The sequence below is a fragment of the Amycolatopsis halotolerans genome, from assembly GCF_042647905.1.
In the GTDB taxonomy this organism is placed as follows: Bacteria; Actinomycetota; Actinomycetes; order Mycobacteriales; family Pseudonocardiaceae; genus Amycolatopsis; species Amycolatopsis halotolerans.
Genome location: NZ_JBHRWI010000006.1, coordinates 57,268 through 114,120 on the forward strand (window position 1 = coordinate 57,268; position 56,853 = coordinate 114,120).

General features: G+C 69.6%; 51 protein-coding genes and 1 tRNA gene (2 of these 52 cut by a window edge). 25 read left to right on the top strand and 27 right to left on the bottom strand.

All coding sequences use genetic code 11. The features are described from left to right. The 4 genes in view from ACFORO_RS05645 to ACFORO_RS05660 are tightly spaced (at most 30 nt apart) and all read right to left on the bottom strand, a layout consistent with a single transcriptional unit that may run on beyond the window. On the bottom strand, positions 1-222 hold the 5' portion of the coding sequence (locus tag ACFORO_RS05645; protein WP_377867655.1) for an MFS transporter. The gene continues 1,023 nt to the left of window position 1, outside the view; the window shows 222 of its 1,245 coding nt (coding positions 1-222); the start codon lies at positions 220-222; the stop codon falls past the left edge of the window. A gap of 30 nt (positions 223-252) precedes the next feature. Then, a complete protein-coding gene (locus ACFORO_RS05650; RefSeq protein WP_377867656.1) occupies positions 253-1,098 on the bottom strand; it encodes a sugar phosphate isomerase/epimerase family protein in 846 nt (281 codons plus the stop codon). Next, entirely contained in the window at positions 1,095-1,895 is an 801-nt protein-coding gene (locus ACFORO_RS05655) for an SDR family oxidoreductase (protein ID WP_377867657.1), read from the bottom strand. The genes ACFORO_RS05650 and ACFORO_RS05655 overlap by 4 nt, the downstream gene beginning before the upstream one ends. Beyond that, on the bottom strand, positions 1,888-2,667 hold the full coding sequence (locus ACFORO_RS05660; RefSeq protein ID WP_377867658.1) for an alpha/beta fold hydrolase: 780 nt from the start codon (positions 2,665-2,667) through the stop codon (positions 1,888-1,890). The genes ACFORO_RS05655 and ACFORO_RS05660 overlap by 8 nt, the downstream gene beginning before the upstream one ends. Positions 2,668-2,777: 110 nt before the next feature. On the opposite strand from ACFORO_RS05660, the gene ACFORO_RS05665 reads away from it, so the two are divergent. Beyond that, on the top strand, positions 2,778-3,683 hold the full coding sequence (locus ACFORO_RS05665; RefSeq protein ID WP_377867659.1) for a LysR family transcriptional regulator: 906 nt from the start codon (positions 2,778-2,780) through the stop codon (positions 3,681-3,683). 336 nt (positions 3,684-4,019) lie between these two features. Here ACFORO_RS05665 and ACFORO_RS05670 read toward each other — a convergent pair whose 3' ends face one another. After that, positions 4,020-4,934: a LysR family transcriptional regulator gene (locus tag ACFORO_RS05670; RefSeq protein ID WP_377867660.1), complete on the bottom strand. Its 915-nt coding sequence runs from the start codon at positions 4,932-4,934 to the stop codon at positions 4,020-4,022. Positions 4,935-5,049: 115 nt separating this feature from the next. Between ACFORO_RS05670 and ACFORO_RS05675 the strand changes: the two genes are divergently transcribed. From ACFORO_RS05675 to ACFORO_RS05700, 6 genes are all read left to right on the top strand, one after another. Further along, positions 5,050-5,919, top strand: coding sequence for an alpha/beta fold hydrolase (locus tag ACFORO_RS05675; protein WP_377867661.1), 870 nt, complete (start codon positions 5,050-5,052; stop codon positions 5,917-5,919). Beyond that, positions 5,916-7,304 carry an MFS transporter gene (locus ACFORO_RS05680; protein ID WP_377867662.1) on the top strand — a complete coding sequence of 463 codons (1,389 nt, stop codon included), beginning with the start codon at positions 5,916-5,918 and terminating at the stop codon, positions 7,302-7,304. The genes ACFORO_RS05675 and ACFORO_RS05680 overlap by 4 nt, the downstream gene beginning before the upstream one ends. A 953-nt stretch (positions 7,305-8,257) precedes the next feature. Further along, the gene (locus tag ACFORO_RS05685; protein ID WP_354747084.1) at positions 8,258-9,043 is read left to right on the top strand and encodes a hypothetical protein; all 786 of its coding nucleotides are present in this window, start codon (positions 8,258-8,260) and stop codon (positions 9,041-9,043) included. A gap of 60 nt (positions 9,044-9,103) precedes the next feature. Next, entirely contained in the window at positions 9,104-10,813 is a 1,710-nt protein-coding gene (locus ACFORO_RS05690; RefSeq protein WP_377867663.1) for a fatty acyl-AMP ligase, read from the top strand. A 24-nt stretch (positions 10,814-10,837) separates the two neighbouring features. Then, positions 10,838-11,110 carry an acyl carrier protein gene (locus tag ACFORO_RS05695; RefSeq protein WP_354747080.1) on the top strand — a complete coding sequence of 91 codons (273 nt, stop codon included), beginning with the start codon at positions 10,838-10,840 and terminating at the stop codon, positions 11,108-11,110. A 7-nt stretch (positions 11,111-11,117) separates the two neighbouring features. After that, complete coding sequence (locus ACFORO_RS05700) at positions 11,118-11,918, top strand: hypothetical protein (RefSeq protein ID WP_377867664.1); 801 nt, start codon at positions 11,118-11,120, stop codon at positions 11,916-11,918. 4 nt (positions 11,919-11,922) lie between these two features. On the opposite strand, the gene ACFORO_RS05705 is transcribed toward ACFORO_RS05700, so the two are convergent. The 3 genes from ACFORO_RS05705 to ACFORO_RS05715 are packed head-to-tail and all read right to left on the bottom strand — an operon-like array spanning position 11,923 to position 14,828. After that, on the bottom strand, positions 11,923-12,897 hold the full coding sequence (locus tag ACFORO_RS05705) for an amidohydrolase family protein (RefSeq protein ID WP_377867665.1): 975 nt from the start codon (positions 12,895-12,897) through the stop codon (positions 11,923-11,925). Beyond that, complete coding sequence (locus ACFORO_RS05710; RefSeq protein ID WP_377867666.1) at positions 12,897-14,159, bottom strand: MFS transporter; 1,263 nt, start codon at positions 14,157-14,159, stop codon at positions 12,897-12,899. Before ACFORO_RS05710 ends, ACFORO_RS05705 begins: the two co-directional genes overlap by 1 nt. Positions 14,160-14,207: 48 nt before the next feature. Then, positions 14,208-14,828 carry a hypothetical protein gene (locus ACFORO_RS05715; protein ID WP_377867667.1) on the bottom strand — a complete coding sequence of 207 codons (621 nt, stop codon included), beginning with the start codon at positions 14,826-14,828 and terminating at the stop codon, positions 14,208-14,210. Positions 14,829-14,921: 93 nt separating this feature from the next. On the opposite strand from ACFORO_RS05715, the gene ACFORO_RS05720 reads away from it, so the two are divergent. Genes ACFORO_RS05720 through ACFORO_RS05735 form a run of 4 tightly spaced genes read left to right on the top strand, consistent with a single transcriptional unit; the run spans position 14,922 to position 19,381 of the window. Beyond that, positions 14,922-17,459, top strand: a complete 2,538-nt coding sequence (locus tag ACFORO_RS05720) for a xanthine dehydrogenase family protein molybdopterin-binding subunit (RefSeq protein ID WP_377867668.1) — start codon at positions 14,922-14,924, stop codon at positions 17,457-17,459. Then, positions 17,456-18,325, top strand: a complete 870-nt coding sequence (locus tag ACFORO_RS05725) for an FAD binding domain-containing protein (RefSeq protein WP_377867669.1) — start codon at positions 17,456-17,458, stop codon at positions 18,323-18,325. The genes ACFORO_RS05720 and ACFORO_RS05725 overlap by 4 nt, the downstream gene beginning before the upstream one ends. A gap of 10 nt (positions 18,326-18,335) precedes the next feature. Beyond that, positions 18,336-18,833, top strand: a complete 498-nt coding sequence (locus ACFORO_RS05730) for a (2Fe-2S)-binding protein (protein ID WP_354747067.1) — start codon at positions 18,336-18,338, stop codon at positions 18,831-18,833. Further along, the gene (locus tag ACFORO_RS05735) at positions 18,830-19,381 is read left to right on the top strand and encodes a carboxymuconolactone decarboxylase family protein (RefSeq protein ID WP_377867670.1); all 552 of its coding nucleotides are present in this window, start codon (positions 18,830-18,832) and stop codon (positions 19,379-19,381) included. The genes ACFORO_RS05730 and ACFORO_RS05735 overlap by 4 nt, the downstream gene beginning before the upstream one ends. 34 nt (positions 19,382-19,415) lie before the next feature. Here the strand turns inward: ACFORO_RS05735 and ACFORO_RS05740 are convergent, their stop codons facing one another. The 7 genes from ACFORO_RS05740 to ACFORO_RS05770 form a co-directional block, all read right to left on the bottom strand. Then, complete coding sequence (locus ACFORO_RS05740) at positions 19,416-19,976, bottom strand: cupin domain-containing protein (RefSeq protein WP_377867671.1); 561 nt, start codon at positions 19,974-19,976, stop codon at positions 19,416-19,418. Between the two features lie 50 nt (positions 19,977-20,026). Continuing rightward, the gene (locus tag ACFORO_RS05745; protein WP_377867672.1) at positions 20,027-20,953 is read right to left on the bottom strand and encodes a dioxygenase family protein; all 927 of its coding nucleotides are present in this window, start codon (positions 20,951-20,953) and stop codon (positions 20,027-20,029) included. Then, complete coding sequence (locus ACFORO_RS05750) at positions 20,950-22,005, bottom strand: maleylacetate reductase (protein WP_377867673.1); 1,056 nt, start codon at positions 22,003-22,005, stop codon at positions 20,950-20,952. The genes ACFORO_RS05745 and ACFORO_RS05750 overlap by 4 nt, the downstream gene beginning before the upstream one ends. Positions 22,006-22,084: 79 nt before the next feature. Further along, entirely contained in the window at positions 22,085-23,176 is a 1,092-nt protein-coding gene (locus ACFORO_RS05755) for an alpha/beta hydrolase family protein (RefSeq protein ID WP_377867674.1), read from the bottom strand. Further along, positions 23,173-24,774: a bifunctional 3-(3-hydroxy-phenyl)propionate/3-hydroxycinnamic acid hydroxylase MhpA gene (mhpA, locus tag ACFORO_RS05760; protein ID WP_377867675.1), complete on the bottom strand. Its 1,602-nt coding sequence runs from the start codon at positions 24,772-24,774 to the stop codon at positions 23,173-23,175. The genes ACFORO_RS05755 and mhpA overlap by 4 nt, the downstream gene beginning before the upstream one ends. A 109-nt stretch (positions 24,775-24,883) precedes the next feature. Beyond that, entirely contained in the window at positions 24,884-25,867 is a 984-nt protein-coding gene (locus ACFORO_RS05765; RefSeq protein ID WP_377867676.1) for an AraC family transcriptional regulator, read from the bottom strand. Positions 25,868-25,943: 76 nt separating this feature from the next. Beyond that, the gene (locus tag ACFORO_RS05770) at positions 25,944-27,170 is read right to left on the bottom strand and encodes an FAD-dependent monooxygenase (RefSeq protein WP_377867677.1); all 1,227 of its coding nucleotides are present in this window, start codon (positions 27,168-27,170) and stop codon (positions 25,944-25,946) included. 147 nt (positions 27,171-27,317) lie between these two features. On the opposite strand from ACFORO_RS05770, the gene ACFORO_RS05775 reads away from it, so the two are divergent. From ACFORO_RS05775 to ACFORO_RS05805, 7 genes are all read left to right on the top strand, one after another. Continuing rightward, positions 27,318-28,097: an IclR family transcriptional regulator gene (locus ACFORO_RS05775; RefSeq protein WP_377867678.1), complete on the top strand. Its 780-nt coding sequence runs from the start codon at positions 27,318-27,320 to the stop codon at positions 28,095-28,097. Positions 28,098-28,214: 117 nt separating this feature from the next. After that, entirely contained in the window at positions 28,215-29,705 is a 1,491-nt protein-coding gene (locus ACFORO_RS05780; protein WP_377867679.1) for an aldehyde dehydrogenase family protein, read from the top strand. Positions 29,706-29,746: 41 nt separating this feature from the next. Continuing rightward, a complete protein-coding gene (locus ACFORO_RS05785) occupies positions 29,747-31,393 on the top strand; it encodes a thiamine pyrophosphate-dependent enzyme (RefSeq protein ID WP_377867680.1) in 1,647 nt (548 codons plus the stop codon). 94 nt (positions 31,394-31,487) lie between these two features. Continuing rightward, positions 31,488-32,867, top strand: coding sequence for an MFS transporter (locus ACFORO_RS05790; RefSeq protein ID WP_377867681.1), 1,380 nt, complete (start codon positions 31,488-31,490; stop codon positions 32,865-32,867). Continuing rightward, positions 32,851-33,621, top strand: coding sequence for an SDR family NAD(P)-dependent oxidoreductase (locus ACFORO_RS05795; protein ID WP_377867682.1), 771 nt, complete (start codon positions 32,851-32,853; stop codon positions 33,619-33,621). Before ACFORO_RS05790 ends, ACFORO_RS05795 begins: the two co-directional genes overlap by 17 nt. 45 nt (positions 33,622-33,666) lie before the next feature. Then, positions 33,667-34,293 (top strand): MBL fold metallo-hydrolase, encoded by a 627-nt coding sequence (locus ACFORO_RS05800; protein WP_377867683.1) that lies wholly within the window; start codon positions 33,667-33,669, stop codon positions 34,291-34,293. Between the two features lie 202 nt (positions 34,294-34,495). Next, a complete protein-coding gene (locus ACFORO_RS05805; protein ID WP_377867684.1) occupies positions 34,496-35,764 on the top strand; it encodes an MFS transporter in 1,269 nt (422 codons plus the stop codon). Between the two features lie 495 nt (positions 35,765-36,259). Here ACFORO_RS05805 and ACFORO_RS05810 read toward each other — a convergent pair whose 3' ends face one another. The 8 genes from ACFORO_RS05810 to ACFORO_RS05845 are packed head-to-tail and all read right to left on the bottom strand — an operon-like array spanning position 36,260 to position 45,557. Then, positions 36,260-37,621 (bottom strand): amidohydrolase family protein, encoded by a 1,362-nt coding sequence (locus tag ACFORO_RS05810; RefSeq protein ID WP_377867685.1) that lies wholly within the window; start codon positions 37,619-37,621, stop codon positions 36,260-36,262. Further along, complete coding sequence (locus ACFORO_RS05815; protein ID WP_377867686.1) at positions 37,618-38,430, bottom strand: ATP-binding cassette domain-containing protein; 813 nt, start codon at positions 38,428-38,430, stop codon at positions 37,618-37,620. The genes ACFORO_RS05810 and ACFORO_RS05815 overlap by 4 nt, the downstream gene beginning before the upstream one ends. Positions 38,431-38,436: 6 nt before the next feature. Beyond that, positions 38,437-39,345 carry an ABC transporter permease gene (locus ACFORO_RS05820; protein WP_377867687.1) on the bottom strand — a complete coding sequence of 303 codons (909 nt, stop codon included), beginning with the start codon at positions 39,343-39,345 and terminating at the stop codon, positions 38,437-38,439. Next, positions 39,342-40,292, bottom strand: a complete 951-nt coding sequence (locus ACFORO_RS05825) for an ABC transporter permease (RefSeq protein WP_377867688.1) — start codon at positions 40,290-40,292, stop codon at positions 39,342-39,344. The genes ACFORO_RS05820 and ACFORO_RS05825 overlap by 4 nt, the downstream gene beginning before the upstream one ends. 25 nt (positions 40,293-40,317) lie before the next feature. Then, complete coding sequence (locus ACFORO_RS05830; RefSeq protein ID WP_377867689.1) at positions 40,318-41,943, bottom strand: ABC transporter substrate-binding protein; 1,626 nt, start codon at positions 41,941-41,943, stop codon at positions 40,318-40,320. A gap of 4 nt (positions 41,944-41,947) precedes the next feature. Further along, complete coding sequence (locus ACFORO_RS05835) at positions 41,948-42,937, bottom strand: ABC transporter ATP-binding protein (RefSeq protein ID WP_377867690.1); 990 nt, start codon at positions 42,935-42,937, stop codon at positions 41,948-41,950. Then, the gene (locus ACFORO_RS05840) at positions 42,934-43,800 is read right to left on the bottom strand and encodes an amidohydrolase family protein (RefSeq protein ID WP_377867691.1); all 867 of its coding nucleotides are present in this window, start codon (positions 43,798-43,800) and stop codon (positions 42,934-42,936) included. Before ACFORO_RS05840 ends, ACFORO_RS05835 begins: the two co-directional genes overlap by 4 nt. Beyond that, positions 43,797-45,557, bottom strand: a complete 1,761-nt coding sequence (locus ACFORO_RS05845) for an adenine deaminase C-terminal domain-containing protein (RefSeq protein ID WP_377867692.1) — start codon at positions 45,555-45,557, stop codon at positions 43,797-43,799. Before ACFORO_RS05845 ends, ACFORO_RS05840 begins: the two co-directional genes overlap by 4 nt. A 177-nt stretch (positions 45,558-45,734) precedes the next feature. On the opposite strand from ACFORO_RS05845, the gene ACFORO_RS05850 reads away from it, so the two are divergent. Next, on the top strand, positions 45,735-47,303 hold the full coding sequence (locus ACFORO_RS05850) for a PucR family transcriptional regulator (RefSeq protein ID WP_377867693.1): 1,569 nt from the start codon (positions 45,735-45,737) through the stop codon (positions 47,301-47,303). Here ACFORO_RS05850 and ACFORO_RS05855 read toward each other — a convergent pair. Beyond that, positions 47,290-47,475: a hypothetical protein gene (locus ACFORO_RS05855; protein ID WP_377867694.1), complete on the bottom strand. Its 186-nt coding sequence runs from the start codon at positions 47,473-47,475 to the stop codon at positions 47,290-47,292. The two genes, ACFORO_RS05850 and ACFORO_RS05855, sit on opposite strands and share 14 nt — an antisense overlap. An 808-nt stretch (positions 47,476-48,283) precedes the next feature. Between ACFORO_RS05855 and ACFORO_RS05860 the strand changes: the two genes are divergently transcribed. Next, complete coding sequence (locus ACFORO_RS05860) at positions 48,284-49,021, top strand: GAF and ANTAR domain-containing protein (protein ID WP_377867695.1); 738 nt, start codon at positions 48,284-48,286, stop codon at positions 49,019-49,021. Between the two features lie 64 nt (positions 49,022-49,085). Continuing rightward, a complete protein-coding gene (locus tag ACFORO_RS05865) occupies positions 49,086-49,865 on the top strand; it encodes a GAF and ANTAR domain-containing protein (protein WP_377867696.1) in 780 nt (259 codons plus the stop codon). An 87-nt stretch (positions 49,866-49,952) separates the two neighbouring features. On the opposite strand, the gene ACFORO_RS05870 is transcribed toward ACFORO_RS05865, so the two are convergent. Next, positions 49,953-50,405, bottom strand: coding sequence for a hypothetical protein (locus tag ACFORO_RS05870; protein WP_377867697.1), 453 nt, complete (start codon positions 50,403-50,405; stop codon positions 49,953-49,955). A 121-nt stretch (positions 50,406-50,526) separates the two neighbouring features. After that, positions 50,527-52,041 carry a PxKF domain-containing protein gene (locus ACFORO_RS05875; RefSeq protein ID WP_377867698.1) on the bottom strand — a complete coding sequence of 505 codons (1,515 nt, stop codon included), beginning with the start codon at positions 52,039-52,041 and terminating at the stop codon, positions 50,527-50,529. Between the two features lie 972 nt (positions 52,042-53,013). On the opposite strand from ACFORO_RS05875, the gene ACFORO_RS05880 reads away from it, so the two are divergent. After that, a complete protein-coding gene (locus ACFORO_RS05880) occupies positions 53,014-53,220 on the top strand; it encodes a hypothetical protein (RefSeq protein ID WP_377867699.1) in 207 nt (68 codons plus the stop codon). A 255-nt stretch (positions 53,221-53,475) separates the two neighbouring features. On the opposite strand, the gene ACFORO_RS05885 is transcribed toward ACFORO_RS05880, so the two are convergent. After that, positions 53,476-53,549 (bottom strand) — tRNA-Leu (locus ACFORO_RS05885). Between the two features lie 216 nt (positions 53,550-53,765). Here ACFORO_RS05885 and ACFORO_RS05890 point away from each other — a divergent pair. The 3 genes from ACFORO_RS05890 to ACFORO_RS05900 all read left to right on the top strand — a co-directional run. Beyond that, positions 53,766-54,380 (top strand): ANTAR domain-containing response regulator, encoded by a 615-nt coding sequence (locus ACFORO_RS05890; protein ID WP_009079762.1) that lies wholly within the window; start codon positions 53,766-53,768, stop codon positions 54,378-54,380. Between the two features lie 613 nt (positions 54,381-54,993). After that, positions 54,994-56,169 (top strand): branched-chain amino acid ABC transporter substrate-binding protein, encoded by a 1,176-nt coding sequence (locus ACFORO_RS05895; protein ID WP_377867760.1) that lies wholly within the window; start codon positions 54,994-54,996, stop codon positions 56,167-56,169. A 93-nt stretch (positions 56,170-56,262) separates the two neighbouring features. Then, positions 56,263-56,853, top strand: the 5' portion of a protein-coding gene (locus tag ACFORO_RS05900; protein ID WP_344286446.1) for a branched-chain amino acid ABC transporter permease. 423 nt of this gene lie beyond the right edge of the window; only the first 591 of its 1,014 coding nucleotides appear in the window; its start codon is at positions 56,263-56,265; its stop codon lies off the right edge, out of view.

Sequence of the window (56,853 nt, forward strand, 5' to 3'; positions counted from 1 at the left end):
GACCACGTACCCGATGGACATCGCTGTCGCGAAGATCCCCAGCTGGGCCACCGACAGCCCGATGGAGTGCGAAGCGTCGACCGCGACCACCGACCAGGCGGTGCGGTTGAGGTAGACGAGGGTGTAGGCCAGCCAGCACACGGCGAGGATCACCCACCGGTAGCGGGACGCTTTCGCGGCCTGGGGCGCCGCGGTGTCCGATGCGGACTTCGTCGCATCCATTGTGGACCTCCTTGTCCGGTAACGGGAAGCTCAGTGCAGCAGGCCCCACTCGCGGAGCTGGGCGGCGTTGTGGCGCAGGGCCGCGACGGGCGGGCGGTCCAGGCTCATGTCCTCGACCGAAACCCAGCCGGGGTAGCCGCGCCGGTCGATGAGGCCGAGCACCTGGGGGATGTCGACTTCGCCGTCCTCGAGCGGGGTCCACCCGGCTTGCCAGCCGCCGCCCGGCGAGCGGAAGTGCGCGGCGTTCTTCAAGTGCACGTGCCCGAGGTAGTCGCCGAGCAGGTCGAGCGCGATCTCGTGCGCCTCGTAGCCTTCGAAGACGAGATTGCCGAGGTCGTAGATGACCCCGACGTGCGCGGGGTCGAAGCGGGACACCACGCGGTGCGCGAGCGAGGCGCTGGGGCAAATGGTGTTGTGGTGGATCTCCAGCAGCGCGCGGATTCCCGCCGCTCTCGCGGCGGTTTCGATTTCCCCGAAGAACGCGACGGTGTGCTCGAACAGGTCCGAATAGCACTTTCCCGTTCGGGAGATCCTTGGCGCCTGCAGCCGAATCTGCGGAGCGCCGGCCGCCTGTGCCAGGTCGCACGCGAGCTGGAGCATCCCGGTGTCGCCGACCTCGATGTAGGGCGCCAGGCCGATCACGTCGAGTCCTGCCGCGCGCGTGTCGCGTGCGACCGCCTCCGCCGTCGGCACGTCCAACGGGAGGGTGGCGTGGTGGTCGACCAGGTACGGGTGCGCGGGCTTGGCGTCTCGGATGCTGCCGGGGCGCGGCTCGACCCGCCATTCGATCCCGCCGAACCCCGCGGCGCGGACCTGGGCGACGCACTCGGGAATGTCCATTGTGGGCAGGCAGATCGTCGCGACGCCGAACTTCACGGCAGGGCCGGGTGTTCGACGGCGAGCGGGGTCCGGGGGAGCGGGGCGAGCTGCGCGCCGCCGCATACGTGCAGGACCTCGCCGGTGATGAACGACGCCGCGGGCGAGGCCAGGAAGGCGACGGCCTCGGCGACGTCACGGGGTTCCGCCATCCGCGGCATCGGCGTGATGGCCCGGTACTCGGCCGTGAGGCGCCGGATTTGCTCTTCGTCACGGTCGTAGGCGGTGAAGTCGGAGAGGATGAAGCTGGGCGCGACCGCGTTCGCCGTGACGTTGTACTTCGCGAGTTCGGTGGCGAAGGACCGGGTCAACCCGACGAGCCCGGCTTTCATGGCGGTGTAGGCGACCGGCCCGCCGGAAACCCAATTGCGCGAGGCGATGTTGACCACGGCGCCGCCGCGTTGCGCCTTGAAGAACTCCAGTGCCCTGCTGACGAGGAACGCCGGGCCGCGCAGGTTCACTTCGCTCATGAGGTCCCAGTCGTCCGGGGAAAGCCCGGCGAGCGTGGAGCGGCGGTTCACGGCCGCGTTGTTGACGATGACGTCGATCCGGCCGAAGCGCCTGCCCACGCCCGCGATCAGGTTCTCGATCGACTCGACGGACCCGAGGTCCGCGGCGATGCCGACCGCGGGCGGGGCGAACTTGGCGCGCAGTTCGGCGGCGGTCGCGTCCGCCGCGTCCGCCTTGACGTCGGCCACCACGACGGCGACGCCGTCTTGGAGCAGACGTCCGGCGATGGCGGCGCCCAGCTTTCCCGCGGCTCCGGTGACAATGGCGACACGGCGGGGTTCAGTCATGGTGTGCTTCTTTCTTTTCCGTCCAGGACAGGAACTCGGCGATCGCGGCCACCACCTCGCCGGGGTGCTCGTGGTGCGTCCAATGCCCGCCCGCCACGACCTTGACCGCCGCGTTCGCGAGGAACTCACGGGCCAGGCGGGCGCGTTCGCGGTTCCGGTATATCGCGAGCACCGGTACCGGAAAATCGGCGAAGAACTGTTTCGCCTGAGACTGGAAATGCAGCGCCTCCGCGCCGAAAGCGAAGTCGACGAACAGGTCGCGGACGGCCTCCGGCGCGGCCTCGACCAGGTCGCCGGTGCGGGGGAGCGCGGGGCACGGCCCGTGGCCGGCGAAGTGTTCCAGGGCGACCGCGACGGGATCCTCGCGCCGGAGCCGCTCGGCGATCCCTTCGATTCGGGCCCGATCCTTGTCGGGAAGCCCGAATGCCGGGTCGATCGCGACCAGACCGGCCACCGATTCCGGCTCCTGCCGGGCAAGGAAGGCAGCCGCCTCGCTGCCCGCGGAGTGGGCGACCAGCACCACGCGGCCGAGACCGAGCCGGTCAGTCAGCGCGCGCAGGTCCGCCGCGACGTGCGGCAGCCGCATGTCCGGCCCCGGCTCGGACTCGCCGTGCCCGCGCAGGTCCACGAGCACGAGGGGAGCGATCCGTTGCAGGCCGGGCAGAACGGGAAGCCAGTCCGAGCGCGAGCGCGCCCAGCCGTGGACGAGCACGAACGTGCACGGAGCCCCCTCCGGCCCTGGCCGCCGCTCGAAAGCCAACTCGACGATCATCGCTTCCTCTCCGTCCGTCTGCTCGCTGGGACGATCCTGAGCGACCAGCAGTTATAGATCAAATGCCGATCATTCGACCCCGCCATGCCTGAGAGGCATATGCTCAGTTCATGCTGGAGCTGCGCCACCTCGACTACTTCCGCGCTGTCGCCGAGTACGGCTCGATCTCGCGCGCCGCGGCGGCCCTGCACCTCACCCAGCCGACGCTGAGCAGGCAGATCGCCCAGCTGGAGAAGACGCTCGGGCACCAGCTCTTGCGGCGGACCGCGACCGGCACCGAGCTGACCGCGGTCGGCGAGGGCCTGCGCGAGCACCTGTTGTCCATCTTCGAGCTGGTCGACCGGGTCCCCGAGGTCCTCCAAGCCGCCGCCGGCTCCCGGCACCTCGTCCACTTGGGAGTCCCGTCGGGGATCCCGGCAGGCTGGATCGAGGCTTACCTGAACACGGTGCGCGAAGCCGCGCCGGAGATCCATTTCGCGATCGTCGAAGCCACCAGCGAGGAGCAGCGCCGGTTGCTGCTGGGCGGTTTGCTGGATCTGAGCCTCGTGCACACCCAGCCGCCCGAGCTCCGCAAGGAACTCCTTTTCCGGCAACGGCTCGGCTGCGTCTTCCGCGAAGGCGCCGGGCCCCGCGACCGGGAGCAGCTCGATGTCGCCGATCTCGACGGGCTGCGTGTCATGGCCCATTCCGCCAAGGGCGAAGAGGTCAGCCTGCGCGCGGCGGCGACCGCGACCGGAACCGAAGTCGACTGGCTGTTCCGCGCGTTCTCCGAGCACAGCGAACTGATCGCCACCAGCTCACAGGTCGACACGGTGCTCATCGGCGCGACGTCCGCCCGGAAGTGGTTCCCCGCCTGGCAATGGATCCCGTTGCGGGCGGAGCGTCCCGAGCACTGGATGCGGACGTGGGCCGCCTGGGCAGGCAACGATCTGAAACACGGCGACGTCTTGCTGGGCTGCCTGCGGGAAACCGCCCGGCGCTACCACGGCGATCCCACCTACGAGTTCATCGGCTGAACCCCTCGGCGAAGCGGCTCGTGCGCACAACACCCGCTTCGACACCGTCCGATCACCACTCGCTGGCACCCCGCGCCAGAACCGACCCCTGCTCCCCGCGTCGCGCCAGAACCCCCACTCCCCGACGAGTTCCGATCTCCCGCACGCACAAACATTGCTGTTCCCCCTTCGCCCTGACCACTCACCTGCCCGAACCGAGAAATCGCCCCGGTTTCTGGACTGAGCGATCCGATCGGCCCCCGGGCCGAGCGGATCGGGAGGGAAGAAACCGGATGAAGGCGATTTCTCCGCCGCGACGAAGTCGCGGCCATCAAACACAGCAGTTAAACACAACAATCAACAATGCCTAGCGAGAAGTTCGTCCAGCCGTCCGCCCACGTCGGCACAATTCTGCCGGACCACCGACAAGAAAGCGGCCAGCGTCGGCGAGGAATCGGCCGCCCGGAAGGACATCTGCAGATCCGGCAGCCGGAACCGCGGCTCGACGGCGCAGAACCGGAGGTCCTTGCGCGTGATCAGCCGCATCCGTTCCGGGCCGAGGCCGACCCCCGCGCAGCAGGCGGCGAGCCCGGCGATCGTGTGGATGTCGCGCGCCAGCGTGGCGCCGTCGAGGACGGCGGGCTCGAACACCGACCTGAGATAGGAACCCGCCGCGTCCGCGCTGACCACGAGCGGTTCGCGGGCGAGCCGCTCGACGTCGACCGACCGTTGCCCGGCGAAGGGGTGTCCCACCGAAACCGCGGCCACCAGGTGGTCGGCGCCGATGGGCACGGTGACCAGTTGCTCCGCGCCGGTGCCCCGGGGGCTGCCCCGGCCCACCGCCACGTCCAGTTCGCCCGCGAGCAACGCCGCGGATCCGGCGGAACTGTCCAGCTCCTGCAAGGTCATCCGGACCTCCGGATGGGTCCTCCGGAACCGGCCGATCACCCCCGGCAGCGGGTCGAGCAGCGCGGATCCGATGAACCCGAGCCGCAGCCTCCCGGTCTCGCCGCGTGCCGCGCGGCCCGCGTCGACGAGCGCGAGGCTCATTTCGGCAAGCGCGCCGCGCGCTCTGGCGAGGAACGCATCCCCCGCGGCAGTGGGGAAAACGCCGCGCGCGGTCCGATCGAAAAGCCGCTCGCCGACTTCCCGCTCAAGCGCGGCGATCTGCGTCGACAACGGCGGCTGGGCGATGCCCAGCGACGCGGCGGCACGGCCGAAGTGCTGATGCTCAGCGAGGGCCAAGGCGTAACGGAGGTGACGGGCTTCCACGCCATCACTATACGTAGGAAGTATCGCGGAGGCATTCGTGAGATATCAGGGTGGATAACGTGGCGCGGTGAGTGTGCTCTGGGGAGGTCCCTGATCGACTCTCGAAGGACCCCAAGTGACGCGACCCTCCTCGTCCGAGACTGTCATCCTGCTCGTGCACGGTGCCTGGCATTCCGCGCTGCACTGGACCTCGACGCAGCGCGCGCTCGCGCGGCACGGCCTTGCCAGCGTCGCCGTGGATCTGCCGGGGAGCGGGCTCGACGCGCCTGTCCCGAGCGGGTACTTCCTGCCCGGCCAGCCCGGTTTCGCCAGCGAAAGGTCGGAGCTGCGCGACGTCACCATGCAGGACAGCACCGACGTCGTGCTCGATGCGCTCGTCAGCGCCCGCACCCGGTACCGGAACGTCGTCCTGGCCTCCCACAGCGCCGGCGGCGGTGCCGCGTCCGCCGCCGCTGAACAGGCACCGGAGCTCGTCGACCGGCTCGTCTATCTGTCCGCGTTCGTGCCCGGGGGCAGGCCCCGGTTCGCCGACTACATCGAAGCGAAGGAGAACGCGGGCGCGGTCCAGGTCCCGCCGATCGGCGATCCGGCCGAACTGGGCGCGATCCGGATCAACCCGCTTTCCCCGGATCCGGCCGTCGCCGGCGTCATCCGCCGGGCGTTCCTCGACGATCTTCCCGAGGGCAGCCCGGAATCGTGGCGGCAGTTCCTGCACCCCGACCTCCCGTTCGCGAACTTCACCACGCCCGTCCCGGTCTCCGCGGCGCGGTGGGGACGGATCTCCCGCTCCTACGTGCGGCTGGCCGACGACCTCGCCCTGCCGCCCGCGACCCAGGACCTGATGATCGCCGAGGCGGATCGGCTGACGCCGGGGAACCCGTTCCGCGTGCACTCCCTGCCGGGCGGCCATTCCCCGTTCGTGACCCGGCCGGACGAACTGGCGACCACCCTCGTCGCGGCCGCCCTGCACCGGTCCGACCGATGAGCTCGGTGCGTCTTTCGCCGCCGGCTCAACGACTTCTGCTGCCGATCGTCCTGTCCGGCACGTTCGTCCAGTTGTTCAGCGTCACGGTCATGCAGGTGGGCGTGGTCGACGTCCAGCGTGACCTGAGCGCCGGGTCGGCGGAGACCCAGCTGGTCCTCGCCGCCTACACCCTCACCTATGCCTGCTCGCTGATCGTCTCCGCGCGGCTGGGGGACAAGTACGGCTACCGCCGGATGTTCGTCGCGGGGATGGCGTTGTTCACCGCCGCCTCGATCGGGGCCGCCGCCGCGCCGGACGCGTGGGTGCTGATCGCCGGGCGCGCCCTGCAAGGTTTCGGCAGCGGCCTGATGGCGCCCCAGATCCTGTCGATCATCCAGTCGGCTCTGCCCGCGAACCGCCGCCCCGCCGCACTGAGCGCCTTCGGAGGGACAATGGCGGCGGCCTCCCTCGCCGGCCCGGTGCTCGGCGGCGTGCTGACCCAGCTCGACCCGCTGGGGCTGGGCTGGCGGGCGGCGATGCTGCTGGTCGTTCCCATCGGGATCGCCGCTCTCGCGCTCTCGCCCGCGCTGCCGTCTGTCCACAGTGAACGCAAGCCTCAGCGGGTCGACCCGGTCGGTGCGACGCTGAGCCTGCTGGGTTTCGCACTGCTGGTGTTCCCGCTGACCATGGGACGCGAGACCGGCTGGCCGCCGTGGACCTGGGCAAGCCTGGCGCTGGCCGTGGCGTCGCTGACCGGTTTCGTGATTTCCCAGCGCAGGGCGGCGGAACCGCTTATCCAACCGTCCACATTGGCCGAACCGGCGACGAGGTGGGGACTGGTCGCCGTGCTGGTCTTCAACGCGGGCGTCCCGTCTTTCACCCTGCTGCTGTCGATGCACCTCCAGGGTGCCAAGGGCTGGAGTCCGCTTCAGACGGGCCTGAGCATCACTCCGTACGCCGTCGGAGCACTGGCCGGGAGCCGGATCGCGAACAGCCTGGGCAAGCGGTTCGGCCCCCGTGCGCTCGCCGCTTCCTCGCTTGCGATGGGACTGGTGTCCCTTGCCGTCCCGGTGGTCATCGACCTGCCCTGGCTGTACTGGCTCGCGTTGTGCGTCGGCGGAGTCGCCTTCGGGGTTTTCACCGCGTCCGCGTTCACCCAGATCATCGCCAGGGTTCGCCCCGAAGCGGCGGCCTCGGTTTCCGGGCTGCTTCCCACCGCGCAACAACTGGGCGGAACGCTGGGCGTCACGTTCGCCGGTATCGCCTACACCGCCCCGGCCGCGACCGCGGGCGCCGCGTTATGGCACGCGATGACCTACGAGGCGGCGGCATTCGCGGTTGCTGCCCTGTGCGCGGTCGGCGGCCAGCGGGAACGGACGGTCGCAAGGTCTGCTGCGCCTAGCTGAGAGGCCGCGGTTGATGGCGGCAGGCTGTGGTGGCACGTCGGTTCCGTTTCAGCCGCGCGGAGGCAAACGTCGAGCGGGTAATCACCGGCCAGATGGGCAGGGCCGATGTTCTCGCGCAGCGATGTCGGCGGGCACCGCGACGCTCAGGATGCCCATTGAGTAGACAAACTGCGCGGCGGCGGTTTCCTCCGGCTCGCACCCCATCCACTTCGCCCAGCGATTTGCCTGTTCGGGACTTTCGCGAGGATCCGGGTGCCCGCCGCCGCCAGTCCGAGGCGGTCCGGTCGGCACGGCGCACATTCGGGGAGAACTGCGCGGCCGCTGCTCCGGTCGAGGTGCGGCCACTCGGTCGGAGCAGGCCGTGCGCCAATTCGGGCCACCTGCCGGAATATGCCTCGTGAATCCGAGTAAATTACGCGTGTGCGCCCGGGTTCCCCAGCGCGCTCGATCGAGGAGTTCTCCGCGGCGCGATATCTCGCGATCTCGCCGGTGAGCGACGCTCGAAGGGCTCGATCTGATGAATCCGGCCCAGGGGAAGCGAAGCCGGACGACGCGGTGCCCGGTAGTCGGCGAGCACTCGGACGGATGCATTTAATGGCATTCGTGGTAGCGGTCTTTCCCCGCCCCTCTCTCGCGCGGGACCATGGTTAAGCGCGGCGCTGAGGTGTGTGCGGGGCAAAATCGCTGAGAGGTGTCGTCATGAAATAGGCTCTGCGAACATCGCGCGTCGCGCCGAGCGCGGATTCGTTGTTGGCATCAAGTTTATTGCGCTGGATTCGCCTCGGCTCAGCGAGCCGGGCCAGGCGAACGCGGGAATATTCCGTTCGAAGTGTTCTGCTTTTCGAGGTGCGAAGGCCGGTGTCCGCGTCGCGAACGGCTATGCCCTGCCGTCCGGCGGCGCCTGAAACGGCCGAGCCCTTTCACCCGTCGTAAACCGTGGACAAGGAGCAGTCATGACCGAGATCAGCCAATCCCGATTAGGCCTGGAGGCCATGGAGATCGCGCTGTGGCAGACGTCGATCCCCGAACTGGACGTCTCCGCGCTCCAGGACTTCGACCCGGACGGCAACGCCCAGGGGGTCGGCAACAAAGCGGCGGGGGACAACAGCTTGCTGCCCGACCTGGGACCGCTGGTGAAGTTCGGCTCGTGGGAGTCCGTCGGCAGCACCATCGTGCACCGGGCGGTGACGCTCAGCGGCTTCAACCCGGGAAGCGAGAAATTCGACCCGGTCGCCTGGGCCGCTTTCCTGCAGAAATTCTCCACGATTCCGTTCTTCCTGACGTACACCTTCGACAACCGGGACGCGTCCATCAGCAAGACGTCGTTGAAAAAGGCGGTCGACGCGGTGGCGGACCTGGTGCAGAACATCATGACGCCGGAGAACTTCCAGGGCATCGTGACGACCATCCAGAAGATCGGGCAATTGGCGCTCGAGAACGAGGGGAGAAAGCAGAAGAACTCCAACCAGCAGGTCGGGGTCCTGTCGCGGCATGAAAGCACGCTTTACCTCGGAGCCGTCCGGACCGCGGTGGAGATGGAGTACAAATCGGGCAAGGGGTACGAGCAGCTGAATCAGTCTATTTACGTCTACCGCGGTTACGGCGTGCTCGACTTCGAGAAGTGCAAGCGCCACGCGGACACACTGCTCAAATGGGACGGCCAGGACGTGGACGAATGGGAGAAGGACACGGCCAGCTCCCCGATGCCGCCCAACGAGAGCCCCGCTTGGACCCACTGAGCCGGTCCCGCGCTCCCGGGGCCGCTGTCCCGGGAGCCCGCCACCCCTGGAAGGGGCCCCATGGTGTTCCCGCACTCGCCACCTCGCGACGGAGCGACGGCCTCGACCTTCGCGCAGGTCCTCGTCGAGAACCTCAGCGATCCAGACGGCGGCTTCACCTTCGCCGAAGAGGACGGGCGCGAGCAGTTCGTGAGCTGGTCGGAGCTGTCGCGGGAAGCTCTCCGCCGGGGGCGGCGACTGCTCGGGAGCGGCCTGCGCAAAGGGGAGCGCATCGCGCTCGTCGTCCCCGGGCAGCGGGAGTTCGTCCTCTCCTTCCTGGGCGCGGTCTCGGTGGGCGTCGTCCCGGTCCCGATGTCCCCGCCCATGGGCATCGGCAAGTTCGAGGCGTACTGCGAGGACGCCGCTCACATCGTCCGCGCGGCGGGAGCACGCGTCCTCCTGGTGCCCAGGAGCCTGGCGGACCCGCTCTCGCACGCGGTCGAGGGCCTGCGAGTGGCCGACCCGGAGGAGTTTTTCGCCGAACCGCTGCCGGGCAGCGTGCCTGAGCCCGAGGCGATCCTCCCCGAGGACGTGATGTTCTTGCAGTTCACCTCGGGGAGCACGGCGGCGCCCAAAGGGGTGCGGGTCACGCACGCCAGCGCGCTCGCCAACTGCGCGGCCATCGTCAGCGCCCTTCGCCTCGAACGCCGGCGAGACCGCGGCGTGAGCTGGTTGCCGATGTACCACGACATGGGGCTGGTCGGCTTCGTGCTGGCGCCGCTGCTGGCGCGCTGCCCGGTGAGCTTCCTCCCGACGCTGCGCTTCGCGCTCTCGCCGAGGCTCTGGCTGGAAACGGTCAGCCGGCACCGTGCGACCGTGACCTTCGCACCCAATTTCGGACTGGCGTTGGCCGTCAAGCACACCCCGGCCGACGAGGTGCGGCGGCTGGATCTGTCCTGCCTCCGAGTCGTGGGTTGCGGTGCCGAGCCCAACCACCCCGAAACGCTGCGGTCCTTCGCGAACCGCTTCGCGGCGGCGGGATTGCGGCCGGGGGCGGTGGTGCCGTGTTACGGCATGGCGGAGGCGACGCTCGCGATCTCGTTCGGCGAGATCGGAATTCCGTTCGCTCCGGACGTCATCCAGCAGGAGCCTTATTACGGGAGCGGCCTCGCGCGGCCCGCCTCGGCGGACTCCGGGGAGCAGGTGGCGTTCGTGCCCTGCGGACGCGCGGTCGCGGGCCATCGGATTCTCGTCGTGGACGACGACGGGAATCCGCTCCCGGAGCGGCACGTCGGCGAGGTGGTGTTCCAAGGGCCGAGCGTGGCGGCGGGGTACCACGGCGACGCCGAGGCGACCCGGCGGAGCTTCACGCCGCACGGACTGCGCACCGGGGATTGCGGTTACCTGGCGGACGACGTCCTCTACGTGACGAGCCGCAAGAAGGACCTGCTCATCGTCAACGGGCGCAATCACGACCCCCAGACAGTGGAGTGGGCCGCCGCCGAGGTGCCCGGCTTGCGCAAGGGCAACGTGGTGGCTTTCACCCGGCCCGGGCGGACGACCGAGGAGGTCGTGATCGTCGCCGAACTTCGCGGGGGCGACGCCGCCGCGGCGGCACGGCGGGTCCGCAGCCGCGTCCAGACGACGCTGTCCCTGACCGTGGCCGACGTTCTCCTGGTGGCGCCCGGAGAACTGCCCAAGACCTCCAGCGGCAAGGTCCGGCGGAGCAAGACCCGGCAGCACTATCTCCAGGGAGCTCTCCATCGCGGAGCCGTTTCCCCGGCGACCTGAGCACATCCGTCGAAAGGAACGAGAATGGACACCCGGCTGCCTCCTCCTGAGCGAGCACAGCTGTACGCCCTGATCCGCGAGAAGCTGGAACTCAGCGGAGCGGAGCTCGACGACACCACTGCGGTGCGGGAGTTGCCCGGGGTCGACTCCGTGAAGCTCCTCAGCCTGGTGGGCGCGGTCGAGCTGGGCTTCCAGGTCAACCTGGGCTTCGAAGCGATCCCCTTGGTGCGGACGGTGCACGACATCGAGCAGTTGGTCTGCGATTCGCGCGAGCAGTACGCCACGCGAGCGTCGTGAGCCGGCCGTGCGCATTTCAGGCGAAGAGCAGTCACGGCGGGAAGCGTTCGAGATCGCCCTGTGGGCGGAGGGCAGGCCGGAGCTTTCGATCGAGGAGCTAGCGAAGCTTGGGCTGGGCGCCGACGACGGCCAAGACCAGGAGAAAGGGGTCGGCAATACATACGGCGGGGACGACAGCGGGATGCCCGGCCTCGGGCCGCTGGCGCCCTTCGGCTCGTGGCAGTCCGTGGCCGCCACCATCATGCGCAAAACCGCGGACTCCGCCCGCTTCGACCAGTTGTCCACGGTATTCGATCTTTATCGGTGGATCGTCTTCGGAAACCAGTTCACCACGATGCCGTTCCTCGTCGACGTCACGGGCGACAGCCGCAGCGTGTCCATCTCGTCGCTCTCCCTGGCGCCGGCGATCTCGGCGGTGACCGAACTGGTCGGAGGGCTGGTCACGCCGGACACGCTCACCGGCATCGTCAACTCCATCAAGAAGATCGGCCAGCTGGCGGTCGAGAACAAGGGGCTGCGGGAGAAGAACAGCAACGTGCATCAGGGAGTCCTGACCGGGGTGAACGGAGACCTGCGCCTCGGGCGGCTCCAGACCACGGTGCAGATGGAGTACAAGACAGGCAAGGGATACCAGCAGCTCAACCAGCGCCTCACCGTGAGCCGCTTTTTCGGGCGTCTCGACTACGGCCTCTGCCTCCGGAACTCCGAAATACTGCTCGCTTGGGACCGCCAAGACGTCCACGACTGGGCGAAGGGCACCTCGAGTTCTCCCTATCCTCCCAACACGAGTCCCGCGTGGGGCAATTGAGTGCTCACTCTCCCCGGTCCGGCGCGGTTCCCAGCCGACGGGCGGCGAGGGGAAACAAATCCAACGCGCGTCGCCGGACCGCCGCGGCCTCCGCCGCGGTCAGTGCCGCACAGTGCTGGAGACTGTGCCGATTCTTCTCGGCGGTGTCCACTGTTGTGCAGGGCGCGCCCCAGTCGCTGCCGTACACGATGTGGTCGGCTCCCAGGGTCGCCGCCGCGGGCAGAAGCGAGCTCGGGAAGGCCGTCGCGGCGGTGTCGACGTAGATGGTTTCCAGTTGGTCTTCGAGGTCGCGGGCCGGCAGTCCGTGCGGCACCCAGGATTCGTTCCCGAGCAAGGAGACCCGGCCGGCAAGCGCGGGGAACGCCCCGCCGCAGTGGGCGAATACGAACTTGATGCCGGGGAATTGCGCGAAGACTTTCCGGAACAGCATGTCGAAGACTGTTCTGGCGGTCTCGAAGGCCACTTCGTACAGCGGTGCCGGGTGATCCAAGGTCGGGGGCCGCCGGGCGTCCGGGTGGACGAAGACGACGGAGCCCCAGGCGTCGAGCTGTTCCCAGAGCGGGAGGAGGGCGTCGTCGCCGAGGTGGGCGCCGTGGTAATTCGCGGTGACCGCGAATCCGTCGGCGCCGAGCAGCTCTCTTCCGCGGACGGCCTCGTCCAGCGCGGCGGCCGGGTCGTCGGTCGGCAGGGCGGCCAGCAGGCCGAACCGGGCGGGATGGCGGGTCACGATCGCCGCGCCGTAGTCGTTGGAAGCGCGCAACGCGGCCAGGGTGCCGGGAATGTTGCTCAGGAACTGCATCGCCGTGCCTGAGCGGTCCAGGTAGTCCAGTGTCCGGTCCAAGGACCATGCGAACGGTTCGGGGAGGTAAATTCCCCGGCTGAGCATCGCTTGCCAGGCTCGGCGTGCTTGGTCTTCGGTGGCCGGAAGGGTGAAGTGCGCGTGGATGTCGATGTATCCGTCGCGCGGGAGCGAAGTCATCAATTCTCCGATTCTTGGCCGCTCGGGTTCTTGGCGCCGAATCGGACGCGTCGCAGGCCGGCGAAATACCCGAGGGCGGACAGCAGGCTGATCGCGGCCGAGACGCCGAAGACGGCACGGAAGCCGAACGGTCCGCTCGCGAGGGGACCGAGCAGCAGCGGGGCGGCGAAGTTTCCCAGCGGGAACAACGCGTAGATCCAGGACGTGGCGCGGCCGAGCGCGGCGGCCGTGACGGCTTCGCTGGCCAGGGTGGGGACGGCCGGCATGACCAGACCGATTCCGACGCCGATGAGCGCCGAGCCGAACAGCAGGAGCAAAGGTCCGGCGGCCAGGGACAGCAGCGCGAATCCGGCTGCGGGCAAGGCAAGGGCGAGCACGAGGATCGTGCGGGGTCGAAGGCGTGCTTGGAGCCGGCCGTAAACCATGCCGACAACGGCCGCGGGACCAGTCGCCGCGGCGAGGAATCCGGCCACCGCGAGCGGATCGGACACGCCGAGCTGGCTCAGCCGCTGAGGCAAGAACGCCACGAGGGCATACAGCAGCACGGCGACGACGAAGATCAGCGCATACAACCAGAGGAGGACGGGGGCTTCGCGGATCACCGATCGCATGCGCACGGCATCGGCCGGTCGTCCGGAGAACTCGGAGCTGTCGCGCCGGGTGTCCGGAACCAGCCAGACCGCCGCCGCGGCGAGCGGCAGCGCTATCAGGTACAGCAGAAACGGGCCGCGCCAGCCGATGTCGAGTCCGCCGACGATTCCGGCCAGCAGCGGCCACAGCACCTGGCCGACGTTCCCGATCCCGGACTGGTAACCCATGACGGTGGCCCGGTCCCTGCTGTGCCGGAGGGTGAGCATGCCTACCGTGTAGGCGACGGTCATGACGCCGACGGCCACGCCGAACAAGGCCCGGATCAGCAGAAGCAGCGGATAGTTCCCGGACAGGGCTCCCAGCCCGCCGAACACGCCGTAGGCGACGAGTGCCGCGGCGAGCAGCCGTTTCGTGCCGATCCGGTCGACCAGCGTCCCGGCCACGGGGGCGCAGGCGGCGATCAGCAGGCCGTGCATCGCGATGACCAGGCCTGCCTGGCCGGGGGAGAGGCGGAATTCGTCGCGGATCATGACCACGACCGGACCGAGCACGGCCCCGGCTTCGGCGCCGAGCGCCGCGCTCGCGAGGAGCACGATCAGCGCGGCCGAGTTTCGGACCGGCGGGCGGATCCTGTGCGAAGGGGTGGTTCCGATGGCGGGTTCTGCGTCCATTGCTGATTCCTTCGACTGCGCTGTCGTGGGAACGGACTTCGGAAAGGCTTAGCGGACACCGTCCTTGAAAAGCTTCAGCCCTTCCTCGATCTCCGACAGCGGGCTTTCGGCCAGATAGGGGGCCAGGATGGCGCGGGCCTGCTCGGGGGTGGTCAGCGCGGAGGCGTCCACTTCGTCCACGCGCCAGCTGCCGAAGTCCTCGTAGATGAACTCGCCGTACAGCCGTCCGTCGCGATAGGGCCATGCGGCGGCGAAATTGTGCGACACCTGATAGGTGCGCTGCGGGTCGGCGCCCTCGTCGGCGAGCGCGGGGTCGTCCCCGCGCAGGATCTGCGCGAAGACGGCTTCGATGAAGATGCCGTAATCGGAGACGGCGACTTCTTCCTCTAAAGCCCCGAAAACGTTCATGCTTTCGCCGACGATCTTCGAGTAGAACGCGCGGACTTCCGCCATGCCCTCGCAGACCGTGGTCTGCCCGCGTTCGCTGATCCGGTACAACGGATCGTCGACGATCATGGCGGGAACGAGAATGTCTTCCCAGAAGCCGGATACCTCGAGCAACGCGTGCCGGCGGTAATTCTTCAGCAGGTGCCGGTGCCGGGGATTCTCGACGCGGGCGAGTGCGGCGTCGACTCCGGACGGGACGCTGCGAACGTCGAACAGTTTCACGACGGCTGGTCTCCTTGTGTTTCGCGAAGTGCCGGGTGCCGGCACGGAATGCTCACGCGGCGACCGGTCCGCGGACAACGCCATGTCCGTTGAATGAACAACCAGCAGGCCGCGGCGGGGATCGTCGCCGTCGCTGGCGCGAACCGGATCACGCTGTCGCCCAACGGATCGACCGCTGCCCGGCCGGGGCCTAGCGTGCGTCGGCGACGGATGTCCGGAATGGCGGGTCGCCGAGACCCGCCCGCGGAGGTGGGAATGCAGGCCACGGGAAAGTCGGTGGGTCGCCCGGTTCGCAAGCACGACGGCGCGGACTACCTGACCGCGCGTGCGACTTATACCGGCGACATCATGCTGCCGGGCACGGTCTACGCCGCGCTGGTGCGCGCGCCGCTCGCGCACGCGCTGATCCGGTCCGTCGGGACAGCGGCGGCGAAAAGCGCTCCCGGCGTGCTCGCGGTGGTCACCGGCGAAGACCTGGCCCCGTGGTGCGACGAGATCCCGCACGGCCTGGACGCGGGCCTGCTCGGGGGACACCACAGCGCCGTGTTCCCGTTGGCGGTCGGGAGGGTCGTCTACGCGGGCGAACCGGTGGCCGCGGTGGTCGCGGCCTCGGAGGCGGACGCCCGCGCGGCCTGTTTGCGCGTCGAGGTGGACTACGAACCGCTGCCGGTCGTGCTCGACGTGGAGTCCGCGCTCGCCGCGGACGCCCCGCTCCTCTATCCGGAGTGGGGCGAAAACGTCCTCATCGAAGGCGAGGTCGGAACCGGCGACTTCGCCGAAGCAGCGCGCGGTGCCGCGCAGGTGCTCGAAGGCGAACTGCGCACTCATCGCGGCACGGCGGCGCCGATGGAGCCGCGCACCTACCTGGCCGATTGGGACGCCGAAGGCCGCCAACTGACGCTCTACGCGGCTACGCAGAACCCCCACGTGCTTCGGACAGTGCTCGCCGCGTCGATGCGGCTGCCCGAGGAACGCGTTCGCGTGATCGCGCCCAAGGTCGGCGGGTCGTTCGGGCTGAAGATGTACGGCAGCCGGGAAGATTTCCTTGCACCGGTTCTCTCTCGGATGGTCGGCAGGCCGGTCAGCTGGCGGGAGGAACGCGCGGCGTCCTTGCTGCCGGGCGCCCGCGAACAAGTGCTGTCTTACCGGGTGGCTTTCGCCGACGACGGACGCCTGCTCGCCCTCGACGTCGAAGCGCTCGCCGACCACGGGGCCGCTGCGCCGACGCACGGCTGGGGGATGGCGTACGTCGGCGCGCTCTCGACGGGGCTTGGTTACGTGATTCCGCACTGCCAGGTGCGTTATCGGGTGGTGGTCACCAACAAGGCGCCGTGGAGCGGGACGAAACCGTTCGGCAAAGACAGCGCGACGTTGCTGCTGGAACGCATCATGGAACGGGTCGCGTCCGCGACCGGCATCGATGCGATCACGGTGCGGCGGCGCAACTTCGTTCCGGCGGACGCGTTCCCGTACCGGCATCCGTCAGGTCTGGAGCTCGACAGCGGCGACTACCGTGCCGCCCTCGACAAGACGCTGGAAATCCTTTCCTGCCACCAGCTGCGCGCTGAGCAGGCACGGCTGCGGGAAGACGGCCGCTTCCTCGGCATCGGCATCGGCTTCGAGCTGATGCCGGAAAGCGCCGACATCCCCGGCGCCTTCGTCGCGGCGTACGACACCTCGACGGTCCGGATGAGCCCGTCCGGCCGGGTGTCGGTGCTCACCGGAGTCACCAGTCCCGGTACCGGCAGCGACACAGGCATCTGCCAGCTCGTCGCGGACGAACTGGGCGTCGGGCTGGACGCCGTCTCCGTGGTGCAAGGCGACACCGACAGTTGCCCCTACGGCTTCGGCAACATCTCGAGCCGTTCCTTGGTCACGGGCGGCAACGCCGCGGTGCTCGCCGCGCGCGAGGTGGCAGGCAAGATCCGCACGGCTGCTCGCGTGCTGCTGGGAGCGCGGCCCGGGGACCAGGTGCTGGTCGAGGACGGCGTCGTACGGCTCGCTCGCGATTCGTCCCGCAGCGTCTCGGTGGCCGAGGTCGCCAGCGCCGTTTACACCCGTTCTTACTTGCTCCAGCTGGATTTCGAGCCGCATCTGGAGTCGACCCGCACGTACCGGCCCGGCAACATCCGCGAGGTGCCTGACGCGCTCGGCCGGATGCAGACCTACACGACCTATCCCTACGCGGTGCACGCTTCGGTCGTCGAGGTCGACCCCGAAACCGGGATCGTCACGCTGCTGCGGCACGTGGCGACGCACGACTGCGGCACCGTGATCAATCCGCTGATGGTCGACGGGCAGGTCACCGGCGGCGTCGTGATGGGCCTCGGCGCGGCCTTCGGCGAGGAACTTCTCTTCGACGACAACGGGATCCCGCTCACGACGGGTTTCAAGACCTACCTGCTCCCGCGAGCGGTCGACGTGCCGCGGGTCGAACTCGGCCATCTGTGCACGCCGGCGCCGGGAACCCCGCTCGGCGCGAAGGGCGTCGGCGAAGCCGGGTTCTCCGGGGCGCTCGCAGCGGCGTTCAACGCGGTCAACGACGCGATCGCGCCGCTGGGGGCCGCGCTCGACCGCACGCCGCTCAGCCCGGTTGCGATCCTGCGCGCGCTCAAGGAGGCGCGGCGATGATCCCGGCCCGCTTCGACTACCTCGCGCCGCGAACCGTGGCCGATCTGGTGGCCGCGCTGGACGGCGAGAGCCGGCTGCTGGCCGGGGGCACGTGGGTGGTGCCGGAGATGGAACGGGCCGAGTCGCGCCCGCGACGCGTCGTCGACCTCCGCCACGCCGGTCTCGCGACGATCTCGGTCGAGCGTTCCCAACTGAGCCTCGGCGCGATGTGCACCTACCGCGATCTCCTTGCCAGCGAGGACGTCGCTCTCCACACGCCGCTTCTGCGCACCATGGCAGCCGGAGTGACCGGCGGAGCCGCACTGCGAAACCAGGCCACCATCGGCGGTTCCGTCGCGGCTGCCCGGCCGCAGTCCGACGTTCCCGGGGCGCTCGTCGCTCTCCGCGCGAACGCGGTCGTCGCGGGTCCCGGGGGAGCACGCCGGGCGCCGGTCGCGGAGCTGTTCCTCGGCGCCGGGCGAATTGCGTTAGCCGCCTCCGAGGTGATCACCGGTTTCGAGGTGCCGTCTTCGCGTGGTTACGCACATGGCTACGTGAAGGTAAAGCGGGGCGGCAGTTCCTGGCCCATCGCGACCGCCGCGGTGCTTCTGCGTCTCGACGGTTCGGGCCGCTGCGAGGACGTGCGGCTCGTCCTGGGCGGGGTTGAGCCGGTGCCGCTCACGGTTGAGCTCACCGAGCTGCTCGGGCGTCCGCTCGGCGATGAGGAACTGGACGCGGCCGCGGCGCAAGCGTCAGCCGCGATTTCCGTTCCCTGGACCGACGTGCTCGCCCCCGGGGAATACCGCGCGGCAGTCGCGGGCCCGGTGGCCCGCCGGGCGCTCGCGATGGCCCTGGCGCACATCGGCGAAACACAAACTGGGCACTGAAAGGAAACGCGTGGACGACGACCTGACTGTCCTGGAACTGACCGTGAACGGGAAGCGCCGCGAGGCGGCTGTGGACCGGCGCGAACTGCTGGTCGAAGCACTCCGCACCCGTTTCGGCGTCACCGGGCCGAAGATCGGCTGCCTCACCGGCGACTGCGGGGCCTGCACGGTCCGGCTGGACGGCCGGATCACGAAGTCCTGCCTCCGGCTCGCCGTCGCCGAGGACGGCGCGGAGGTCGAGACGCTGGAATCGATGAGCACCGGCGGCCTGACCGGACTCCAGGAATCGTTCTGGGACGCCAACGCGTTCCAGTGCGGCTACTGCCTTTCGGGCATGCTTTTCGCGGCCGAGGACCTGCTGGAGAACAATCCCGCCCCGGACGAGGACGAGATCCGCCAGGCCATCAGCGGGAACCTGTGCCGCTGCACCGGTTACGCCGCGATCGTGACCGCCGTCAAGAACTACGCCGACCGGCGTTCCGTCACCGCCGAGGAGAGTGCGCGATGAACGACAACGCCGGACGACTTCCGCTGATCGACCCGGATTCCGCCCCGGAGGAAGTACGGGCCGCGTTCGCGAAGCTTCCGGACGTCAACCTGTTCCGGGCCATGGCGGGAGCCACGACGTTGTATCCGCCGTTCGTCGAGTGCCTGGCCGGGCTCTTTCAGGAGCTGGAGCTGGACGCCCGGACCGAACGGCTCGCGGTGCTGCTCGTCGGCAGGCTGTCGGACTGCCACTACGTCTGGCGGCAGAATATCGTGACCGCCCACAGCGTCGGCATCTCCGACGAGCAGATCGCCGCGATCGATCGCGGCGACCGCACTGCCCGCTGCTTCAGCGCGAAACATCAGGCGGCGCTCGCGTTCGCCGAGGACTGCGTGCGCAACGTCGAGGTGAGCGATGCGGTTTACGCCGCCGCGGCGCGAGAGCTTTCCTCGCGCGCGATCGCCGAACTCCTCTACGTCGTGGGCACATACATGATGATCTGCCGGTTCGCCCGCTCGGGCCGGGTGCCGCTGGACGAAAAGCCCGGCCCCTCGCCGTACGCGTCGTGAACGGCGGGGGACCGGGCTCTTCCGGCCGGTGCCGTCAGGCCGGCGGGCCCTCCTCGGGGAGGGTTCCGCCGATCAGCACGAAGGCGATCAGGCACGGCTCGCCGGAGCGGTTGGACCACGCGTGGGAGGTGCCTCGCTGCACCAGGACGTCGCCTTCCGCCATGCGCCTCTCGGCCGCGTCCAGCACCGCCCAGACCTCGCCGCGCAGGACGATCGCGTAGTCGATCGAGCGGGTGGTGTGCACGGCCAGCGGCCGGATTTCGTTGCCGTCCCGGTCGAAGCGCCATTCGGAATCCGGCGGCAGTTCGAGCGTGCGGAACACGGTGCCCGCCGCCGTCGGCGCGATGGAGAGCTTTTCTTCGGTGTCCATCGGGTCCCGCGGCGGCCCGCTGTTGTCGGCGGGCGTCGTGTCCGTGCGCCAGAGATCCGTGACGACATAGCCCGGCACGCCGTGGCCGGTACGCGCCCATCGCCCGCGGTCCTCGAGCACGACGGTGGATGCGCCGTCGGCGCCGAGCCCGGTGACGATCCGCCGGACCCGGTGCGTGCCGGGCGCGGGGTCGATGTCGTCGACGAAGGGGTCGTAGTCAGTCACCGGGGCTCCTTGGGGGCCGTTGGTCGGATTGCGGGGATCGCCGGTGCGGGTCACGGGGCCGCCGGGGCCAGGACGATGTCGAACCGGACCTTCGACCAGCTCGTCCGGCCCAGGTCGCGGCCGTCGGGCGCCGGGGCGCCGGGTTCCTGCCGGCTGAAGTCCTTGACCAGCGACTGCTTGACCCCGAAGACGGAGTCCGAGCCGAGGTAGCGGTCGCCGCGGACGAAAATGTGCGTGACGAGGGTCCGGTGGCCCTCGTGGGCGACCAGGAAATGCAGGTGGGACGCGCGCATCGGGGAGCGGCCCACGGCCGTCAGCATCCGGCCGACCGGTCCGTCGTCGGGGATCGGGTACGGGGTCGGGGTGACGCCCCAGAACCGGTAGCCGCCCTCGTCGTCGGTGTGGAGATGCGCCCGGGCCGCGGTGCGGTCGTCGTCGTACTGGACGTCGTAGAGACCGTCCGCGTCCGCCTCCCAGACTTCGATGCGCGCGCCGGCCAGCGGGTTGCCCTCGGTGTCGGTGACTGTTCCCTCGACCCAGCACGGTTCGCCGCTCGCCCCGAAGGAGATGTCCCCGCCGCGTTCGATCTCCGGACTGCCTTCGACGAAGAACGGACCGAACACCGTTGCCTCGGTCGCGTCGCCGCAGGCCTCGTTGTTCATGGTGATGGTCTGCATCGAGGCGCCGAGGACGTCGGAGAGCAGAACGAACTCCTGCCGTTTGCTGTCGGTCAGGTGCCCGGCCGCGGTGAGGAATTCGATCGTCTCGCTCCACTCGGCCTCGGTCAGCCGCACCTCGCGCAGGAAGGCGTGCAGGTGCCGGACGAGGGCTTGCATGAGCTGCTTGAGCCGTTCGTCGCCGCAGCCGTCGAAGGACCTCAGCACTCGCCGGATCAGCTCGGTCTCGCGTTCGGACTGCTCCGGCGAGACCGTCGTCGCGGATTCACCGGTCGCCGCCGTGGTGCGGTCGGTCGTCATGCGGGCTCACTTCCTTCCCACGCCGCGCGGAGCAGCGCGGCGAGGTTGTCTTCGGTGGCGGGGGTCGGATTGCTCTCGGGAACGGCTTCGAGGATCGCCTCGACCGCGGCGGGCAGATCGGATTCGGCTAGGCCGTAGTCCCGTAAGGCCGCCGGGGCGTTCAGCCGCGCGCGCAGGGCTTGCAGACCCGCGAGTGCGGTATCGGCGCCGAATGCCGCCGCGAGCCTGCGGTCGGCACCGGGTGCGTTCGGTGCGTTGAAGGCCAGGACATAAGGCAGCACGACGGCATGGGTTTGCGCGTGGGGGAGGTCGTACATTCCGCCGAGGACGTGGCAAATCTTGTGGTGCAGCCCCGAACCGGCCGAGGCGAACGCCGCCGCGGCCAGGTAAGCGCCGTACAGGGCATGCTCGCGACCGTCCACTCCGGACGGATCCTCGGCCACCTCGGGAAGCCCGGCATTGAGCGCCCGCACCCCCTCGGCCGCCAGCGCCGCGTTGATCGGATCAGACTGAGGAGCCCAAAGGCTGTCCACACAGTGCGCCAGCGCGTTCAGCCCGGACGCCACGCTCAGGTCCGCGGGCAACGTGAGCGTCAGCGACGGGTCGTAGACGATCGCGGCGGGCAGCACCCGCGGATCGCGTCCGGTGGTCTTCACGGCGTTTTCGGTCAGGCCCCAGACATCCGTCGCCTCGGAACCGGCGTACGTGGTGGGCACGGCGATGATCGGCAGCCCGGTCGTGAGGGCGATCGCTTTGGCCAGTCCGGTGGTCGAGCCGCCGCCGACCGAGACGATCGCGTCGGCCTGATGGTCCGTCGCCGCGGCGCGGGCCCGTTCGGCCAGTTCGACGGGGACGTGCATGGCGACCTCGTGGTGCCGCAGCGCCACCGGAAGATCGGCCGTGATCTCGTCGGCGAGGGCCCGTTCGGCGTCGGCGGCGATCACCATGACCCGCCGGGCGCCGAGCCGCTCCGTTTCCGCCCGCACTCCTGCCGCCGCGGCTCCCGAAGCGAACCGGACTCGTTGCGGCAGCGTGGTATGGATGAATCGCACTACATCACTCCGGACGAACTCGGTTTCCGATTGCGGCCCGAGCCTGGCATCAACGGCTGGGCGCACAGAAGTCCGCTGATCATTGAACGGACCCTTTTCCCCGCTGTTGCTTTGAGAACTCGCCGGCGAACCAATCCGCGACGTACGCGGTGCGCTCCCGCGCGTGGTTGTAGATCGTGTGCTCGCCGTCTTCCCAGACCCGCAGCGTGGCGTCGTCGGCCGCGTCGAGAAAGGGTTGCTGGTGTTCGAGCTGCACGATGGGATCCGCTTCACCGTGCAGGACCAGCAACGGGCACCGGATCCGGTCGACGCCGGGACGGAAGGCGATGCGGTCGAAATTGTCCTGGATCGCGTCGGCGTCACTGGTGCCCAGCATGGCCGCGGCCTGTTCGGCGAAAGTGCGGAACCGTTGGAGCCGCGGCTGAGCGGGCGCGGAATTGACGCACACCGCCGACACTCTGGCATCCGCGGCCGCGGTGGTCGCGGCGTAAAGCCCGCCAAGGCTGTTTCCCCACAACCCGGCTCGCGGGGCCACGGTCAGCGCGTGGTCGACGAACGCCGAGTACGCGGCGCGCACGTCGACATCGAGCAGGATCCCGTTGCGCAGCCGCGTTTCACCTTGGCCGGGTCCTTCGGCGAGCAGGACAGCCATGCCACGTCGCACCAGTGCGTCCGCCTGGGGGAGATACGCGGCTCCCCATCCGCTCTGCCCGCCGAACACGACTACCGCGCCGATCGGTGCGGTGGCCGGTCGCAGCAGCCAGCCGTTCATCCGTCCCTCGCCGAACGGGATGTCCACACGGTGCCACGGCGGATCGGCCAGTGCCGCGGCGTGCGCGACCGCATCGGTGAACGCCGCGTACAGCGAGGATTTGCGGACGGTGTCGAAGTTGAACGCCATCTGCGCGAACAACAAGTCCGCGGCTGCCGCCCGGTAAGCCTCGAAAGCGCTCACCCGGTGCCCGCCGCGCTCGGCGGTGCGGGCACGCTCGAGTTGCGCTTCGGCGAGCGCTTCGGCGGCCTCGTCCCACGCGATGCCCTCCGCCGTGCGCCGTTGCATGGTAAGCGCATCGGCGTAATCGACGCCGCAGTCGAGCATGCGTGTCACCGGCATCGCCCGCCACAACGCCTCGATCGGCGCGTTGCCGTTGGACGTCTGGGTTTCGGTCATGCGTCAACTCCTGAGGCGAGCGGGGCTTCGGAGCCGGTCCAGCACAGCTGGGCGCGCAACGCGTCCAGCGCCGCGGGTGCGTCCCGTGCCTGACCGGCCCAGTACAGGTGGAAATCGGGCCGGGAAATGAAGGTGTCCGCGGCGGTTTCGCCGAAATACCGCGAGTACGTGCCGTCGACGTCTTCCACGCTGTCCGGCGTGCCCGGGGTCAGCGTCGCGACGGACATGTCCAGTGCGGTGAGCAACGCCTGCTGGCCGTCATCGAGCAGTGCCCGGACATCCTGGGTGCTGACCAGGCTGAAACCGCCGCCGACCACGTCGTCGAACCGGCCGGTGCCGCCCCGCGCGCTGACGATCCCTTGCGGGGCCAAGGTTCCGGCCAGCGGTGCCGGTTCGCCCGTGGCAGAGAGGTGCACGACTCCGCCAGTGATCGTCGGGAAAGGCGGCAACGGCGGCACGTCTCCCCGCCGGAACGCGGCGTCGCGCGCTGCCGCGGCCCGGCTGTCCTTGAGGTTCGCGACCTTGCCGAGTTCGACCGCGCATCGCTGGATGATTTCGGCGTGCGGGCGCCGTTCGGCCTCATAGGTGTCCAGCAGCGCGTCGCCGGCGAGCCCGCGCAGCACCAGATCGAGCTTCCAGCCCAGGGTGATGCCGTCGCGCATGCCCGAGCAGGCGCCCTGCCCCATGTACGGCGGCATGGTGTGCGCGGCGTCTCCGGCCAGCAGCACCCGGCCTCGCCGCCACGCGACCGCGGTCCGCGCGGAGAAGGTGTAGACGATCTGCCGGAGGATGCGGACGTCGTCGGGCCCGAGGCCGTGTCTTTCCCGGAGCCATCGCCACGCCCAGTCGGCGGTCTCCATCTCGGCCGGGTCGTCCCCGGGGCGGACGCCGACCTCGAAACGCTGCCGGGAGGCGCCGATGGGCATGAACATGTTCGGCTGCCCGGGATCGCAGAACTGCCGCGACACCTGGAACTGCTCCCCGAGCGGGTGCAGGCATTCGGTGTCGATGTTGAGCCACCGGTCGTCGACCCCGAGGTCGATCTGCTCGATGCCCAGCGCGTTGCGGACGAAGCTGTTGGCCCCGTCCGCACCGACGACGTACCGGGCGGTGACGGTGCGGTCTTCGGCGCCGATCGACCACTGCTCGTCCCGGTCCCGCCGCCAGGGCCGGACGAGCAGCCGGACGTGGTCGGCTTCCTGCTCCAGGCCCACCACGCCGGTGCCCTGGTTGATCTCGACCTTCGGGCAGGCGCGGACCCGCTGATCGATCGCTTCTTCGATGTGCGGCTGGTACATGGTGTAGTGCGCCGCGTATCCGCTCGAGCTTCCGGACCAGTCGACGGTCAGCAGCAACTCGCCGGCGCCGTCGCACCACTCGTACACGTCCGCCGCCGACGCGTCGCGCAGCGCTTGGCCGATGTCGCCGGTCGCCTGGATGATGCGGGCGGTCTCGCCGTCGATGTGGGTCAGCCTCGGCAGCCCGTACAGCGCGGGCCAGCGCTCGAAGACCGCCACCGTGTGGCCGGCTTCGCCCAGCGCCGAGGCCAGCACCAGGCCGGTCGGTCCGTATCCGACGATCGCCACGTCGAAGTCCATCGTCACCACGCTCCTTCGCGTTCGGTGCGTGGACTTTATGAACCGTTCGGCGGAATCACGATCCGTTGCGCGACAGGGCGATCCGGGACGCGACACCAATCCGCGCGGGTCAGCCCGGGTCGCGCAGGGTTCGCGACGGGTTGGTTCCGTACCGCTTGCGGTACAGGGCCGCGAAGCGCGGTACGTGGGTGAATCCCCACCGCAGCGCCACTTCGGTCACTGTGACACTGCGAGGTTCGGCGGCGCGGAGTTCCTCGTGAGCGCGCGCCAATCGCACCTGTTGCACGTATTCGTGCGGCGACATGCCCAACGCCGAACGGAAGTGCCGCTGCAACGAGCGCGGCGTCATCCGCGCGGCGCGGGCCAGCCGTTCGACGCTCAGCCCGGCGGAGGGGTCGCCTTCGACGATCTCCATCACCCGCCGCACCGGCGGTTGCTGGCGCAGCCCCGTCGCGACGCGGTCCAGCTGCGGGGAATAGTTGTGGGGCTGCGCGAGCAGCAAGCCGGTCATCAGCAGGTTCGCCCACGGCACCGCGCCGGGGGAGAGCTCGGCGAGGCTTCCCGGATGATCGAGCTCCCGCAGCAGCGACCGGACTGTCCGCCACCACGATCCGGCGGCCGGTCCGGTCAGGTCCATGTCCGGCCGGAAGCGGAGGACGGCGGACGCCGGGCAGCCGAGCATGGCCTCGAGATGCTCGGTGAGCGCTTGGCGCTCGACCCGGACGTGCAGCTGGCGGTAGTCGTCGCTCAGCCGCATGTCCACCTTCATCCGCGGGGAGATGACCGCCGCGCGAGCCTGGTCGACGACCACCTCGTCCCGTCCGAAGACGACCTGGTTGCGGCCGTGCAGGGCCAGATTGATGTCGTAGTAGTCCACCTGCTCGGTCAGCTGCACGCCGAGTTCGGCGCCGCGGTTGCGGCAATACACCAGCGAAACCGGTCCCAGCGAAGCCTTCGCCAGGTCAGTGCGCATCTCGGGCGTGCCCGGAGCGAGCGGGGTCAGCCGGTGCGGCGTGAGCAACTGCGACACCGAATGGCGGAACTCGTCGAGATCCGGGGAACTCAACACCGCGAAGCGCTCCAGCACACCCATGCCCTTCACCTCTCGACGTGCCCGAGGGTAAGCCAAGAATCCCGCCGGTGGCCAAGACCGGCCGCCGCAGGGGACGTCACGGCTGTGTCCGGGGGTTCGCGCGCGCGGTCCCGGCGAGCGCCGCGGCGGGGTCGTACTCGTAGATCCAGCCGTTGGCGACCAGCGGGTCCTCCTGGGCGAACGCGGCGTCGCGGGCCCGCTGCCGCGCGCCGTCGGGAAGGTGGTTGACGTGGGAGCGGCCGTGGCTGACGGTCTGGAGCCGGGTGGTGCGGGGAATGCGGAGCCCTTCGTAGCGCAGCAGCGCGGCCGGGGGATCGTCGATGCCCTCGGCCAGGCAACGGGCCAGGACCGCGGCGTCCTCCAGCGCTTGGGCGGCACCTTGGGCGAAGAACGGGAACATCGGATGCGCGGCGTCGCCCAGGAGCGTCGCGCTGCCTTCCGACCACCGGGCGAGCGGGGCGCGGTCGAGCAAGGCCCACCGGCCGGGGGTGCCCGCGGCCCGGATCAGGCCGGTCAGGCGGCGGTCCCAGCCGTTGAACTCGGCGAGGAACTCTTCGACCGTCGCGGTCGCGGTCCAGGACTCGACGGTGTCGCCGTCCGCGGGCGCGAAGGCGACCAGGTTGACGTACTTGCCCGCGGAGATCGGGTAGTGCACCAGATGATGGCCGGGCCCGATCCACAGAGTCTGGGCGGGCCGCCGAGCGAAATCGGGTGCGTCGCCGGCCGGGACCAGGGCTCGGAAGGCGCACAAGCCGGAGTCCGTCGCGGGGGAGGAGCCGATGATGGCGTTGCGGACGGCGGAGTGCACCCCGTCCGCGCCGATCACGACGTCGGCCTCGGCCGAGCGGCCGTCGGCGAAGCGGATCCGCCAGGTCTCGCCGGTGGCGTCGAGACCGATGCATTTGTGCCCGAGTTTGACGAGATGCCCCGGCACACGTGACTGGATGGCCGCGAGGAGCGCGGCTCGGTGCGCGGTGTAGGTGTGCTCGCCGTAGAGACGCTCGCAGGACGCCGCGAGGTCCTCCTCGGAGAGAACCGTTCCGTCCGCCCAGCGACGGAATTGCCAGCCGGTGTCCAGCCGGACCGAGTCCTTGCTCAGGTGCTCCAGGACGCCGAGCTCGCGCAGCTGGCGTCCGGCGTTGGGGGCGATCACGAGACCGGCTCCCACCTCGGCGAGCCGCGCCGCCTGCTCGTACACGGTGGCCTGGATTCCTTGGCGCTGAAGGAAAGCCGCGGCGGCGAGCCCGCCGATGCCCCCGCCGAGGATCGCGATCCTCGGCCCTGCGGTCGTGCGTGCGGTCATTTTTCAGCTCCTCCGGCGATCCGCGCGATCGATGCGCGACCACGGTCTGTTTTCACCGCGCCCATGCTGCCCGGCTGGATCGGCGCCCAGCCATGATGTTTCATTGAACGAACATTCGAGGGGCGTGAAGACAGCGAGGTGATCGGCGTGCCGCGGACCAGCGAACCCGGGCGGAGCGTGAGTTCCCGGCTCCTCGATCTGCTGTTCTCCTTCGGGCCGGGCGAAGTCGAGCTGAGCCTGGCCGACCTCGCGCGCAAGACCGGGCTGCCGCACCCGACCGCGCGCCGGCTCGTGCTGGAACTGGTCAGTGCCGGCGCGCTCGAGAAACGCGCCAACGGCCGCTTCGCCGTCGGCCTCCGGTTGTGGCAGCTGGGGACGCTCGCGCCGCTGACCGAATCGCTGCGCACGATGGCCCAGCCCGTCATGGAGGACCTGTACGCCGCTCTGCACCAGCACGTTCAGCTCGCCGTGCTGGAAGGCACCGAGGCGGTGATCATCGAACGGCTGTCCGCGCGCCGTGCCCTCGGGCTGGTCTCGCAGGTGGGCGGACGGCTGCCGCTGCACTGCTCCGGAGTCGGCAAGGTGCTGCTCAGCCACGGCGGATCCGTGTTGACGAACAAGATCCTGGAGAGCGGGCTGCGGCGCTACACGCCGCGGACGATCACGGACCCCGGCGTGCTCCGGCGCGAACTGGCCGACTGCCGCCGCACCGGCAGCGCGCTGGTGGACGGCGAACTGACCAAAGGCGCCGACTCGATCGCGACGCGCGTCATGAACTACGAAGGACGCGTGGTGGCCGCGCTCTCGGTCGTCGTGCGGTCCGGATCCGTTCAACGGCAGGCGGTTCTCCCGTCCGTCATCGCCAGCGGGCTCGGCATTTCCCGGATGCTCGGCTGGCGTCCGGGCATCAAGGCACGCAACGGCTGAGCGCGGCCGATGTTCGTTCAATGAACGAAGGCGTTGTTCCTCTCCCCAGCGGCTCCGGATACTCGCCGCGCGGTCTGGTGATGGCCACCAGGACACCGAAGCGTGGAGGAGGGGCCGATGCCGCCCATCGGAACCGGATCGGCCGAGGCGCCGCCAGTCAGGAAATCCGACCTGTTCATCGCGGGCCGGTCCGTGCCGGCGCGGGACGGCCGCTACGTGCGGACCGTCGAGGCCGTCACCGCGGCGCCGATCGCGGACGTCGCGGCGGCCACCGTCGCCGACGCCGACCGCGCGGTCGACGCGGCCGCGGAAGCGTTGCCCGGCTGGGCCGGGATCCCACCGGCGCGGCGGCGGGCGGTGCTGTCGCGGGCCGCCGAACTGTTCGGCGAACGGGCCGCCGAACTGTCGGCGGTCATGGGCCGGGAAATGGGCGCGACCCGGCCCTGGTGCCGGTTCAACGTCCAAGTCGCGCAAGCCCTTCTCGTCGAAGCCGCGGCGCAGGCCTATTCAGCGGTGGGCGAGGTCATCCCGTCCGACGTGCCGGGCCTGACGGCGATGGGGATCCGCCAGCCCGCCGGTGTGGTCGTGGGGATCGCGCCGTGGAACGCGCCGCTCGTCCTCGGAGTCCGGGCAGTGGCGATGCCGCTGGTCTACGGCAACACGGTCGTGCTCAAGGCTTCCGAGCAAACGCCGCTCACGCATGCCGCCGTCGTGAAGATCCTCCACGACGCGGGGGCGCCGGCCGGAACGGTCAACCTGATCGGCAACGCGCCTGAGGACGCGCCGTCGATCGTCGAGGCGCTAGTGGCCCATCCGGCGACTGCCCGGGTCAACTTCACCGGCTCGACCAGGGTCGGCCGGATCGTCGGCGAACTCGGCGGCAGGCACCTGACGCGCGTGGTGCTCGAACTGGGCGGCAAAGCGCCGGTCGTGGTCCTCGCCGACGCGGATCTCGAGGCTGCCGCGGCGGCCGCCAGTTTCGGGGCCTTCATGAACCAGGGCGAGATCTGCATGTCCACCGAGCGGGTGATCGTCGAACGCCCCGTGGCGGACAAGCTGAGCGCGCTGCTGGCCGAACGGGCGGCGAAGCTCGTCGTCGGCCCGCCGGACGACGACGCCGCCCAGATCGGCCCGCTCGTGCACGCCGGTGCCCGAGACCACGTGATGGCGCTCATCGAGGACGCCGTGCGGCAGGGGGCCGAGGTGCTCGCCGGAGGCTCCGCGGACGGCCTGTACGTCCAGCCGACCGTGCTCCGGCACGTCACCCCGGCCATGCGGATCTACCACGAGGAAACCTTCGGCCCGGTGGTGTCGGTCATCGAAGCCGCCGACGCCGACGAAGCCGTCGCGATCGCCAACGACACCGAATACGGGCTCGCGGCGGCCGTTTTCAGCCGCGACGGCGGGCGGGCACTCGACGTGGCCCGCCGCATCCGGTCGGGCATCTGCCACATCAACGGCGCGACCGTCCACGACGAACCGCAGATGCCCTTCGGCGGGGTCGGCGCCAGCGGATGGGGACGGTTCGGCTCCCGCGCCGCTCTCGAGGAGTTCACGGAGTTGCGCTGGATCACGCAGCAGTCCGGCGAACGCCACTACCCGATCTGAGCCCGCGCCCCCTTCACCACCCGCTCGAGGAGACAGCACTGATGACAACCGCGGACCCCGATCTCGTCGTCGACGAAGCCGCTCCGGAAAAGACCGTCCGGGAGGCGGTCTTCGAAGTACTGCGCCGCCACGGGACGACCACGATCTTCGCCAACCCCGGATCGACGGAAATCACGTTCCTCACCGGACTTCCGGACGACCTCGACTTCAAGCTCGCCTTGCACGAGGGCAGTGTCGTGGGCATGGCCACCGGCTGGGCGACCGCCACCGGCCGTCCCGCGTTCGTCAATCTCCACACGACCGCCGGGCTGGCCAACGCGGCGGGCGCGCTCGCGACCGCGCGGACCAACCGGGTGCCGCTGGTGGTCGTGGTCGGGCAGCAGGACCGCCGCCACCTCGCCCACGATCCGTTTCTCGCCGGACGGTTGTCCGGACTCGTCGGCGACTATCCAGTGTGGACGGACCACCCGGCCCGCGCGGAGGACGTCCCCGCCGCGGTCGCCCGCGCGCACCATGAAGCGATGACCGGCGAGGGCCCCGCTCTGGTCGTGGTGCCGATGGACGACTGGCTTCAACCCGCCGGGCGGCTCCGCGCGGCGGCACCGGCCGACATCCGCCGGGGACGGCCCACCCTCGGAACCGAGATCGATGAGCTCGCCGCCGCCCTCGAAAACGCCAAGGCACCGGCATTTGTCGTCGGGTCCGCCGCAGACGGCGAGTCGAACTGGGCCGCCGTCGCCGCGCTGGCCGAGCGCCTCGGAGCACCGGTGTGGCAGGAACCGTTCGGTGCGCGCGCGGGTTTTCCCCAGGACCACCCGGCCTTCACCGGGCACCTGCCTCCGGCACGGTCCGCGGTGCGGGCAGTCCTCGGCCCGCACGACGTGATCCTGGTGCTCGGCGCGCCGGTGTTCCGGCAGTACCCCTGGGAGCCGGGCGAACTAGTTCCCCGGGACAGCACCATCCTCCAGGTGACGCCGTACGCGGCCGACACCCATCACAGCGTCGCCGACCGTGCCTTCGTCGCCGATGTCGCACTGACCTGCCAGGCCCTCGTCGGCCGGGTCCGCGCTCGAGACGGGCAACCCGCCGCCGCGCGCTCGCCGGTGATTCCCTTGGCTCCTCCGCGAACCGGAGAGCCGCTGCGGCCCGGACACGTCTTCGACCTCCTGGCCCGCGGGCTCCCGCGCGACACGATCGTGGCCGAGGAGTCGCCGTCGAGCCGGCCCGAGTTGCACCGCCGCGTCCCCGCCCGTGCTCCGCTCGGGTTCCTGAGCGCGGCCGCGGGCGGCCTCGGATTCGGTCTGCCCGCGGCGATCGGGCTCAAACTGGGCGCACCGCGTCGCCCCGTGGTCGCCGTGCTCGGAGACGGTTCCTCGCTCTACGGCATCCAGGGCCTGTGGAGCGCCGCTCACTACCGCGTCGGGGCACTGTTCGTGGTGCTGTCCAACGGCGGCTACGCCATCATGGACCGGCTCGCGGAACAGTCCGGGCAGGGCAAACCGCCGTGGCCGTCGTTCGCCGAGGTGAGCATCGCCGGAATCGCGGCCGGGCTCGGCTGCCCGGCCCAGCGGATCAGCGATTACGACGACCTGGCGGGGGCACTCGCCGAACACCTGCCGTCGCTCGCCGACCGGACGAGCCCGCTGGTACTCGACATCGAGGTGGCCGCGGACCCGAACTACGGGTAGCGAAACGCTTTCCGCCGGACCTCCGGCAATCCGTGAAATGAGGCCGGAAACGGCGCGGAATTGTCCTGAATTCCCCAGGAGAACGGAAGAAACCATGTCCGCTCGCAACGTCGCGACGGGCCGTGAGGCCACGCGGAGCACCCGATGGATCCTGCTGATCTGCTGCCTGACCGTCGTCTTCGACGGTTACGACCTGATCGTGTACGGAGCCGTCGTCCCCGACCTGCTCGCGTACCGGCCGTGGGCGCTGACTCCGGCTGACGTCGGCCGCATCGGAAGCCTCGCCCTCGTCGGGACGCTGGTCGGAGCGCTCGTCGTCGGCACGCTCACCGACATCGTCGGCCGGCGGCGGGTGATGATCGGCTGCCTCGGCTGGTTCTCGATCGCCATGCCGCTGACCGCGCTGGCGCCCAATCCGGAGCTTTTCACCCTGCTGCGCTTCGTCACCGGGCTGGGGCTGGGCGGAGTGATCCCCACCGCGATCGCGCTGACCGCGGAGTACTCTCCCGCGCGGCGTCGCCAGCTCAACAACGCGGTGATGTTCTCCGGCTATTCGATCGGCGGAATGCTCGCCGCGGTCCTCGCGCTCGCACTGCTGCCCGTCGGCGGGTTCCGGATCATGTTCGTCATCGGCGCCGCACCCCTGATCACCGTCGTGCCGCTCGCCATCCGGATGCTGCCCGAATCGATCGCCTTTCTCACGGCGAAAGGCCGACACGACGAGGCAGCGGCTTACGCGCGGCGATTCGGTCTCGCCGAGTACGAGCCGACAACGGAATCCCGGCCCGCCGGCTCGAAACGCGGGCTCGTCGAGACGGGCAAAACGATCCTGGGCGGTCGCCGCCTGCCGACGACTCTGCTGCTCTGGGTCATCTCCGTCATCGGGCTGCTGCTGGTCTACGGGCTTAACACCTGGCTGCCGCAGTTCATGCGCAACGCGGGCTACTCGATGGGATCGGCCCTGACCTTCCTGCTGGTGTTCAACATCGGCGCTGTCGTCGGCGTCATCATCGCCGGCGCGCTGGCGGACCGGGTCGGCGAAAAACTCGTCATCGCCTGCTCGTTCTGCGTCGCGGCCGTCGCGGTCCTGCTCTTCATCTTCAAGCCCGCGACCGCGCCGATGCTCCTCGTCGGCGCGCTTGCCGGATACGGCTCGAACACGCAAACCCTGGTCAACGCCTTCATCGGCGGGCTCTATCCGCCGCAGGCTCGCGCGACCGCGCTCGGCTGGGCACTCGGCGTCGGCAGAATCGGCGCGATCGTCGGCCCCGCCTATGGCGGTTACGTTCTCACCCAGGTCAACGCGGGCTCGCTCTCCTCCAATTGGAGTTTCTACGCCTTCGCCATTCCAGCGGTACTGGCAGCGGTTCTCACCGTCCTCGTGCCACGACACCGCACGGATGGTCCGCCGCCGAAGAAAACAATCATTCCCGTCACTACGAATCAGGAGATGCCCAGTGGCCGCGAACAATAGCAATTCGGATGTGGTCGTGTTGACCGGAGCCGGGGGAGGCATCGGCCGGGCCACCGCGGTGCGCCTGGGCGGGCACGGCGTGCGCCTCGCCTTGACCGACGTCAACGAGTCCGCGCTGCGAGAGACCGCGGACCAGGTCGCCGAGGCCGGCCCCGAGCCGGTCGTCGAGGCCGGGGACGGCTTGGACCCGAGCGTGCCGACCGCACTGGCCGCCAGGGCCGCCGAGACCTTCGGCCGGATCGACGGCCTGGTCAACGCGACCGGCATTACTCTGCCCACATCGTTGCGGGACACCACGCCCGAGGATTTCGACCGGGTCATGTCGGTCAACGTGAAAACCCATCTGCTGATGATGCAGGCGGTCCTGCCGGTGATGGCCAAGGCCCGGTACGGCTCGATCGTCAACATCTCGTCGGTCGGCGCCCGGGTCGCACTGCCGAACCTGGGCGTGTACTGCGCGTCGAAGTCCGCGGTGCTCGGACTGAGCCGCAGCGTTGCCGCCGAGTACGCCCCCGACAACATCCGATGCAACGCGATCTGTCCCGGCGGGGTCGACACCGCGCTGGGGCAGGCCGCCCTCGACCCGTTCGAGGACAAGCAACACGGACTGGAAGTCCTCACCGGCCGCCAGTTGTTCAAGCGCTGGGCCGATCCGGACGAGATCGCCAGCCTCGTCGAATACCTTCTCGCCCGCGATTCGGCCTTCGTCACCGGCGCGGTGTTCGACATCGACGGCGGCCACACCACCACCTGACCCCGGTTGTTCCCGGCTCCCGTCCCGACCGAGCAGGAGAGGCATTTGCACATCACTCACCTCGGGCACGCCTGCGTGCTCGTCGACACCGGGTCCGCCCGGCTTCTCATCGATCCCGGCGTCATGTCCGACCTCGACGGCGTCGACAGCGTCGACGCGGTCCTGCTCACGCACAAGCATCCCGATCACGTGGATCCGGAAAAGGTCCGTGCCGTGCTGGCCACGAGCCCCCGGGCAGTGCTGGCGGCCCCCGCCGACATCGGCGAGGCGATGTCCGGCCTGCCGGAGCATCGCTCGGCCGAACCGGGCCGGACACTGAAATTCGGGGACACCGTCGTCGACGTCGTCGGCGGCCGCCACGCCCCAGTGCACGAAACGATTCCGAGCTGCGCCAACCTCGGCTACCTGATCGACGGCGGCGCGTTCTTCCATCCCGGGGACTCGTTTCACGAGCCCGCGGTGGAGGTCGGAGTGCTCGCCGTGGCGATCGACGGACCGTGGCTCAAGATCGCCGAGTCCATCGACTACGTGCGGCGGGTCGCGCCTCGCGTCGCCATCCCGATCCACGAAGGCGAAACGCTCGACCCCGCGAAATACGTCGGGATGCTGAGCAACGCGGTCGGCGGCGGTGTTGTGCGCCGCCTGGAACGCGGGTCGGCCACCCGGCTGTAGCGGCCGCTAGTACGGCAGCGGCCGAGGAATCCCGGCCGCTGCCGTGACACTCACGCGCCCGGCCCTCGCGGTCACCGAATGCACGGACGCCGATTCGATTCCCGACGGAAGGCAGGGCAACGATGCCCGAGTATTTCGAGATCCCCTCGCTTGCCAAGCAGCAGCAGCGTCAGTCGCGGTGCCTCGCCGGTGCGGGGGCGGCGTGAGGACGCCCGGCGGATCCCGCTCCGACGCGCACCGCTACGAGCGGCGCCTGCTTGTCGTCCTGTTCCTGGGGGTCGGGTTCGTCCTCTTCGACAGACAGGCCTTGGCGTTCCTCGCGCCCTACATCAATGCCGACTTCGGGCTGTCGTCGGCACAGCTCGGCCTGGCCGCGGGCGCGCTGTCCTTTGCCTGGGCGGTGTCAGGCATCCTGATGGGCGCCCTCTCGGACCGGCTCGGACGCCGCAAGCCGCTGCTGGTCGCGGCCGTGGTGCTCTTCTCCCTGATCTCCGCGGTCTCCGGGCTGGCAACGGGTTTCGCCGGCCTGCTCATCGCGCGGGCGCTCATGGGCGCGGCCGAGGGCGGCGTGATCCCGTTGTCGCAATCGCTGATGAACCAGGCGTCCCGGCCGAAGCGGCGCGGCCTGAACATGGGTCTGGTCCAGGGGGCTTCGGCGGGATTGCTCGGCGGCATCGCCGCGCCGTTCGCCTTCATCCGGCTCGCCGAGTCCCTCGGCTGGCGCTGGTCGTTCTTCCTGACCCTGCTGCCGGGCTTGCTGATCGCGGCCGCGCTGACGGTGATCGTCCGCGAACGCCCGCTGCTCCCGGCGACCCGACCGGCGGCGAAGCCGAAAGTACCGCTCCGCCGTGCCCTGGGCTCGCGCAACGTGGTGCTGTGCGTCCTGATCGCGGTTTGCTACCTCACCTGGTTTTCCACGATCGTCACGTTCACCCCGCTGTATCTGCTGAAGATCAAGGGGCTCACCCCGGGGACGATGGGGACGGTGATGACGTGCCTCGGCGTGGCCTGGATGGTGTGGGGTGTCGTCACGCCCGCCATCTCGGACCGGATCGGCCGCAAGCCCGCGCTGGCCGGCTTCACCGTCCTGGCCGTCTGCTGCCCGTTGGCCATCATGTTCGTGGACAACGCGTGGCTTCTCGGAGCGGCGATGATGCTGACCTACACCGGTGTCGGCTGCTTCACGCTGTTCATGGCGGTCATCCCCGCGGAGTCTGTCCCGCCGGGAGCCCTGGCCACCGTGGTCGGGGTGACGATGGGTGCGGGCGAACTGCTCGGCGGCGCCTTCGGCCCCCTGCTCGCCGGGTGGGCCTCGGACAGGTGGGGCCTGCAAGCGGCGATGGTCATCGCGGCGGCGAGCGCGGTGCTCGTCGTGCTGCTCAGCCTCGGTCTGCGGGAGACGGCGCCCCGGGTGCTGTCCCGGTCGGCCGCGCGGACCGGCACCGCCGGGGAAGTGTCCGGAATCGGGTAGGGGCCGGTCCGTCTCGCCGACTCCGGATGTTGTCGAACAGCGGTGCCTCGACCTGACGAATCGATTGCCGGCCAATCGGGAGCTTCTCGAGCGGCTGGCCCGGAACCAATGCCGCGTTTCCGTCAGCGCGGGCACGGGCGGCGCCGCGGGTGCGGTTTGCCCAGGCCGAAGGATCTGGGCGGGGCCAGGCGTCCGTGAGGGGAACCCTGAGGGACTCTGAGTCCCTCAGGGTTCCCCTCACGGATTTCAGCAAACGGCCCCGGCGATGCGGCTGTTCCTTGCTTCGGTGCAGTGAGTGAGCGGCGAGTTGTCAGGCTGAGCATCTGGGTGATCCGCGCTGGAGGTGTCGAGAAACCTTCTTGGCCCGGACCGGTGCCGGACGCGGATCTCCGGCGAGGCTCGCGGGCGTGCGGAAGGCGTCGGGCCGGCGACCGCCGCTGGGCGGGTGAGGCCGGGCCGCCGAGCACCGGCCTGCTCGGCGGCCCGGGGTTCGGGTTATCCCGCCAGTCCCTGCAACCGGCGGGAGATCCGGCGGTGCCGGGCGAGCATGTCGTCCAGCCGGGGCAGCCGGAGTTCGCCGCTTTCCACGACCGGGGCGCCCTGGACGATCGTGTGGCGTGCCTGGACCGGCCCGCAGCGGAGCCAGGCTTCGACCAGATCCGAGTGCGCGCCCGCGAACGCGACCGGGTTGAGCTCCCACACGACGAGGTCTGCCGGCGCGCCGACGCGGATGCGGCCGAGGTCAGCGCGGCCGAGGCAGGCGGCGGATCCGGTGGTGGCCATTTCGAGCACGTCGCGGGCGGAGATCGCTCCTGCGCCGCTGCGGCCTTTGAGCGCGACGAGTGCGGTGTGCGCTTCCAGCCACATGCTCGCGTGGGCGCTGTGGGTCGAGGAGTCGCAGCCGATTCCGACCGGCACACCGGCTGTGCGGAGTTCCGGCACGGGGGTCGGCCCGGCTCCGCGCATCAGGGTCGGGGTCGGGCAGTGCGCGACGCCGGTGCCCCACTGCCCGAGCCGCCGGATTTCGTCGGCGTTCGGGAAGACGCAGTGCGCCACCCACGCCCGGTCGGTGCCCCAGCCGACGTCTTCGAACACCTCCACCGGGCGTTTCCCGAACACCCGCGCGCAGTATTCGTCTTCGGCCCGCACTTCGGACAGGTGAGTGTGCAGCCGCACGTCGAGTCGTTCGGCCAGTTCTGCGGTGTCTCGCATCAGTTCGGGCGTCACGAGAGCGAGTGCGCACGGCGCGAGTCCGATTTGGACCATCGCGCCCGGTGTGCGGTCGTGATACTTGTCGACCAGGCGTTCCGAATCGGCGAGGATCTCGTCCGGTGTCTGCACCACGGAATCCGGGGCGAGTCCACCGTCCTTTTGGGACAGGCACATCGAGCCGCGGGTCGCGTGGAACCTGATGCCGACTTCTTGTGCCGCGCGCACCTGGGCGTCGATGAAGTTCGGTCCGGTGTGGACGTACAGCATGTCCATCGACGTCGTGCAGCCGCCGAGGGCGAGTTCGGCGAGACCGACGTAGGTGGACACTTCGACGGCTTCCTCGTCCAAGCCGGCCCACATCGGATAGAGGGCCTTGAGCCAGTCGAACAGGTCGACGTTCATCGCGGCAGCGTTGCCCCGGGTGAGATTCTGGAACAGGTGCTGGTGGGTGTTGACCAGGCCCGGGGTCACGAGGCTTCCCTTGGCGGACAACGTCTTCGCCGCCGCGGGCTCCGCTCCCGGGCCGCCGATCGCGGCGACGGTTCCGCCGGACACGGCGATCCAGCCGCCGGGGACGTCGTCGCCGTCCATGGTCACGAGGAGGTCCGCGTCGCGGACCAGCAGGTCGTACATCAGGTGCGTCATCCTGTCTGTCGGGTGCGGTCGAGGGTGCGGGCGTCGGGGTCGAGGCTGGGAATGGAGGACAGGAGCAGCCGGCTGTATTCGTGCCGCGGGTTCGCGTAGAGCTGTTCGGCCGGGCAGGATTCCACGACCTCGCCGTGGTACATCACGAGGACGTGGTCGCTCATGTACTCGACGACGTTGAGGTCGTGGCTGATGAACACGTACGTCAGCCCGAGTTCGTCTTGCAGGTCCTTGAGCAGGTTGAGAATCTGCGCCTGCACCGACTTGTCGAGCGCGGACACCGCCTCGTCGCAGACGATCAGCTTCGGCCGCAGGCTGAGCGCCCGCGCGATGTTGACCCGCTGCAGCTGTCCGCCGCTGAGCTGATGCGGGTAATGCGAACCGTGGTTCGGGTGCAGCCCGACCCGCACCAGCAGGTCGGCCGTGTGCGCCCGGATCCGTGCTCGCGGCGCGCCTTGGATGCGCAGCGGGTACCCGATGTTCGCCTCGATCGTCATCCGCGGGTTGAGCGAGGAATACGGGTCCTGGAACACCATCTGCACGGCTTGGGGCCGTTCGCGGCGGCCCAGTTCGCGCAGGTCCCTGCCCTCGATCCGGACTGTGCCCCGGTCGGGCTTCAGCAGGCCGACGAGCATCCGGCCGAGTGTCGATTTGCCGGACCCGGATTCGCCGACGACGCCGAGGGTTTCGCCCTCGTTGACGTACAGCGAAACGTCGGATACCGCGGTGATCGCGTCGCGGCCGAAGAGCCCGTTCTTGATCGGGAACCGTTTGACGAGGGAATCGGCCAGCATGAGGGTGGTGGGCACGGGCAGTCACCTCCGCACGTCGAGAGCGTCGCGGAAGCTGTCGCTCAGGATGTTGAACCCGGCTGAGGCCAGGAAGATGAACAGGCCGGGCAGCGCGACGACCACGGGCACGGTGTAGAGCGCGTCGCGGAGGCTGTTGAGCATCGCGCCCCATTCGGCGGTCGGCGGCGGCGCGCCGAGCCCGAGGAAACTCAGCCCGGCCCCGACGCTGATGCTCAGCCCGACCAGGCTCGCCGCGTAGACGAACACCGGGCCGGCGATCGTCGGCAGCACGTGGTGCAGCAGCACTTGCCACCAGCGCGCACCGCTGAGCCGGGCGGCTTCGAGGTATTCCTCGACCATGACCTGCCGGGTCGCGGATTCGGCGACGCGGGCGACCGGCGGGACGAACGCGAGGCTCAACGCGAGAAGCGAGTTCACGACGCCGGGGCCGAGCGACGCGGTCACCGCGATGCCGATGAGGATCGCGGGGAACGCGTACGACATGTCGAGCACGCGGCCGAGCGCCGCGCCGACGGTGCCGCCGACGTAGGCGATGAACGCGCCGAGCAGGGTTCCGGCGACCGCCGCCACCGCGACCGGGACGATCCCGGTGGCCAGCGAAAGCCGCCCGCCATAGAGCAGCCGGGTGAGCATGTCCCGGCCCAATTCGTCGGTGCCGAGCAGGTGCCCGGGTGTCCCGAGCGGACGGAGGCGGTCCGTCACGGTGACCGCGTCCGGGTCGTAGCCGGTGATCCACGGCGCGAGGACCGCGGACAGCACCAGCAGCACGAGCACCGTCACCGCGACCATCGCGACCGGGTCCCGGCGGAGGCGGCGGGCGATCTCGGCCGACCGGCGCACCGCCGCGACCTGGGGGCCGTCGCTGTCCGGGACGCGAAGGGAAGCCGTTGCCCCGGAATGACTGTGGCTCATGACCGGACTCCTCTCCGCAGGCGCGGGTTGAAGGCGAACTGCAGCAGGTCGACGACGAGCGTGATCACCACGAACGTCACCGCGATGACCAGGACCGAGCCCTGCACCACGCGCAGGTCGCGCTCGGCGATCGCGTGGTACATCAGCTGTCCGAGGCCCGGCCAGTTGAAGATCGTCTCCACCAGGACCGAGCCGCCGAGCAGATAGCCGATCTGCAGGCCGCTGACCGCGAGGATCGGCGGCGCGGCGTTTTTCGCGACGTGCACGAGGATCCGCCAGTTCCGCACGCCCTGGGCGCGCAGCGTCTGCACGAAGTCCTCGCCGAGTTTCTCCAGGAGACTGGCGCGGGTCATCTTCGCGCTCAGCCCGGCCGTGACGCAGGACGCGGCGAGCGCCGGCAGCACCAGATGCTGCACGAGGTCGGCGAATCCGCCTGCCGCGCCGTGCATCCCGCTCGGCGGGAACCAGCCGAGCGTGCTGCTGAACAGGATGATCAGCAGGATCGACGCCCAGTAGTTCGGCACGCTCAGGCCGAGCACCGCGCCGCTGGAGACGACCCGGTCGGGCCAGCGGTGGGCGCTGCGCGCGGCGAGGCTGCCGAGCAGGATCCCGATGCCCAGCCCGAGCACAGCGGCGGCCGCGGCGAGGATCATCGTGGCGGGGAAGGCGGTCGAGATCAGCTCGGCCACCGGGCGGCCGCGGGGCAGCGAGAACCCGAGGTCGCCGTGGAACACGCCCTTGAGCCACACCAGGTATTGCCCGGGAAGCGACCGGTCCAGCCCGAGCTGGTGGGCCAGCGCGTCCCGTTCGGCCTGGGTCGAGCCGGGGCCGACCACTCCGGCGAGCGGGTCGCCGGGGAGGACGTTGAGCAGCAGGAAACTGACGAGGGACACGCCGAACAGGGCCGGGACGGCCAAGGCCAGGCGTTTGACGAGGAGGACGAGCATCGGTTTCTCCGCTTCCCGGATGCGGCTAGGCCGGTTTGACCCAGACGTTGCGGACGTCGAAGTACCAGGACTGCGGCTGGACGAAGCCGCGCACGGACGGGGCGAGGGCCTGCAGGTCGAGATCGTGCACCACGAACGTCATCGGCGAGTCCGCGGCGGCGAGGCCGAGTGCTTTCGCCATCAGCGCGGCCTGTTTGGCTGGGTCGAATTCGGCGGACACGGCGGCGAATGCCTGATCGACCGCCGGGTTGCGGTAGCCCATCACGTTGCAGCAGCCGGCGGGCGGGACGCGGTCGGAGGAGAACCGGTCGGCGAGGAACGGCGCGGCCCAGGACATCGAGTTGTACAGCGCGTCGTACTGCTGGTTCGGCCCGGTGAACCCGGCGCGGCCGATGGTCAGCAGCAGGTTCGACTCCAGCGGGACGAGCTGCATGTCGATGCCGACGTCCTTGAGATTCGCCTGCAGCACCTGGGTCATCGGCTGCGGCCACATCGTGCCCGAGCCGCCGGTGGGAATGGCGACCTTGATGCTCAGCCCGCTGCTGTGGCCCGCTTCGCGCAGCAGCGCCTTGGCCTTGGCCGGGTCGTAGTGGTACTTCTCGCCGAGAGACTTGTCGTACCACGGGTTTCCCTCGTAGGCGGCTTGGCTCGCGGGCAGGCACAGACCGTCGAGCAGGCCGCTGCACAGGCTCTTGCGGTCGATCGCGTACTGCAGTGCTTCGCGCACCTTCGGATCGGTGAACGGCGCTTTGGCGAGATTCAGGTACAGCACCATGGTGTGCGGGTACGGATGCGTCCGGATCGCGTCGCCTTGGGACTTCAGCCGCGGCACGGCGTCCGGCGGCGGCGTCTCGATCCAGTTGACGTCGCCCGCTTCCAGCGCGGCGAGCCGGCTCGACGGATCGGCCATCGCGCGGATCCGCAGACCGTCCAGTTTGGGCGGTCCTTGCCAGTAGTCCTTGTTGGCCACCAGGTCCAGCGTGTCCTGAGTGTACGAACGGACCTTGAACGGGCCGGTTCCGGTGGCGTGCCCGGGGTAGTCGCGATTGCCGTACTTGCGGACCGCGGCCGGACTGGGGAAGTAGATCCCGGCGAGATCCCACAGCAGCAGGGAATCCGGCTGGCGCGTGGTGATCTCCACCGTCGCCGGGTCCGGAGCGCGGTAGGACGCGATGGTCTGGGTCTGGAACTTCGCGGCGGTGCTGAGGGATTCGCTGAAGAACGGGGAGCCCGGCTTGGTGAGCCGGTCGAGTTCGAAAAGGACCGCCGACGAGTCGAAAGCGGTGCCGTCGTGGAACTTCACGCCGGTCTTGAGCCGGAAGGTCCAGGTCCGTTTGTCGGGCGAGACGGTCCAGCTCGCAGCCAGCGAGGGATGCGGGGTGGGTGCCGTGTCGGCTTGGTCGAGGTCGAACGCGGTGAGGGCGTCGTAGATCTGGCCGCTGACCCAGCGGATGCCCTCGGCGCCCTGGGTCGCGGGGGAGTCGGGGATGGGCACGGTGGCGGAGTTGATGGCGACGCTCAGCGTGCCGCCGGCTCCGCCGCGGTCGCGGGCGGCGTCGTCCGCGCCGCGGGTGCTGCCGCCGGCACTGCACGCGGCGAGCGTCAGCACGCTCGCTCCGGCCAAGATCTTGCTCCGCACGGGATGCGGCATGATCTCACTCTCCTTGAGCCGCGGATGCGCCCGCGTGGACACATCGGGCGGTGTGGCTGTGGGTGAACCGCCGCACGGGCGGGTCGTCGGCGCGGCAGAGCGCCGCGGCGTGGCGACAGCGGGGTGCGAAAGAACACCCGGAGGGCAGCAGCGCCAGGTTCGGCGGCGCACCCGGGATGGCCGCGGGGCGGGTGCGTTGCCCGCCCCGGACGTTCGCGTCCAGCAGCCCGATCGTGTAGGGGTGCCGGGGGTTCTTGAGGACTTCGCGGCAGGTGCCGGATTCGATGGTGCGCCCGGCGTAGAGGACGAGCACCTCGTCGGCGAGTTCCGCGGTGACGCCGACGTCGTGGGTGACGATGACGGTGCTCGTCCCGAGTTCGGCGCGGACGTCGTTCAGCAGCGCGAGGATCCGCGCCTGCACGGTGACGTCGAGCGCGGTCGTCGGCTCGTCGGCGAGCAGCACGCTCGCGCCGCAGGCCAGCGCGGCCGCGATCGCGACCCGCTGCCGCATCCCGCCGCTGAGCTCGAACGGGTAAGCCTTGAGCCGCCGTTTCGGATCGGTGATCTGGACCAGCTCCAGCAGTTCCAGCGCCCGGGTGCGCGCCGCGCGCCGGTCCATCCCGGAATGCCGGCGCAGCGGTTCGACGAGCTGTCGCTCCACTGTGTACACCGGGTCCAGCGCGGTCATCGGGTTCTGGAACACCATCGAGATCCACGAGCCGCGCGTCTCGGCTCGTTCGCGCGGCGACATCGCGACGAGATTGCGGCCGCGGGTCCACACCTCGCCGGACACCGCGGCGAGCGGCGGCTCGATGCCCATCAAGGTGCGCAGCAGCATCGACTTTCCGCAGCCGGATTCGCCGAGCACGCCCAGCACGGAACCCTTTGCCAGGTCGAAAGAAACGTCGTCGACCGGCCTGAGCGAGCCCGCGTTGCCGCGGAGTTCGACGGTGAGCCCGCGCACCGACAGGACAGTTTCCGGCGCGGTGGTCATGGCCGGTTCCCGTTCTCCGCGACCAGCACCCCGCCGACGTAGACCCGCGCCGGAACGGCGCCGAGGTCTTCGGTGAGGAAGAAATCGGCCCAGCGGCCCGGGGCGATGCTGCCGAGGAGGTGGTCGAGCCCGTAGTGGGTGGCCGCGTTGAGACTGCCGAGCTGCAGGGCTGTCGGCGCGGAGATGCCCGCCGCCAGCGCGTGGGCGACTTCCGGCAGCACTCGCCCGGATCCGGTGCCCAGGCAGAGATGCCGCGCGTCGAGGGTCCCGTCGGCGATCCCGGCGAGGACTTCCGCTCCCTCGGCGTCGCGGTCCGGGATCAGCACGGTCCGGCCCATGCGCAGGGCGGAGCGCACGGAGCCGCCCGGAACGCGGGCCATGCCCAGCCCGTGCGCGGTCGCGGCGGACTGCACGCTGTTCTCGTCGGAATCCGCGGACGGGCCGCTGCGTTGCGTCAGGCCGTGTCCGGTCGCTTCGAAAAGCCGGCACGGCAGATCGAAACGGGCGATGCCGTCGGCGGGGCCGAGTTCCGGGGTGACCACCGCGGTCGTGCCGGTGCGGACCGCGTTCCAGCCGACCTCCGCCCACGTCAAGCCTTGGTCGGGCAGCAGGTGCGGTTCGACCAGACCGGGCGCGGCGAACAGGCCCGCGCAGTCCTCTTCCCGGGCGGCCGGGCCGTCGAAGTCCGGTCGCACGGCGACGATCCGCCTGCCGAGCACCACGATGTCCGCGGGATGGATTTCGTTGCTGTACGGGGAGATCACCTGACAGTCGCGCAGGACAAGGTCCGCTCGGTGCTGTCCGCGCGCGGTTTCGATCTCGCGGGTCATGGTGCGGACCCGGTCGCGGATCGCGTCCGTCATCGGGCCACCTCCTCGTGCTCCAGGACGACAGGGACGAACTCGCGGGTCGAGACCTCGACGAGGCCGCGGTCGGTCATGCCGTACGCGGGAAGCGTGTGCAGCACGGTGCCCGCCAGCGCGCGGACCGGGTTGGTCAGCACGCAGCCGAGCGCGTCCCGCGCGACCTGCTCCAGCCGCCCGACGGCGGCGACGACCTGTTCGTAGGGGAGTTCGGAGATGATGCCGCCGACCGGCAGCGGCACGTCGGCGAGCACCTCGCCGTCGCGGACCACGACGTAGCCGCCCTGCATTTCCGCCACGCGGCGGATCGCGGTCCACATGTCGGCGTCGTCGGTCCCGGCGCACACGATGTTGTTGGAGGGGCCGGAAACCGAGCTGGCGATCGCGCCGGACGTGAGACCGAACCCGCGGATGAACGCCACTGTCGCGTTGCCGTTGCGGCCGTACCGCTCGACCATGCAGAACTTGAGGACGTCCGCCGCGACGTCCGGCTGGACGAGACCGGCGGCCACCGGGAGTTCGGCGGTCTCGGCGCGGTTGAACGCCGCGTCCTGGTCGCTGGCGTGGATGACGCGGACTTTCGCCGTGCTCGCGCCGTCGGGGCCGGGAACGGCGAGGCGTTTCGCGTCGAGCGCCGGGTGCAGCCGGACGGTCGTGCGATAGGAGGCGGGGAATTCGGGTTCGGGCACCTCCGCGACGAGCACTCCGTCCACCGCGGCCACTTTGCCGTCGGCGACCACCAGGTCCGGACGGAATTCGCCGAGGTCGTGGACCAGGGAGAAATCGGCCAACCGGCCCGGGGAAACGCTGCCGAGCAGGTGTGCGAGCCGGTAGTGCTGCGCGGTGTTGAGCGTGCCCATGCGCAGCGCCTCGACGGGGGATATGCCGCCGTTGACCGCGACCCGCACCGAGCGGTCGAGGTAGCCGAAACCGCGGCCGACCATGCTGGTGACGGTGATGTTGTCGATGCAGAAATGCAGATGCCGGGTCGGGATCCGGTGGTCCCGGACGAAATCGACCAGCCCGTTGGTGAGGTTTTCCCGTCCGGCGGATTCGACCGCGAACATCGCGACCCCGCGTCGCAACCGCGGCCTGATGTCGGCGGGCTTGGTGACGCAGTGGTCGTCGCGGACCCCGGCGGTCACGTAGGCGTCGAAAGCCGATTCCACCTCCGGCGGCAGGTCTCCTCCATGGCCGGACACGCGCAGCCCGCGGGAGAGGCACAGTGCCAGCCGTTCGAGGTAGTCCGGGTCGGCGGAGAGGATTTTGGCCGAGATGGTCTCGCCGATGCTGACCGACTCGGGCCACGCCAGCATGCGGTCGAGATCGGCGGAATCCATCTCGTACGCCACGGTTTCGCGCTCCGGGTCCACCGGCGAATAGGACGGCATGGCGAAGTACGCGCGGAGCGGCAGCCCGGCGAACTGGTCGATCACGCTCCGCACGCCGTCCGGGCCGCCGGTGGTGATGATGTTGGTGGTGTCGACGAAAACGGTCGTGCACCCGAGCGGCACGACGACCCTGGCCAGTTCGCCGGGGCTGAGCGACGTCGTGTCGAGGTGCATGTGCGGGTCGATCAGGCCGGGGACGACGAACCGGCCGCCGGCGTCGATCACCCGCTCCGCCTCGCGGAATTCGCCTTTGGTCACCGAAACGATCCGGTTTCCGCGTACGGCGACGTCGGTCGGGTAGATCTCGCCCGACCACACGTTGACCAGGGTGCAGTCCCGCACGAGGAGGGACGGGGCTTCCATCATGGGCGCTGCCTTTCGCGCTGTCGCGAGCTGCTGCCCGCGAGGCGTTCAGTTAACGTTCACGGGCCGGACAGGCACAATGTGGTCGGACACGAAGCTCAGGCAGTGCCCGCGACGCTGGTCTCGTAGATTTCTCCAGCGGATCGCGGCAGTGCCGGGGTACGGGAAAGCGGGCGAGAAATGCGCATTCGCGAGGTTCTGCGGCTGCCTGGTCTCCGGTTGCGCTGCCTGGCCGGGGAAACGCACCTCGACCGGCGGATCCGCTGGGTGCTCACCTCGGACGTGCTCGATCCGCGCGGCTACCTGTCCGGCGGCGAACTCGTGCTGACCGGTCTGATGTGGAGGCGCGGCCCCGAGGATTCCGACGCGTTCGTGGCGGCGCTCGCGGAAAGCGACGTGGCCTGCCTCGCGGCGGGGGAAGCCGCGTACGGCGGGGTGCCCGCGGATCTGGTGCGGGCGTGCGTGAAGCACGACGTCCCGCTCGTGGAAATCCCGCAGGGCGTGTCGTTCTCGCACGTGTCCGGGAGCGTGCACCAGGCGCTGATCGGCGACCGCCAGGACGACCTCGCGGAATTGCTGCGCCGCCGCCGGAAACTCGTCACCTCGGTCAGCAGGCACGGGGGACTGGACGCGCTGCTGGCGCTGTCCGCCGACGACCCGGACGTGCCGTTCTGGCTGCTCACCGCCACCGGCCGGGTCCCGGCGATCGCGCCGTCGCATCCGCAAGGCGCGGAAGGCGAAACTCTGGCGAGAGAATTCCTTACCGCCAGGGAATTCCCGCACCGGACGCGCATCCGCAGCGGCGGGCGGACCGCGGATTTCTCGCTCTTCCCGGTAGGCGACGACATCCGGCCGCGGGTGATCGGCTGGTTCCTCGCGTGCGAAGGCGACTATCGCACGTGGAGCGACGGAACGCGGGAATCGATGACCGAACTCGCCGCGCTGGTGAGCCTGGAACGCGAACGCCGCGAGGAGGTCCGCAGGCGGGAGAACTCCCAGCTCGAGCTTCTCGTCGCGGACACGCTGGCGGGAAACCCGGGCGCGCCAGGCGAACTCGCCGGGCAACTCGCGCGGATGGGTCTCGACGACGGCCCGTACGCGGTCGTCGCCGGAGCGGTGACTCCAGCCAGCGCGGGTGCGATCGCCCGCACGGTCATGGTCGATCTGCTGGTGCCGTTCTCCGACGTGCCACAGTCCATTGTGCACGCGACGGCCGTCGGAACCGAGGCCATCGCGGTGATCCCGCTGCACAAGGACATCGGGGCGTTGACCGACTACATCCGCTCACGCGCCCCGCTGATGTCGCTCGGGCTCGACCAGCGCCAGCTCGCCATCGGAATCAGCAGCGCCGCCAACGGACCGGAGGCACTGCCTTCAGCACTCGGAGAGGCGCGTCGGGCGCGGAAACTGGCGGAACTGCAGTCCGGCGCACTGCGGGTGGTGGCCGCGCAGGAGATCGATTCGTTCGAGCAGCTGCTCGCCGCGGTCCCCGCCGAGGTGCTTGCCGCGTACCGGGACCGGTTTCTCGGGCCCCTGCTCGCCTACGACAGCACGCATCACGGCGAGCTGGTCCGTACCTTGGAAGCCTTTCTCGAAACGGATTGCTCGTGGTCGCGGTGCGCCAGCGAAGTGCACATCCACGTGAACACGTTGCGGTACCGGATCCAGCGGATCGAGGCGCTGACCGGAAAATCGCTGACGAGCCTGCAGGGACGGCTGGAATTCACCCTCGCGCTCAGAGCGAGGTAGCGGGCTGAGCCGCTCGGCGGACTTCCGGAATCTTTTCCGGGCGATAGTCCCCGGCGCGGGCATGCTGGCGGATTTCGTTTTCGGACAAGCCCTTTTCCCGGGCCGCGACGAGCTTGCCGGGGTCGAAGAACTCGCCGATCGCGTTCTCGGCGAACTCGCGCGAGGCCCGCATCCATCGCCGCCGAGCACAAGCTGATCGCTGAACTCACCGTCGCTCGTGACGAAGCCGGCGCGACCCAGGCGCCGACCACGTCGTCCCGCCTCCTGACTGCTGCGCCGGGCGCCGCGACCGATCCCTGTGCGGGTGGCTGGATGCGCGGCGAGCGGCCATTCGGATCAACTGTCGCGCACGTCGGTCGCCAGCGTCGGCAGGAGCCGAAGCCCCGCTCGAAGTTCTTCCGACCGGCGCCGGTCAACCCTGTGGCACCCTGTGCGCAGGGAGGCCGCTGGGGGCGGAGCCGGATCGGGTGGCGGGGACGCGCAACTTTGGCCGGCGAGTCCTCCGCCAGCGGAAAGACGCGGGTCGCCTTGACGGGATCGCCGAAAGACCGGCGTTCGAGAACAGCGCGGAGCGAGTCGTGCGCGGCGCTTTCCGAACGTGGCGCGAGGATTCATCGAAGGGTTTGGCCTTCGTGCCGACCGCGGCCTCTTCTGCCTGCTCGAACCTCAGATGGTCGGTACCCCGAAGGTTCGGCGGACAACCGACTGGCGAGTACCGGTCCTGTCGCCGTCAAGCACGAGGCCTGCTGAGCGGCTGTCTCCCCTCGCGTTGCTGCCCTCGGCGGGACCCTGCGTCCGCCACTCAGCAAGCAACTGGTCGCGGCGTGAAATTCAGTCGCGCGACGGCCTGGTCGACGGCGGCCGGAGGGCTACGCTGGCGGGGTAGGCGAGTGCCTTGTGGTTGCGTGTCTGACTTGGGTCTGTCATCCCCGTTGCTGCTGGGAAGTTGAGCGTTCCGCAACGGAAGGCGGTGACCTGCGGTGGCCAGGTCCGGCGATGCTTTCGACCCGATACCGCGGTTGCTGTCGGAGACGCTGGCGGCGATGCGCGAGAGCAGCGACGCGGTGAGCACGGTGAAGCGGTTGTGCGAAGCGTGTGTGTCGTTGCTGCCGGCGGACGGCGCGTCGGTCTCGATCATGCAGGACACCGGGCATCGGCAACAGGTCTATGCCAGCGACGCGGTGGTCGAGCGGATCGAGGACCTGCAGTTCAGCCTCGGCGAGGGCCCGTGCTTCGAGGCGTTCACGACAGGCATGCCCGTGCTGGTGCCCGACCTGCCGAAGCATGTGAGCCTGTCGTGGCCGGTCTTCGCCGCGCAGATCGACGACCATCAGGTCGGCGCGGTTTTCGCGTTCCCGCTCTGGCGCGGCGCGGCCCGGATCGGGGCGATGGACTTGTACCGGCGCATGCCCGGCTGGCTCGCGGAGACGGAGGTGGCGCTCGCCCTGCAGATCGCCGACATCGCCACCAGCGTTCTCCTGGCCGCCGCGGCCCCTGGCCCGGACGGCGAGATCAGCGAAGCCTGGATCACCGACCTGACCCAGGACCGGCTGGCGGTGCACCAGGCCACCGGCATCGTGATCGCGGCGTTCGGGCTCTCTCCCGAGCAGGCGCTCGCCCGGCTGCGGGGCTACGCGTTCGCCACGGGCCAGCGGCTCCAGGACGTCGCCGACGACCTGGTCACCGGCCGTCTGCATCTGCGCGAGATCGACACCTGACGCGCGCCGGACCTGGAAACACCCGCGCGAGACCCCTACCGTGGTTCAGAGAGGAGAGCGAGCGATGAGCGACATGCCTCCCGCCGACCCGGTGCCGACCCGCGAACAGCGGGTGCTGCGTGCCTTCGTCGAGATGGCCGACACCCTGGTCGACGACTACGACGTCGTGGAACTGCTGCACAACCTGGCCGAGCACTGCGTTGAGCTGCTCGGCGCGACCGCCGCCGGGCTGATGCTGGCCGACCTGCGCGGCGGGCTGCAGGTCGTCGCCTCCTCCGACGAGAGCACCCGCCTGCTGGAACTGTTCCAGCTCCAAACCGACCAGGGGCCCTGCCTGGACGCCTACCGCACCGGCGACGTCGTGGTCGTGCGGGACCTGAACGCCGTCGTCGGCCAGTGGCCCGCGTTCGCCACCGAAGCGATCGCCGAAGGATTCCACTCGGTGCAGGCCGTGCCGCTGCGGCTGCGCCGCCAGGTCATCGGCGCGCTCAACCTGTTCGGCCACGACGACGGACCGGTGAACCCGGAAAACCTGGACATCGCCCGCGCGCTGGCCGACACCGCCACCATCGGCATCCTCCAGGAACGCACCATCCGCCACGGCGAGGTCGTCACCGAACAACTCCAGCACGCCCTCACCAGCCGCATCGCCATCGAACAGGCCAAAGGCGTGCTCTCCCAAGCCGGATCGATCCCGATGGACGAAGCGTTCAACCGCATGCGCCGCTACGCCCGCAGCCACGGCCAGCGACTCAGCACCATCGCCGAGAACATCGCCCGCAACGTCCTCGACCCAGCCGACGTCCTGGCCTACCCCCTTACCCCGCCCACGCCCTCCGCCTGACAGCCGGGCAGGACTCGCGCGGCGGGCGCGGAGCAGCGCCCCGGGCCATGGGCGTGGCCGGGGCGCCGGTGCGCTGTGTCCGGTGGGTCAGGTGCGGGTGGCCCGGTGTTCGGTGGTGGCGCTGACCGCGCCGGGGTCGGTTTGGACGTAGGCGAAGCTGTCGCCGGAGGGGTCGAGGTAGAGGTCGAAGTGCAGGCTGCCGCCGATGACGAGGGTTCCGGTGCAGTCGGCGGCGACGGTGTAGACGCCGGTGAACGCGTTGTGCGAACTGGGTGTTCCGTTGGCGTTGGTGCTGGAGACTCCCTGGACGTGGCCGGCTCCGTCGAAGCGTTCGGAACCGGCGAACGCGAGCGGGGTGGCGGTGGCGCCGGTGATTGTCCATCCGTCGCCGGAGAAGAGGTAGGTGCCGCGCAGGGTGGCGGCGCCGCAGCTTGGCGAGGCGGATTCGGTCGCGGAACTGGCGACGCCGCTGGTGAGCACGGCGGCGCCGGTGAGGACGGCGGCGGTCAGGACGAGGGTGCGGCGGCTGAGGCTGGACATTGAGCGGCTCCTTGGGTTGTCGTTCCGATCGGGACGGTGTTCCGGCTCGGTGCTGCGGGTCGGCGGGGTGCAAGCAGGCTTCCGCGGTCGGCCTCGCAGCGGCGGCCGCGTGATTCGCGGGTCAGTGGAAGCGGAAGTCGGCGGTGTGGGTGGTGCCGTCGGCGAGGGTGACGTTGAGGTGGCGGCAGGTGCGGTCCCAGGCCCGGTCGGTGGTCCAGTTGTACTGGTAGCGGTCGGTGGCCGGGTCGTAGGCGAGGGTTCCGGTGGTGGGTGCGGGGCCGCCGATGAGCGCGCCGGTGGTGCAGTCGTATTGCTGGCTGGACGGTGATCCGGTCGGGAAGATGGCGAGTCCCTGGTTGCCGCCGAGGCTGAATTTGACCGGCACGTGGCTGCCTGCTTCGCGGTGGTTGACCGCGGGCGGGTTCTGGACCGGCGGGAAGAAGCCGGTGAACGCGTAGGTGTAGGTGTACTGGTCGGCGGGGCTGGTGGTGCTGGTGCCGGTCGGGGTGGTGACGGCGACGTCGACCGGCCCGGCGGTGGTGCTCGCGGGTGCGGTGGCGGTGATGCTGGTGGCGCTGGTCACGGTGAACGAGGTCGCCGGAGTGGCGCCGAAGGCGACGGCGGTGGCGCCGGTGAAGTTGGTGCCGGTGATCGTCACGACCGTGCCGCCGGTTTTCGGTCCGCTGGCGGGGTTGACCGCGGTGACGGCGGGTTTCGGGGAGGGGATCGCGGCCCAGTCGCCGGTCCGGAAGCTGCCGGCGATGCCGGAGTAGATCCTGGTCCGGTTGGTGCCGTCGGTGTTCATGGTCAGCAGGCCGTCGTTGTCCATGAACTGGATCAGGGCGCCGTCGGGCGACCACACGGAGTTGGTGTCGGTGTTGTTGGCCCCGGAGATGTCGGCCTGGTTGGTCCCGTCGGCGTTGGCGGTGTGGATGTGGTCGCTGATCGGGGAGAGGTTGAGCGCGGTGAAGGTGATTTTCGTGCCGTCGGGGGACCAGTTCGGGCCGGACAGGCTCAGTCCCGCGATGCTGATCAGCGTGGTCTGTCCGGTGCCGTCGGGCTTGATGGTGTCGATGGTCCCGGCTGGGGAGCTGTAGGCGATTCTCGTGCCGTCGGGGGACCAGTTGGCCAGGAAGCCGCTGACGCCGAGGGAGACCGGGCCGGTGCCGTCGGCGTTGACGACGGTGAGCGTTCCGCTGTTGCGGTAGGCGAGTTTGGTCCCGTCGGGGGACCAGGCCAGCGACTGGCCGTCGGCGGAGGCGCCGGTGGTGACCTGGGTGGCGCCGGTGCCGTCCGGGTTCATCGTGAAGACCTGGTAATCGGGGCTGCCGACGTGCCGCTCGAACGCGACCTTGGTCCCGTCCGCCGAGACGCGCGGGGCGGTGACTCCGTTCCCGCTGGCGACCGTGGCCAGCCCGGTCCCGTCGGGGTTCATCGAGGAAATGGTGCTGGACCGGGTGAAGAAGATCTTCCCGCTGCCGCCGGGAAACGTCGCTTGCGCGGGCACGGCGGTGACCGCCGACATCCCGGCGGCCAGCACGCCGCAGACCGTCAGCACCGTCAGGCGGCGGGATGCGCGGGGTCGATGTACCGGGCCGGTTTCGGTGTTTTTTCGTACTCGCATGGAATGCGTCATGGAACGGTTTCTCCTTCTGCGCCCGCGTGGCGGCCTGTGTGGTCAGAACCGCGTCGGTCACGGCAGGCGCTTGTTTTCCAGCCGTCCCGGCACGTCGGCGATCAGCATGGCCGTGACTGCTGGATTCCACATTCCCGCAGACCCGTGATCACTTGCAGAGGCCGGAACCACCACACAACAGTGACCAACAGCCCCTTGCGCCGCACCGGCACGCACCTGACGCGACGAAACTGTTCCGCGGGTGAGCAAAACGACGGCCGGAGTTCACGCGACGGCGAAAAACGCAGGCACGCTGTTGTGTTCCGGCCGCACGGGAACCCGCGAATATATATCTTCGCGCCTTGCCGCGGGCGGTTCTCGACAGGTGCGGCACAAATGTCGCTCAGAATTCCCCGGAAATATATTCAGGAATATTCGAATCTGCGACGCCGAGGTGCGGCGGATCTTCGCGCGAGCCGGCGGACGGTCCGGTGGACAAGGCAGGCGAATCGCCGGCCGGCGATGACCGGACGCCGCGGCTACGTGGTTGCCCGGCAGGCCTCGGTGGCACCGAGCCGTAACGGCTTGACCGGCAACGAGGCCAGGCGAACGCAGCAGACGCGAAGACATGCGAACCAGCGTCTGCGACCGTTTTGCCGCTCGCCTTGCGGTGAGTCCCGCCCGCCATCGGCAGGCGAAGCCCGCGGCTGGTCGTCGACAAGGTTCTGCCCCCGGCTCGCGGCATCCGCCGCGCGATGAACCAGGCCGTTCCGGGAGACAGAACGACAACCGGCGGCCCGTGCTGGCACGGTGGAGCCCGATGCCGCATCGGTGTGCGGCGTTCCAGGGGGAGGAGAAAACGTCCGCGCCTCAGTTGCCAGACGGAGTGCCGTCGCCGACCCCCGCTGGTCGCTGATGTGCTCGCGGAAACCTGCCAGCGTCGTTTTCCTTCAGGACGCGCCCAACGCCGATTTCCTGCGCTGCGCTTCCGGCGTGCGGACCCCATCGCTGTTCGTGGAACTCGCCGGCGACGCGGCCTGTTTCCCGGCCGACGCGAAGGCGATGGTCGCTGCACTGGGAACCCACGACGTCGACCATCCGCGCGTAGCCGGAACCCACTTCGGCGGCCCGCTCCGCCCCGGTGCCGGCCTCGCGGCGGCGGAGATCGGCGAATGGCTCGCGGAGCGCTTCCCCGAATGACGAAGGCGCGACAAGCTCCAGCCTGAAACAGAAAGCCCGAGCATCCGTGCTCCTCCAGAAGTCTCCTCCTGCGACTGAAGGAAGCACGCCACGGCTGACGCGACAGGCTGATCATCGCGGCGACGCGCCCGGAGCTTCCGGCGAAGTCACCGGGGATGCGAACCTACTCCCGTTGACCTGCGGTAAATGTCGGGCAAGCGCGCCGCACGGTCGCGGCGCTAACCCGCTGAAGCGGGAGAACAAAGGAAAGTCGAGTAGCCCCGGTGAGATTCGAACTCACACTGGACGGGTTTTGAATCCGTTGCCTCTGCCAGTTGGGCTACGGGGCCGTAGTACCGGAAACTCTACGGGATCCGTCTTCCCGGCCGGCGACCGGGTCCGGTGATCGACGGTGATCGGCGGTGATCGACTTGGGGCCGGGGCTGGGTGTCTCCCGCCACTTCGTGGTGAACGCCATCGTGGGATCTGGATCGGTCCCGGTACGCTGGGCTCTCGCGGGTGACCGCGTGTCGAAGACGTCCCGCCGAGCCTTCAGGAGGACACCGGTGACCGAACAGGCTGCCGAGTCGAACGGCGCCGCCGCCGGCGTGCCGCAGCGACGGGTGCTCGTCGCGGAAGACGAGGCGCTCATCCGGCTCGACCTGGTGGAAATGCTGCGCGAAGAGGGCTACGAGGTCGTCGGCGAGGCCGGCGACGGCGAGGAGGCCATCGCGCTGGCCACCGACCTCAAGCCGGACCTCGTGATCCTCGACGTCAAGATGCCGAAGCTCGACGGCATCGAGGCGGCCGCGCGGATCACCGGCGACCGGATCGCGCCGGTCGTCATTCTCACCGCGTTCAGCCAGCGCGACCTCGTCGAACGGGCCCGTGACGCGGGCACCATGGCGTACCTGGTGAAACCGTTCGCCAAACGCGACCTCGTGCCCGCCATCGAGCTGGCCGTCAGCCGGTTCTCCGAGCTGCAGGCCCTCGAGGCCGAGGTCGCCGGGCTCACCGACCGGCTCGAGACCCGCAAGGTCATCGACCGGGCGAAGGGCCTGCTGATGAGCCGCCAGGGGCTCACCGAGCCGGACGCGTTCCGCTGGATCCAGCGCACCGCGATGGACCGGCGCACCACGATGAAGGCCGTCGCCGAGGCGGTCGTCGAAAGCATCGGCTGAGCGACAGGCACTGAAAAAGCGGGCGTGACCAAGGGGTAGCGCCCGCTTTTTGCCGCCCGAAACCGGAGATCGCGCCGGAGAGTGACCGCCCGGACCCGGAGTGCGCTCCCGGCCAGCGGGACCCCGCCCGTTTTGCCGCGTCCGTCCGCCAGCGCCGTGTCGCGCCGGAACTTGGCTGCTGACCAGCGAAAACCCTGCTGTCGCACCGGCCCCGGACCCACCCGCGCGGGTTGATCCGCCCTGCGCGAAAGGGCAAGGTTGCTACCTTGGAGGCCGGGGCATCGTGGTGTCGGTCACGGTGACGGAGGGGATGTTCCTAGACTGCCCCCATTGATCAGACGTCTGGTCAAGGTCCTTTCGAGGGGTGCTCGGACACGAAGAGTCATTCACTCGGTCGTTGCAATAAGACGATCGAGTGTAAATCGTCCGTTAATTCTCGTGACGACCGTCACGATGTGGATACAAGACTCGCTGTGACTCTGTGCAACACCTCACCCGGCGGCTACGTTCAGCGCCCAGTCGAAGTCCCACGCAGGGACCCGCCGTTCCCCGGGAACGTCGCGGGTGGCATTTGGAGGAACGAGTGCAGAGAGCACGACTCACTAAGGTCATCGTGCTGGCCGCGGCGGGAGTCATCTCCCTTGGCGCCTGTTCGGCGCGGACCGGCGGTGACTCGGGTGGCGACAGCGGCGCGCCGCAGGCCGCGGCCCCGTCGGCGGCGGCGAACGCGGCGGACCCGGCGGGAGACGGCAAGGCGCAGTGCGCGCCGACCTCGATCGCCTACGCCGGCACGATCAACGGCGCGAACGCGGCCCTTGGCCAGAACATCCTCAAGGGCGCGAAGCTGGCGGTCGACCAGCACAACAAGGCGAACCCGGGCTGCCAGGTCAAGCTGGAGCAGTTCGACACCGAGGGCACCCCGGACAAGGCGCCGGGCATCGTGACCCAAATCGTCAACACCCCGGGCATCGTCGGCGTCATCGGCCTCCCGTTCTCGGGCGAGTCGAAGGCTGCGGGCAACATCTTCAACTCCGCGGGCCTCGTCGCCGTGACCCCGTCTGCGACCAACCCGTCGCTCGCGCAGAACGGCTGGAAGACCTTCTTCCGCGCGCTGGGCAACGACAACGCGCAGGGCCCGGCCGCCGCGAAGTTCATCACCGGCGAGCTCAAGGCCAGCAAGGTCTGCGTCATCGAGGACGACTCCGAGTACGGCACCGGCCTCGCCGCCTCGACCATCAAGGCGCTCGGCGACAAGGCGAGCTGCCAGGACAAGGTCAAGACGAAGCAGACCGACTTCTCCGCCGTGGTCAACAAGATCAAGGGCGAGAAGCCGGACGCGATCTTCTACTCGGGCTACTACCAGGAAGCCGCCCCGTTCGCGCAGCAGCTGAACGACGCCGGCGTCAAGGCGAAGTTCGTCGGCCCGGACGGCGTGAAGGACGACCTGTTCGTGAAGGGCGCCGGCGACGCCGCCGCCAACGCGTACTTCACCTGCCCCTGCGTCCCGGCTGACCAGTTCACCAAGTTCACCGACGCCTACAAGGCGGCGACCGGCGTCGACCCGGGCACCTACTCGCCCGAGGCCTACGACGTCGCGACGATCCTGCTGAAGGGCATCGACGCCGGCAAGAAGACCCGCGCCGATCTGCTGGACTACGTGAAGACCTACGACGGCCAGGGCATCACGAAGCACTTCAAGTGGGACGACCACGGCGAGCTGTCCGCGACCACCGTGTGGACCTACAAGGTGGACAACGGAAAGATCGTCCGCAACACCGAGATCAAGTAGCTCACCGCTTTCGGTTCCAGTACCGGGGTGCGGGCCAGGCGGCTGATCCCGCCTGGCCCGCACCCCGGACCCACATGGAGAACTAGTGTGTCGATGACCCCTGACCTCAGTTCGCTCGTCCTCGCGCAGGGCGGCGGCAGCTGGATCACCTTCGACGTGAATTCGTTCCTGAACCAGTTCTGGGACAACACGATCGACGGTCTTTCCTACGGCAGCATTTACGCGCTCGTGGCGCTGGGCTACACCCTCGTCTACGGCGTGCTCAAACTCATCAACTTCGCCCACTCCGAGGTGTTCATCTACGGCGCCTTCGCGACGTGGTTCACCTTCTACGGCTTGGGTTTCCGCTCCGGCGCGACCCCCGATCTGCCGATCTTCGAACTGATCGGCTTCCTGCTGCTCGCGCTCATCGCGTCGATGGCGGTGTCCGGCGGCACCGCGGTCGTGCTGGAACGCGTGGCCTACCGGCCGCTGCGCAAACGCAAGGCGCCCCGGCTGGTCTTCCTGATCACCGCGATCGGCGCCTCCTTCGTGCTGCAGCAGATCCTCTTCATCTGGCGCGGCGGCAACCCGGAGAACAGCATCCGCTTGCTGCGCAACGACGAGGTCTTCACGATCTTCGGCGGCAGCGTCACGATCGTCACCATCATCACCGTGGTGGCGTCGATCCTGCTGATGGTCGGC

What these genes read in the sequence shown, in the direction of transcription:
- ACFORO_RS05875 (WP_377867698.1), bottom strand. Translation starts at nt 52,041, where the DNA reads ATGACGCATTCCATGCGAGTACGAAAAAACACCGAAACCGGCCCGGTA.
- ACFORO_RS05840 (WP_377867691.1), bottom strand. Translation starts at nt 43,800, where the DNA reads ATGACGGACGCGATCCGCGACCGGGTCCGCACCATGACCCGCGAGATC.
- ACFORO_RS05690 (WP_377867663.1), top strand. Translation starts at nt 9,104, where the DNA reads ATGGTGTTCCCGCACTCGCCACCTCGCGACGGAGCGACGGCCTCGACC.
- ACFORO_RS05780 (WP_377867679.1), top strand. Translation starts at nt 28,215, where the DNA reads ATGCCGCCCATCGGAACCGGATCGGCCGAGGCGCCGCCAGTCAGGAAA.
- ACFORO_RS05765 (WP_377867676.1), bottom strand. Translation starts at nt 25,867, where the DNA reads ATGGGTGTGCTGGAGCGCTTCGCGGTGTTGAGTTCCCCGGATCTCGAC.
- ACFORO_RS05870 (WP_377867697.1), bottom strand. Translation starts at nt 50,405, where the DNA reads ATGTCCAGCCTCAGCCGCCGCACCCTCGTCCTGACCGCCGCCGTCCTC.
- ACFORO_RS05835 (WP_377867690.1), bottom strand. Translation starts at nt 42,937, where the DNA reads ATGACCACCGCGCCGGAAACTGTCCTGTCGGTGCGCGGGCTCACCGTC.
- ACFORO_RS05705 (WP_377867665.1), bottom strand. Translation starts at nt 12,897, where the DNA reads ATGACTTCGCTCCCGCGCGACGGATACATCGACATCCACGCGCACTTC.
- ACFORO_RS05830 (WP_377867689.1), bottom strand. Translation starts at nt 41,943, where the DNA reads ATGCCGCATCCCGTGCGGAGCAAGATCTTGGCCGGAGCGAGCGTGCTG.
- ACFORO_RS05825 (WP_377867688.1), bottom strand. Translation starts at nt 40,292, where the DNA reads ATGCTCGTCCTCCTCGTCAAACGCCTGGCCTTGGCCGTCCCGGCCCTG.
- ACFORO_RS05685 (WP_354747084.1), top strand. Translation starts at nt 8,258, where the DNA reads ATGACCGAGATCAGCCAATCCCGATTAGGCCTGGAGGCCATGGAGATC.
- ACFORO_RS05855 (WP_377867694.1), bottom strand. Translation starts at nt 47,475, where the DNA reads ATGCGGGCCTCGCGCGAGTTCGCCGAGAACGCGATCGGCGAGTTCTTC.
- ACFORO_RS05725 (WP_377867669.1), top strand. Translation starts at nt 17,456, where the DNA reads ATGATCCCGGCCCGCTTCGACTACCTCGCGCCGCGAACCGTGGCCGAT.
- ACFORO_RS05820 (WP_377867687.1), bottom strand. Translation starts at nt 39,345, where the DNA reads ATGAGCCACAGTCATTCCGGGGCAACGGCTTCCCTTCGCGTCCCGGAC.
- ACFORO_RS05850 (WP_377867693.1), top strand. Translation starts at nt 45,735, where the DNA reads ATGCGCATTCGCGAGGTTCTGCGGCTGCCTGGTCTCCGGTTGCGCTGC.
- ACFORO_RS05810 (WP_377867685.1), bottom strand. Translation starts at nt 37,621, where the DNA reads ATGACGCACCTGATGTACGACCTGCTGGTCCGCGACGCGGACCTCCTC.
- ACFORO_RS05735 (WP_377867670.1), top strand. Translation starts at nt 18,830, where the DNA reads ATGAACGACAACGCCGGACGACTTCCGCTGATCGACCCGGATTCCGCC.
- ACFORO_RS05660 (WP_377867658.1), bottom strand. Translation starts at nt 2,667, where the DNA reads ATGATCGTCGAGTTGGCTTTCGAGCGGCGGCCAGGGCCGGAGGGGGCT.
- mhpA (WP_377867675.1), bottom strand. Translation starts at nt 24,774, where the DNA reads ATGGACTTCGACGTGGCGATCGTCGGATACGGACCGACCGGCCTGGTG.
- ACFORO_RS05665 (WP_377867659.1), top strand. Translation starts at nt 2,778, where the DNA reads ATGCTGGAGCTGCGCCACCTCGACTACTTCCGCGCTGTCGCCGAGTAC.
- ACFORO_RS05865 (WP_377867696.1), top strand. Translation starts at nt 49,086, where the DNA reads ATGAGCGACATGCCTCCCGCCGACCCGGTGCCGACCCGCGAACAGCGG.
- ACFORO_RS05720 (WP_377867668.1), top strand. Translation starts at nt 14,922, where the DNA reads ATGAACAACCAGCAGGCCGCGGCGGGGATCGTCGCCGTCGCTGGCGCG.
- ACFORO_RS05710 (WP_377867666.1), bottom strand. Translation starts at nt 14,159, where the DNA reads ATGGACGCAGAACCCGCCATCGGAACCACCCCTTCGCACAGGATCCGC.
- ACFORO_RS05745 (WP_377867672.1), bottom strand. Translation starts at nt 20,953, where the DNA reads ATGACGACCGACCGCACCACGGCGGCGACCGGTGAATCCGCGACGACG.
- ACFORO_RS05755 (WP_377867674.1), bottom strand. Translation starts at nt 23,176, where the DNA reads ATGACCGAAACCCAGACGTCCAACGGCAACGCGCCGATCGAGGCGTTG.
- ACFORO_RS05695 (WP_354747080.1), top strand. Translation starts at nt 10,838, where the DNA reads ATGGACACCCGGCTGCCTCCTCCTGAGCGAGCACAGCTGTACGCCCTG.
- ACFORO_RS05680 (WP_377867662.1), top strand. Translation starts at nt 5,916, where the DNA reads ATGAGCTCGGTGCGTCTTTCGCCGCCGGCTCAACGACTTCTGCTGCCG.
- ACFORO_RS05790 (WP_377867681.1), top strand. Translation starts at nt 31,488, where the DNA reads ATGTCCGCTCGCAACGTCGCGACGGGCCGTGAGGCCACGCGGAGCACC.
- ACFORO_RS05785 (WP_377867680.1), top strand. Translation starts at nt 29,747, where the DNA reads ATGACAACCGCGGACCCCGATCTCGTCGTCGACGAAGCCGCTCCGGAA.
- ACFORO_RS05770 (WP_377867677.1), bottom strand. Translation starts at nt 27,170, where the DNA reads ATGACCGCACGCACGACCGCAGGGCCGAGGATCGCGATCCTCGGCGGG.
- ACFORO_RS05655 (WP_377867657.1), bottom strand. Translation starts at nt 1,895, where the DNA reads ATGACTGAACCCCGCCGTGTCGCCATTGTCACCGGAGCCGCGGGAAAG.
- ACFORO_RS05845 (WP_377867692.1), bottom strand. Translation starts at nt 45,557, where the DNA reads ATGATGGAAGCCCCGTCCCTCCTCGTGCGGGACTGCACCCTGGTCAAC.